The following is a 54730-nucleotide window of genomic DNA, read 5'->3' on the forward strand; positions in this document are numbered from 1 at the left end:
CGACGCCGATCACCGCGTCGTCCACCACCTCGCCGATGGCGATGGCGAGCCCGCCCAGGGTCATGGTGTTGAGGCTCTCGCCCAGCGCCTGGAGCGCCACCACGGCGGCGATGAGCGAGAGCGGGATCGCCAGCGCCGAGATCACGGCGGTGCGCCAGTCGTACAGGAAGACGAACAGCACCACGACCACCAGGATGCCGCCGAGCCCGAGGGCCTGGAGCACGTTGCCGTTGGCGATGGCGATGAAGTTGGCCGGCCGGAACAGGTCGGCGTGCAGGGTCACGCCCTCGCGCGCCAGGGCCGGGCGCAGGTCCTCCAGGGCCGCCTCGACCCGCGCGGTGACCGCGCGGGTGTTGGCGCCGTACTGGGCGCCGACCATGAGGAGCACCCCGGGCCGGCCGTCCACCAGGGCGGCGCCGATCGCCGGCTCGCCGGTGGCGACCACGGTGGCGACGTCCGCCAGGGTCACGCTGGCCCCGCCCTCGTTGATCAGCACGGTCCGAGAGACCGCCTCGGGGCTCAGCGACTGCCCGTCGGTCTGGAGGGCGATGCGCTGGTTGGGCGTGTCCACGAAGCCGGCCCCGCGCACGCCCGTGGCTTTCCGCGCGGCGGCGAGCACGTCGTTGACGCCGATGTTGAAGCGCACGAGGTCGTTCGGGCGGATCTGCACCTGCAGCGAGCGCACCGCGCCGCCATAGACCGAGACCTGGGCGATCCCCGGCACGGCGAGGAGGCGCAGGCGCACGGTCCAGTCCGCCAGGGTGCGCAGGTCCATGTCCGAGCGGCTCTGCGTGGTCAGGCCGACGAGCAGCACCGTGCTGGTGGCGGAGGTGAGCGCCGTCATCGCCGGCGGCAGCACCCCTTGCGGCAGGCGGCCGGCCAGCGCCGTCAGCCGCTCGGTGACGAGCTGGCGCACCCGATAGATGTCGCTGCCGGCCCCGAAGGTGACGGTGATCACCGACAGGCCCTGGATCGAACTCGAGCGCAGGGAGACCACCCCCGGCAGGCCGTTGACCGCGACCTCCACGGGTTGGGTCACCAGCACCTCGACCTGTTCCGGGTTGAGGCCGGGGGCCTCGGTCTGGATCACCACGGCGGGGGGCGCGAATTCCGGGAAGACGTCGTACTGGGCATCGGCCAGGACGACGAAGCCGTAGGCGGCGAGCGCCAGGCTGAGCGCCAGGACGACGCCGCGGAAGCGCACCGCGAAGGCGACCAGGGCCGCCTGGGGGCCGCGGGGGCCTCCCGGTCCGGAGCCCGGCGCCTCAATCGTCATCGACGCCGCCCGAGACCTGGAGCTGGCTCTTCATCTCCTCGGAGAGGAGCGCCTGCGCCCCCGAGAGCACGATCTCGGTGCCGCCGGGCAGGTCCTCCACCACGTAGGCGTCGGCCGACATCGGCGGGTCGGCCTTCAGCCGGTGGCGGGCGAAGGCGTCGGGCCCCACCGCCCGGTAGATCCAGGCGGCCCCCTGCCAGTGCACCACCGCGTCCTCGGGCACGCTGAGGCCGGTGACGCTGCGGTCGGAGGCCAGGAAGGCCAGCATGCTCATGCCGGGCAGGAAGCCGCTGTCGCCCGGCACGGTGTAGAAGAAGCTCAGGCCCTGGATGCGCGGGTCCGTGCGGGTGGCGGGCGAGACGTAGGCCAGGGCGACCCGCGCGCTCTGGGGCGGCACCTCGGCGAAGGCCGCCGCCGGCGGGCCCTTCAGGCCCTCCCCTGGCGGCAGGGTGACCTGCACCAGGAAGTCGGTGCGCTCGATCAGCCGGGTGACGGTGGCCGCGCGCGCGACGATGGCCCGGCCGATCACCGGCCCCCATTCCTGTTGGGCGGTGGCCGAGAGGGTGCGCACCTGGGATTCCGCCGCCGCCAGGGCGGCCTGGTCGGTCTGGGCGGTGCCCCCGGCGGTCTCGACCTGCACGGTGGTGGCGTAGGGGCCGAGGGTCCTGGCCCGCTGCAGGGCGCTGCGCGAGACCTCGGCGCGGGCCTGGGCCGTCTGGAGCGCGGCCTGGGCGCTGGCATAGGCGTTGGTCAGGTCGGTGACCCGGGCGAGGTCGAGGACGCTGCCATAGGCCTGCAACTCCTCCCGGTGCTCGGCCAGGGGCCGGGCCTCGGTCGTGATGCCGATGCGGGCGCGCTCGGCGGCCGAGAGGCGCACCACGGTGCGGCCCTCCTCCACGGCGGTGCGCTGGGCCGGCAGGTGCGCGGGCTTCGCCGGTCCGGGGCGGGCCTGGAGGGCCTCGACGTGCTCGCGCAGCTCGCCCAGGAGGAGGGCGCCCTGGGGCGAGACGGCGAGGCCGCCGAGGCCGGCCGCCAGCACGCCGACCAGGAGGAGGGCGAGGAGGAGCGATCGCCACGTCACCGACTGTCTCGCCCTCCCCCTGGTCCGCGGCCGTGTCGCCGCTGTGTTCCGCCCGGCATAACCGTGTTCACCCGCAGAGGGAATCGGTGCGCCGAGCGATACCGGGGGATGGGCACGCTGCCGGTTCTCCGCAGGGCCGCGGGGATTCGCGCCGCGGCGGCCGCGGACGGATTTCGATGGCGGTGTTGCGCCGGACGGCCTGTCCCCGCGGCCCCCGGCGGGCTATCCCCCGGTCGCCGGCCGCGAGCCCGGCCCGAGCCCAGGGAGATCCGCCCCATGCGCGTCCCGGAGACGCCCGCCGGACGCGCGGCCGAGCCGGCGACCACGGCCTACCCGCTCCTCGTGTTCACGATGCTGCTCTGGGGCGGCAACGTGGTGGCGAGCAAGTGGGCGGCGGGCGAGGTCTCGCCCCAGGTGCTCACCTGCCTGCGCTGGGCCTTCGCCTGCCTCGCCCTGGCGCTGCCGGCCCGGGCCGGCCTCAACGCGGAGTGGGACCGGCTGAAGCGCCACTGGCGCTACGTGCTGCTGATGGGAGCGTGCGGCTACACCCTCTACGCCAGCCTGTTCTACGCCGCCGGCCTGTTCACCAGCGGCATCAACATCGCCCTGTTCCAGGGGTCGATCCCGGTCCTCGTCATCCTGATCAACTATCTCGTCCACCGGGTGGCGGTGACGGGGGCGCAGCTCCTCGGCGTCGCCGTGACGCTGGCGGGCGCCATGGTGGCGGCGACCCACGGCGACTGGCGGGTGCTGGCGACCTTCGCCTTCAACCGGGGCGACGTGCTGATGCTGGTCGCCTGCGGGCTCTATGCCGGCTACACCGTGGCGCTCTCCCGCAGGCCCCGGGTCTCGGGCCTGAGCTTCTTCACCGCCGTGGCGCTCTCCGCCTTCGTGACCTCGCTGCCGCCGCTCGCCGCCGAATGGGCCCTGGGCCACACGATCTGGCCGACCGGCAAGGGCTGGGCCATCGTGCTGTTCGTGGCGCTCGGGCCCTCGCTCATCGCGCAGCTCGCCTTCCTGCGCGGCGTCGAGCTGATCGGCCCGAACCGGGCCGGCCTCTTCGTCAACCTCGTGCCGATCTTCGGGGCCGGCCTCGCCATCCTGCTGGTGGGCGAGCCGTTCCGCTGGCACGACGCCCTGGCGCTGGCCCTCGTCATCGGCGGCATCGCCATCGCGGAGCGCCTGGGCCGGCGGCGGGTGGCCTAACCGAGTGGCCTACCCGCCCCCGCCGGCCGGCCGGCGCAGCTCGAACCGGGTCTCCGGTTCGGCGGTGAAGTAGTCGAAGTAGCCGCCGCGCAGGATCGGCCGCATGGCGCCGGTGTCGACGAGGCCGTCGCGGATGAAGCGGTCGTCGATGTAGATCGAGACCACCTGCCCGATCACCAGGAAGTGGGAGGCGTCGCTGCCGTCGAGCGGCGTCAGCGGCACGGTCTGCAGCCACTTGCACTCCAGGGCGGCCGGCGATTCGGCGACCCGGGGCGGGCGCACCTTTCGCGAGGGCGCCGGGGTCAGGCCCGCGAAGGCGAACTCGCTCTCGCCGCGGGGCAGGGGCGCCGAGGTGGCGTTCACCGCCTCGCGCAGGTCGTAGGTGGCGAGGTTGCAGACGAACTCGCCGCCCTCCTCCGCGAAGGTCATCGCGTCCTTGCGCCCGGCCGAGGAGAACATGACCATGTCGGGGCCGGCCGCCACGGCGTTGAAGTAGGAATAGGGCGCGAGGTTCACCGCGCCGTCGCGGTTCATCGCGCTGATCCAGCCGATCGGGCGCGGGGCCACCAGGGCCTTCAGCGGGTTGTGCGGCAGGCCCTTGGTCTCGGCGTCGTAATGCATGGGGTGCCCCTCAGAGCCGGGTGACGATGTCGGCGAGCGCCGGGCGGGGCCGGTCGGGCGGCACCTCCTGGGCGCGCCCGATATGGATGAAGCCCGCGAGGCGCTCGCCGGGCACGAGGCCGAGGACGTCGAGGATGCGGGAATCGTAGGCGAACCACTCGGTGAGCCAGGCGGTGGCGTAGCCCGCGGCGTTGGCCGCCACCACGAGGTTCATCGCCACCGCGCCGGCCGAGAGCACCTGCTCCCATTCTGGGATCTTGATGTGCGGGCCGGCCCGCGACACCACCGCCACCACCAGGGGGGCGAGGGCGAGGCGGTGGCGCTCGAGGTCGAGGCGCGCGGCGTCGGCCTCCGGGTGGTCGGCGGCATAGGCCGCCGCGATGGCGTCGCCGATGCGGGTGCGGGCCTCGCCCGCGATCACCAGGAAGCGCCAGGGCGCCAGCTTGCCGTGGTCCGGCACGCGCGACGCGATGGTGAGGAGCGCGTCGAGCTCGGCCGCGTCCGGGCCCGGCCCCGCGAGGCGGAGGGGCGGGACCGAGCGGCGGGTGCGCAGGAGATCGAGGGTGGCGTTCATGGCGTCCCTGGAGCAGGATCGGGCGAGAGGGGCGGGGCCGCAGACGACCGGCCCTCGGAGGCGGGATGGCCTTGCCGCCGCCATGGTCCGGTTCCAGAGGGCGGGCACCGGGCGCGGCGGCCGTCCGTGACATGGCGCGCCGGCGGCAGATTGGCAACGCCGGCGGGACGCCCCGGTCAGGATTGGGAGGTGCGGGATGGCGCGGGCAGGGTACGGATCGGTCTGGCTGGGCTGCGCCCTCCTCCTCGGCGGTCACCCCGGCACCGCCGCGGCGCAGGACGGCAACGCCTTCCACAACCGGATCGGGCCCAACCTCCCCTCCCCGTCCATGCCCTCCCCTTCGATGCCCTCCCCGTCGATGTCGGACCCCTCGGCGCCGCCGCTGCCCAGCGCGGCGAGCGCGGCCCTGACCCTCACGGCGGTGTTCGCGGGCGGCGACAAGCCCCTGCGCTCCGGCCTCGCCTGGCGCATCTACGAGGACCGCCCCGACGGCACGAAGCCCGGCATCGTCGCCCGCTCCGAGGCGGCCGAGCCGAGTTTCACCCTGCCGCCGGGCGCTTACGTCGCCACCGTGACCTACGGCTTCGCCAGCGCCGCGCGCCGGGTCGTCATGGCGGGCCAGCCGGCCGCCGAGCAGCTCAAGGTCAGCGCCGGGGCGCTCAAGCTCTCGGGCGCCATCGGCGACGTGAAGCTCGGCGCCGACCAGCTCGCCTTCTCGGTCTTCGTGCCGATCGGGACGAACTCCGAGGGGCGCCTCGTGCGCAGCGGCGTCAAGGCGGGCGAGCTCCTGCGCCTGCCCGAGGGCACCTACCACGTGGTCTCGACCTATGGCGGCTCGAACGCGATCCAGCGCGCCGACCTCAAGGTGGAGAACGGCAAGGTCACGGACGCCACCCTCAACCACCGCGCCGCCACCCTGACCCTGAAGCTGGTGGCGGCCGAAGGCGCCGAGGCCTTCGCCGGCACCGCCTTCAGCGTGCTGACGCCGGGCGGCGACACCATCCGCGAGGCCATCGGCGCCTTCCCGCAGGTGACCCTGGCGGAGGGGGACTACGTCCTGATCGCCCGCCACGACGGGCAGGTCTACACCCGCGAATTCAAGGTCGAGAGCGGCCTGAACCGCGACGTCGAGGTGATCGCCAAGGCGGGCTGAGCCGAGGCGTCCCGACCGGCGGAGAGAGACGACACGCATGAGGCGACTTGCGATCGGTGCCCTCGTCCTGCTCCTGGCGCCGCTTCTCCTGGTGCCGCGTCCCGCGCGGGCGCAGGGGGCGGATCCCGCGCGGGCGCTCGTGGCGGACGGCTCCGACCGGGAGATCGGTCCGGAACGCGCGGACCGGGTGATCGCCCTCCTGGGACAGGGACTGAGAACGCCCGCCACCGCCCGTTACGGCCAGCTCCGTGCCGGGCGCGCGGGGGCTTTCTGCGGCGTCGTCGACACCACCAACCGCATGGGCAATCCCGTGGGGCCCCGCCGCTTCGTCGCCGACCTCGCGGCGGGCATCGCCGGCCTCGTCCCGGACGGGCCCGAACTGCGCAACCCGGCGACGCCGCAGGATTACGCCGCCCTGCAGCGCATCCTGGCCCTCTACGCCGCCAATTGCGCCCCCTGATCCGGGCATCCCCCGGGCACCGCCCGGAGGACGCAACCGCCCGGAGGCCGAACCCGCCGCCCTACGGCGTCGGGGCCTCGCCGTGCTGGCCGTCGAGGGCGACGTCGGCGCTCGGCACGGTCTCGGCCACCGCCTCCGCCCGGATGCGATCCGGCGCGGTCGCCTCCGCCACCAGGGCGGCCAGGGTCTCGTCGAGGCCGCCGGTGCGGGTGTGCTGGCTGCCCAGGCGCCGGACCGAGACGGTGCGCTCCTCGCCCTCCTTGCGGCCGACGACGAGCATCACCGGCACCTTCGCCAGCGAGTGCTCGCGGACCTTGTAGTTGATCTTCTCGTTGCGCAGGTCGGCCTCGACGCGCAGGCCGAGGCGGGTCGCGGCGGCGACCACCGCGCGGGCGTAGGGGTCGGCATCGCCCGTGATGGTGGCGACCACCACCTGCACCGGCGCGAGCCAGAGCGGGAAATGCCCGGCGAAGTGCTCGATCAGGATCCCGGTGAAGCGCTCCAGGGAGCCGCAGATGGCGCGGTGGACCATGACCGGGGGCTTCTTGCCGCTCTCGGCATCGACGTAGAAGGCGCCGAAGCGCTCCGGCAGGTTGAAGTCCACCTGGGTCGTGCCGCACTGCCAGTCGCGCCCGATGGCGTCGCGCAGCACGTACTCGAACTTCGGCCCGTAGAAGGCGCCCTCCCCCGGGTTGATCGCGGTCCTGATCCGGCCCCCCGACTGTTCCTCGATCTGGGTGAGCACCCGGGTCATGACGTCCTCGGCATGGTCCCAGAGGGCGTCCGAGCCCACCCGCTTCTCGGGGCGGGTCGAGAGCTTCACCACGATCTCGCCGAAGCCGAAATCGGCGTAGGTGGAGAGGATCAGGTCGTTGATCTTCAGGCACTCGTCGGCGAGCTGGTCCTCGGTGCAGAAGATGTGCGCGTCGTCCTGGGTGAAGCCCCGCACCCGCATCAGGCCGTGCATGGCGCCCGAGGGCTCGTAGCGGTGGACCACGCCGAACTCGGCCATGCGCAGGGGCAGGTCGCGGTAGGATTTCAGGCCGTGCTTGAAGATCATCACGTGGCCGGGGCAGTTCATGGGCTTCAACGCGAACCAGCGCTTGTCCTCGGCCTCGTCGCCGGCGGATTGGGCCGCGAACATGTTCTCGCGGTACCAGCCCCAGTGGCCGGAGGTCTCCCACAGGGCCTTGTCGAGGATCTGGGGGGCGTTGACCTCCTGGTAGTCGCCGCGCAGGCGCCGGCGCATGTAGGCGATCAGCTCCTGGAACACGGTCCAGCCCTTGGCGTGCCAGAACACGACGCCCGGCCCCTCCTCCTGGAAGTGGAACAGGTCCATCTCGCGCCCCAGGCGCCGGTGGTCGCGGCGCTCGGCCTCCTCCAGGCGGTGCAGGTAGGCGTCGAGGTCCTCCTTGGTCGCCCAGGCGGTGCCGTAGATGCGGGTCAGCATCGGGTTGTTGGAATCGCCCCGCCAGTAGGCGCCCGCCACCTTCATCAGCTTGAAGGCGGTGCCGACCTTGCCCGTCGAGGTCATGTGCGGGCCGCGGCAGAGGTCGAACCAGTCGCCCTGGCGGTAGACCTTGAGGTCCTCGCCGGGCGGGATCGCGTCCACGAGCTCGACCTTGTAGGCCTCGCCCTTCCCGGCGAAGAGCGCCCGGATGTCGTCGCGCTTCCAGACCTCCTTGGTGAAGGGGGCGTCGCGCGCGATGAGTTCGCGCATCTTCGCCTCGATCTTCGGGAAGTCCTCCGGGGTGAAGGGCTCGTCCCGGGCGAAGTCGTAGTAGAACCCGTTCTCGATCACCGGGCCGATGGTGACCTGCGTGCCCGGCCACAGGGCCTGCACCGCCTCCGCCAGCACGTGGGCGCAGTCGTGCCGGATCAGCTCCAGGCTGCGCGGGTCGGTGCGGTCGAGGAACTCGATGCGGGCATCCTGCGCGATCGTGTCGTCGAGGTCGCGCACGGTGCCGTCGAGGGCCATGGCGACGGTGCGCTTGGCCAGGGACTTGGCGATGCCCTCGACGACGGCACGGCCGGTGATCGCGGCGTCGTAGCTGCGGGTGTTGCCGTCGGGGAAGGTCAGGATCGGCATGGCCGGGGGCTCCTTGGAGGCTCACTCCTGCGTACGCGGCAGGTAAGCGGGGGGCGGGTCGGGGTCGGCGCGGCCCCGATGCGGCGCCGCGCCGGGCCGTTTAGACCCATTCGCATCGGGAAGGAACGCGGATTCCGCGCATCCGGTCCCGGCCCCCGGGCGACCGCTCCCGCCCCGGGTTGCTGACAATCGCCAGGGATCCTCAATCACCATCGCGGCCCGTGCCGGCCGATCAATTGACAAAGCCGGTCCAACCCGACTGATGCTCGCCGATGGCCTTCCGTGCCGCACGGTCGAGACCAGAAAAAATCCAAGAAAACACGGACGAGCCGGCCCCGCGGGGCAAACGGGCTTTCGCCGGGAGAGACGTTCATGCCGAGCCCCGTACCGACGGCGCACCCCGAAGGCGTCGCGATCACCACGACGGCCCACCTGCCCGGGGTCCAGACCGGGACACGCTTCTGGCCTCAGGGCTGGTGGCGCCTCGTCGACCTGCAGATCGGCATCATCCCGCTGCCGGTCTACCTGATCCTGGTGGCGCTGCTCTGGGTGCTGACCGCGGAGGGCGAGATCAAGGCCGACGCGCCGACGATGATCGCCGTCCTGGTGCTCGGCGGCTTCACCTGCGCGGAGATCGGCAAGCGCCTGCCGGTCCTGCGCCAGATCGGGGCGGGTGCGATCTTCGCCACCTTCATCCCCTCGGCGCTGGTCTACTACGCGCTGATCCCGGGCCCGATCGTCAAGGCGATCACGGACTTCACCAAGTTCACCAACTTCCTCTACCTCTACATCGCGGCGATCATCGTCGGCAGCATCCTGGGCATGGACCGGGCTGTGCTGATCAAGGGCTTCCTCAAGATCTTCGTCCCCCTCGGCCTCGGCTCCCTGGCGGCGGGCTGCGTCGGCACCCTGGTGGGCACCCTGCTGGGGCTCGGGGCGCACCACACCTTCTTCTTCATCGTCGTGCCGATCATGGCCGGCGGCGTCGGCGAGGGCGCGATTCCGCTCTCCATCGGCTACGGCAACATCCTCGGGATCCCGCAGGGCGACGTCTTCGCCCAGGTGCTGCCGCCCGTGATGCTGGGCAGCCTCACGGCGATCATCCTGGCCGGCACCCTCAACTGGGTGGGCAGGCGCAAGCCGCACCTCACCGGCGAGGGCCGCCTGCAGCCCCACACCGAGAACGACATGGAGGCGGGCACGCCCGTGGAGACCGGCCCGATCGACGCCGCCACGGTGGCGGCGGCCGGCCTCACGGCGGTGACGCTCTACCTCCTCGGCGTGATGTGCCACCACCTCACCGGCCTGCCCGCCCCCGTGGCGATGCTGTTCCTGGCGGTGCTGGCCAAGCTCGCCAGCGCGGTCTCGCCCCGGCTCCAGGCCGGCGGCTTCATCGTCTACAAGTTCGTGCAGGTCGGCATGACCTACCCGCTGCTCTTCGCCATCGGCGTCTCGCTCACCCCCTGGGACAAGCTGGTGGCGGCCTTCACGCTGCCGAACCTGATCACCATCGTGGCCACCGTCGTCACCCTGATGGCGACGGGCTACGGCGTCGGGCGCCGGCTCGGCATGTACCCGATCGAGACCGCCATCGTGAACGCCTGCCACAGCGGCCAGGGCGGCACCGGCGACGTGGCGATCCTCACCGCCGCCAACCGGATGGCGCTGATGCCCTTCGCCCAGATCGCCACCCGCATCGGCGGCGCCCTCACGGTGACGGGGACGCTGGTGTTCCTGAAGTGGATCACGGCGGCGCCGGTCTAGGGGCGGCCCCCTCCCCCACCGCCGCGCAGGTGCAGGGCTCGCAGGCGAAGGGCGAGGGAGGCGCGTTCACGCCGCGCCAGCGGCCGTAGCGCCAGGGGGTGAACCAGGCGGCGTGCGCCGGCAGGGCCTCCGGCACCAGGTCGATGCCGTGGGTGCCGAGGGGGCCGCAGCGGCAGATGCGGGCGAACCCGATCCAGCCGCCCGCCCAGAGCCCGTGCCGCTGGATCGCCCCGTCGGTGTAGTGGGAGCACGAGGGCCAGTGCCGGCACTGGCGGCCGACCAGGCTCGACAGGGTGAGCTGATAGGTGCGGATCGCCCCGTGGGCGATGCGGCGGAGCAGCATGCTAGGCGGCCGCCACAGCCCCGGCCTCGATCCGGTCGAGGGCGTCCACCACCGCGTCGAAGGTCAGGAGCGTCGAGGCGTGCCGGGCCTTGAAGTCGCGCACCGGCTCGAGGACGGCGAGATCCGCCCAGGCGCCCGTGGGCGCCGGGCCGCCCTCCTTGAGCATCCGCCGCATGGCGGCGCGGACCGCGCGCAGCTCCCCGGCGCTGGTGCCGACCACGTGGCGGGCCATCAGCGAGGACGAGGCCTGGCCGAGGGCGCAGGCCTTCACCTCGTGGGCGAAGTCGGTGACCGTGCCGTCCCGCACCGCGAGGTCCACCGTGACGGTGGAGCCGCAGAGCTTCGAATGCGCGGTGGCACTGGCGTCCGGGGCCGCCAGGCGTCCCAGGCGCGGGATGTCGGCGGCCAGTTCGAGGATGCGACGGTTGTAGATGTCGTCGAGCATGGAATTCCGATCCTCTGGCTGTTCCGCCGGGTTCACTTGCGGTCCCGCCGGGTCCATTTGCCGTTCCACCGGGACGGCCGGGCGCACAGCCGGCTTCCGATCCCGGAGATCTGATCCGCGCAGCCTGCATTGCGCGACGGCGCGATAACGACGATATAGGCCCCCACGCACCGTTTCGCGAGGAGGCGGCTCGTCGACCCGGGTCGCGCCCACGGCCGGGGTTGCGCCACCGCAGACGGCACCGTCCGGGCATCGGCCGTCCTCACCCGACGGCCCCATGGTTCGACGATGTACGCAAAGCCTGACAGCCACCCGATGACGACCCGGATCGCCCGGGCGGAAGATGCCATGGATGCCGCGCTCAAGTCCCTCTCCTACCGCCTGACCGAGACGGAGGAATCCGGGATGGAACCGACCCGCCAGAACGGCGCCCTCAGCGCCATGCGCAACGACAACGCGCGGGGCGAAGCGCCCGCGCCCGCGCCCGAGATCGCTCCCCTGCCCGCCTCCGCCCAGCGGGTGCCCGAGGCCATCGCCACGGGCCGTCCGAGCCGCGAGGAGGCCGAGGCCGCCGTGCGTACCCTCCTGCGCTGGGCCGGCGACGACCCGAACCGCGAGGGCCTGCGCGACACCCCCGCCCGGGTGGTGAAGGCCTACGGCCAGATCTTCGGCGGCTACGGCCAGGACGCCGACGCGCTGCTCGAGCGGGTCTTCGAGGAGGTCGAGGGCTACTCGGACATCGTGCTGGTGCGCGACATCCCGTTCTACTCCCATTGCGAGCACCACATGGTGCCCTTCATGGGGCTGGCGCACATCGCCTACTACCCGACCAAGGGCGTGGTCGGCCTGTCGAAGCTCGCCCGCGTGGTCGACACCTTCGCCCGCCGCCTGCAGACCCAGGAGACCATGACGGCCCAGATCGCCGACGTGATCGAGAGCATCCTCAAGCCCCGCGGCATCGCCGTGATGGTGGAGGCCGAGCACCTCTGCATGGCGATGCGCGGCGTCCAGAAGGCCGGCGTCTCCACCATCACCACCCAGTTCCGGGGCGCTTTCCGCAACGACGCCAACGAGCAGGTCCGCTTCCTCACCCTCGTGCGCAACAAGTCCTGAGCCGGCCCGCGATGACGTCTGTCTCCCGATGACCCGCGCCTTCCCGGAACCGGGCAGCCGGGCCGAGGTCGAGGAGGGGGCCGCCTTCACCCCCCGCTTCGACGCACACGGCCTCGTCTCCTGCATCGCCGTCGACGCCGCCGACGGGCAGGTGCTCATGCTCGCCCACATGAACGCCGAATCCCTGGCCCTCACCCTGAAGACCGGCGAGGCCTGGTACTGGTCCCGCTCCCGCGGCGCGCTCTGGCACAAGGGCGCCACCAGCGGTCAGGTCCAGCGCGTGGTCGAGATGCGGGTCGATTGCGACCAGGACGCGGTGCTGATCCGCGTCGCGGTCGGTGGCGACGGCGGCTGCTGCCACACCGGCCGGCGCGCCTGCTTCTACCGCCGCGTCGATCACGATCCGGCGACCGGCCAGGCGATTCTGCGGCCCGCCGATGCCTGATCCCGGCGCGCGGCGTGCCCGTCCGGAGCGGCGCCCGCCCCGTCGCGGTCGCCGCGTCCCGCGTTTCTTCGCCCCCTCTCCCGCATCCCGGTGTCGCTGATGTGGGACGGCCTGTCCCCGGTGCGTCCCGCCGCGGAGGTCCGCCAGGGCGCCTCCCCGCACGCGCGCTTCCCCGCCGGGGCCGTCGAGCCCGTGGCGGCGCCCCCCGCCCCCGGCCCCCGCATCGGCCTCGCCCTCGGTGGCGGCTCGGCCCGGGGCTGGTCGCAGATCGGGGTGATCGAAGTGCTGGAGGAGGCCGGACTCCACCCGGCCGTGGTGGCGGGCTGCTCCATCGGCGCGGTGGTGGGCGGCTGCTACGCGGCGGGCCAGCTCGGGCTGCTCAAGGCCTTCGCCCTGTCGCTGACCCGGCGCAGCGTGATGGGGCTCCTCGACCTGCGGCTCCGCTCCGGCCTGATCGCGGGCGACCGCCTGAAGCGGCGCTTGGAGCACGACCTCGCCGACCGCCGGATCGAGGGCCTGCCGATCCGCTTCGCCAGCGTCGCCACCGACCTCGACAGCGGCGAGGAGGTCTGGCTCACCCGGGGCAGCCTCGTGGAGGCCCTGCGCGCCTCCTACGCCCTGCCGGGCATCTTCCCGCCGGTGCGCTGCGGCGGCCGGCTCCTCCTCGACGGGACCCTGGTGAACCCGGTGCCGGTGACGATCGCCCGGGCCCTGGGGGCCGACTTCGTGATCTGCGTTAACCTCAATGGCGACCCGCGCCCCGTCGTGCGGGAGGCGGCGCCCGCGCGGGTCACGGCCGAGGCGGTGGCGCCCGCCCCCCGCCGGCCCCGGCGCTGGAGCCTGCGCCGGCCGGGCCTGCGCCGTGCCGCGTCCGATCGCGCGTCCGGGCCGGCCGACGGCCTCGCCACCCCCGGCATGGCGCGGGTGATGCTCGACGCCTTCAACATCACGCAGGACAGGATCTCGCGGGCGCGCCTGGCCGGCGACCCGCCCGACATCGCCATCGTGCCCCGCCTGGCCGGGATGGGCCTATTCGAGTTCCACCGGGCGGCCGAGGGGATCGCCCTCGGCCGCGAGGCGGCGCGCGCCGCCCTGCCGCAGATCCGCGGCCTCGTGGCGGCCGCCGCCGCCCGGACCTGACTCAGGCCCGATCCTGCCTCACGCCCGCACCTGACTCAGGCCATGGTGATGTAGTCGCGCATGGCCCGGTGCTCGGCCTCGACGGCCTCGATCCGGCGCTTGACCACGTCGCCGATGGAGATGAGGCCGGCCAGCCGGTCGTCCTCGATCACGGGCACGTGGCGGAAGCGGCCCTCGGTCATGAGGTGCATGACCTCCTCGATGCTGCTGGCGCGGGTGCAGGTGGTGACCTCGGCGGTCATGTGCTCGGAGACCCGGGCGTCGAGGGCGTTGGCGCCCTTGGCGGCGAGCGCCCGCATGATGTCGCGCTCGGAGAGGATGCCGCGCACCGCCCCGTCCGCATCGCTGACGACGACGGCGCCGATGCGCTTCTCGGCCAGGAGGTGGATGGCCTCGTCGAGGGTGCGCTGGGGCTCCACCGTGACGACGGAGCGGCCCTTCTCGGCGAGGATGCGAGCAACGGTCATGGACGTGTCCTTTCCCTCAAGTCACCCCTGGGACGGGGCGGCCGGGCTTGGCCAGAACGGCAGGGTGCCCAGCTCGGTCTGCGGCGATTGTGTGGCGGGCGACCGCATATAGCAAGATCCCGCAGGATCCCGTCGCCGAGGACGCAGGATAATTCACGGTCCGGGGCGGCGGCGTGAGCCCGTCGTCAGCGCCGGGCCCGGTCGAGGAGCGGCAGCAGGAAGAAGCCCGCGACGAAGCCGCCCAGATGGGCGTCCCAGGCCACCGAGGTCGCCTCGGCGCCCAGCGGCAGGGCGATGACGCCGAACAGGAAGTTCGTCACGAGCCAGATCACCAGGAACACCACCGCGGTGCGGTTGCGCATCAGCTCCGGGATGGTCTGGAGCGGGGGCGCGGCCGGGCGCTGCCAGGGGGGCGCGCCGGCATAGACGGGGGGCGGCTGGAACACGAAGCGGGCCGCGGCCGCCATCAGGGCCGAGACGCCGGCCGAGGCCCCGATCAGGGGGGCGGTGCTCAGGGGGTCGAGGAGGACGTGGAGGATGCCGCCCGCCACCGCGCCCACGAGGGCGATCAGGCCGTAGCGCCAGGCGCCGTAGCGGCGGGCCACCGGCGAGCCGAAGGCGGCGAGCCAGACGGTGTTGAAGGTGACGTGCATCCACGAGCCGTGCAGCAGCGCGTAGGTGGCGAAGGTCCAGGGCATCGCGGCGGGGTCGGCCACCACGTAGCGGGCGAAGGCCTGCCGGGCTTCGACCACGTCGGGGTCGCCCGCCAGGGCCGTGGCGGCCCGCAGGAGCTCCTCCGCCCGGGCCGGATCGACGGCCACACTCCAGCGCCCCGGGATCAGGGCGAGGTCGATCAGGGCGGCGATGTCCCAGGTGTCCGGCAGCACGAATTCGCGCAGGGCGTGGATGCCCACGAGCACGCCGATCGACGCGGTGACCACGCCCGGCATGTTGAAGATCGGAACGCGGTTCTGCGGCGGCAGGTCGGGGCTGGCATCCATGCGGCCACCATGTCGGGGCGGCAGGCGGGGCCGCAAGCCCCGCCATGCGGGAAACAAGCCCCGCCATGCGGGAAACAAGCCCCGCCATGCGGGAAACAAGCTCCGCGATGCGGGAACGGGCCCCGCCGCGCGGGAAAATCCGCCGGCACGGAGCGCGTGCAAACTTGGCGGTGGACAACTCCGTCGACCCGTTAGCCTTGATGAAGGGTTAAGGGGGCGCCGCGAGGATGGTCGGCATAAGCTCTGCGCCGAGCCTGGCACAGACCTCGGGAGCGGCCCAGAACCGTCCCGAAAGCGCCCGATCCGAGAAGGTCCGTCGCCGGACCGTGCCATTGTGGGACTCCCATGAAGCATCCGACCAGCCGCCTGCTCCACGCCTACTGGGACCGGTTGCGGAATGGCCGCGCCGCGCCGGAACGCAGCGAGATCGAGCCCGGCGAGATCCGGAACCTGCTCGCCGACAGCCTGATCCTCGAGGTCGACATGGCGCGCGGGGCGGCCTCGGTCCGCCTGGCCGGGACCCATGTCTGCGCCCTGTTCGGGCGCGAGCTGAAGGGACGGGACTTCGCCGGCCTCTGGGGACGGCCCGACGCCGATCCGTGGCTGCTGGTCGAGGCCGTGGCCGTCGACACCGTCGGGGCCGTGGCGGGCCTGCAGGGCCGGACGGAGCGCGACGAGACCATCGACCTCGAGCTCCTGCTGCTGCCCCTGCGCCACCACGGCGAGACGCAGACCCGCATCCTCGGGGCCCTCAGCCCGACCTGCGTGCCGCACTGGCTCGGCCTGCGTCCCCTGACGCGGATGCGCACGACCTCCCTGCGCATCCTCGGCCACGAGACCGCCCCGGCCTCCCGCGATGCCCGGGCGACCCTGCAGAACCTGCCCGAGCCTGCCAACGACAGCGCGCCGCTCCGCCGCGGCCACCTCCTGGTCCACCCCGGCGGCCGCGCCTGACGGGCAAACCTTTCGTAACCAGCGGGTGTTAGCCTGATGGGCAGTGAAGCCTCGAAACGAGTCGCCCTGTCCCCATGATCGAGGTCGCCACCCGTCCGCCCGCGAGGCTGCCCCGTGACGTCCGCATCTCGGACCTGCGCCGGCACCACCGCGTCAAGGTCTCGATGCTGGGGCGCTACATGCTGGCGGACCGGCGGGAATATCCGTGCCAGACCGTCGACATGTCGCCGGGGGGCGTGCGCCTGAACTGCGCCGTCCCGGGCGAGGTCGGCGAGCGGGTGGTGCTCTATCTCGAGCATGTCGGCCGGATCGAGGGCACCATCGCGCGCCTGATTCCCGGCGGCTTCGCCGTCCGCCTCAGCGCGACCCCGCGCAAGCGCGACAAGATCGCCTCGCAGCTGACCTGGCTCGCCAACCGCGAGAGCCTGGGCCTGCCGGAGGGCCGCACGCACGAGCGCCTGACGCCCCTGGTCACGGGCGTCGTCCTGCGCCTGGAGAGCGGGCGCGAGGTGCCGGCCCGGATCATCGACATCTCCATGTCGGGCGTGGCGCTGAGCACCACCAGCACTCCGGCCATCGGCATGAGCCTGATGGTCGGGCGCACCCCCGGCCGGGTGGTGCGCCACTTCGAGGGCGGCATCGGCGTGCACTTCATGCTGCCGATCTCCCCCGACCTGTTCCACGAGGGGCTGACGCTCTAGGGGCGCCCGGCCGCCTACGGGTCGGTGAGGGGCAGGCTGCGGTCGCCCGGGCTCCAGTGCAGGTCCGGCGTCGTCGCGAACAGGCGTCGGTGGGCCAGCACCGCGTAGGTGTCGGTCATGCCCGCGATGTAGTCGGCGACCCGGCGGGCGACGCGTCCCGGCTCCGCCCCGTCCAGCCCCGCCGACCATTCCGCCGGCATCGCCCCGGGCTCCGCCGTGAACCGGTCGAACAGGTCGGACACGATGGTGTTGGCCTTGGCCCGCACCGCGAGCACGCCGGGATGGCGGTACATCCGGGCGAACAGGAAGGCCTTGATCGCCGCATCCGCCTCCGCGATCGCCGCCGAGAAGGCGACGACCGGGGCCTGCGCCGCCCGGATGTCGGCCACGGTGCGCGGGTTCAGGGCCGCGAGGCGCCGGGTGCTCTCGGTGATGACGTCCTCCACGAAGCGGGTGATGACGCGCCGCGCCAGCTCGTGGATCCTTCGCGAGGGCTCGAGGCTCGGGTACAGGCCCTCGATCTCGTCGAGCAGGCTCCGCAGGAACGGCACCGCGGCGAGGTCGGCGAGGTCGAACAGGCCGGCGCGCAGGCCGTCGTCGAGGTCGTGGCTGTCGTAGGCGATGTCGTCGGCCAGCGCCGCGGCCTGCGCCTCGGGCCCGGCGAAGCGGTCCAGTTCCAGGTCGTTGAGGGCGTTGTATTCGAGGATCGCGGCCGGGATGCCGCGGCCCGTCCAGCGCCGGGTGGGGCGCCCGTCCGGCTCCAGCAGCGGGCCGTTGTGCTTGACGAGGCCCTCCAGGGTCTCCCAGGCGAGGTTGAGGCCGTCGAAGCCGGCATAGCGCCGCTCCAGCCGGGTGACGATGCGCAGGGCCTGGGCGTTGTGGTCGAAGCCGCCCTGGTCCGCCAGGCAGGCATCCAGGGTGTCCTCTCCCGTGTGCCCGAAGCAGGTGTGGCCGAGGTCGTGGCTCAGCGCCAGGGCCTCGGCGAGGTCCTCGTCGAGGCCCAGCGCCCGGGCGAGGGCCCGGGCGATCTGGCTCACCTCCAGGGTGTGGGTCAGCCGCGTCCGGTAATGGTCGCCCTCGTGATGGACGAAGACCTGGGTCTTGTGCTTGAGGCGCCGGAAGGCGGAGGAATGGATGATGCGGTCGCGGTCCCGCTGGAAGTCGCTGCGCGTGGGCGAGATCGCCTCCGGGATCAGGCGCCCGCGGGTGGCCGCCGGATCGGTGGCGTAGGGCGCCCGCCAGCGCTCGCCGCGCCGCCGCGCCGCGCCGGGGCCTGTCTCGTCCGCCTGCATCACGTCTCGCCGCCCCACATTCATCGACCGATCCTGGTCCGCCCGCCTCGGCCCGGTCCCCCGACGCGTTGCAGCATCAGGGTCCCAGGCATATCTTGTGCTCCCTAGCAGTTGTTCCAACGCCGCCACGGTCCACGATCGGCCGGGACGGCCGGCGGATCTCGAGAGCACCCCGCGAGAATACCCCGATGGCCGACATCACCCTGACGCCCCGCGCCGCCAAGCGCATCAACGAGATCATGGGCGCCGAGCCGCCCGGCGCCTCCCTGCGGATCAGCGTGAACGGCGGCGGCTGCTCGGGCTTCTCCTACGCCTTCGACATCGAGCGGGCGCGGGCCGCCGACGACGTCGCGATCGAGCGCGACGGCGCCACCGTCCTGGTCGACCCGATGTCGCTGGAATACATGAGCGGTTCGACCATCGATTTCGTGAACGACCTGATCGGGCAATCCTTCAAGATCGAGAACCCCCAGGCCACCGCCTCCTGTGGCTGCGGAACCTCGTTCTCGCTGTGAATGCGGCGCGGCCCCCGCGGGGGCCCGCCCCCGCGATTGCCTCCCGCGTGAAACTGCGGCACGGATGGGCCCTCTCCCCGACGCCTCCGGGCCTTTCCCCTGAAAGCGCCTCTTCGCCAGCGATCCGGATAAGCCCATGACCTGCTCGAAAGGCCGCCCCCTCCTCGCGTGGGCGACCGGTGCCTCGGCCTGCGTCCTCGTCCTCCTCGGCGCGGGGAGCGCCGTGCAGCCCGGCGCGGCGCGGGCCCAGGAGGCCGCCTCGGCGGTCCAGGACGTCACCCTGCAGGACGTCACCCTGACCTTCGGCGACACGGTGCTGAAGGCTCCGCGCCTCACCGCCAGCGGCACCCGCCTCTCGAAGGACGAACTCACCGCCCTGCTCAAGCCCGGCCCCGGCGAATCCTGGGCCGCCCGCCTCGTGCGCCTCGACGCCGCGAGCCTGGCGATGCCCGAATTGCGGGTGGAGCGCACCGGCACCGCCGGGGCGACGCCGGTGGTCACCTATCGCGACGTGGTGGCCCGCGACGTCCGCGCCGGGCGCGCCGCCGAGCTCACCGCCGCCGGGGCCTCGATCCTCCTGGAGGGCGGCCCCCAGAAGGGCACCGGCACCTACGGCCGGATGCGGGCGACCGATCTCGACCTGACCGTCCTCGCCCGCCTCTACGGCGAGCCGGGCGACGGCAAGAGCGCCCTGCAGCGGATCTACGCCACCTTCGCGGTCGACGACGTTGCCTACGTGGATGCCCGGGGCACCGCCGTGAAGATCGCCCGGATCGAGGGGCGCGACCTCAGCGGCCGCCAGATCCCGGCGACCTGGACGGGGGCGCTCCAGGCCTTCACGGCCGTCGACTACGAGCGGCTCGCGCCGCCCGAGCGCGCGCGGCTGATGAGCCTCGGGGCCGACCTCGCCGAAGCGGTCTCCGTCGGTTCCCTGGAGGCCACCGGCCTCAGCATCCAGGAGGCCAAGCCCCGGGACGCCTTCAGCCTCGGCATCGCCCGCCTCGGGCTGACCGGCGCCGGCCTCCTCCTGGAGGATATCCGCTTCGCGGGCATCGACGGGGCCAAGGCGCGCCTCGCCCGGCTGTCCCTCGACGGCTTCTCCCTCGGCCCGACGGTCGCGGCCCTGCGCAAGCTCGCCACCCTGACCACGCCGCCCTCGGACGGCGAGCTGCGCCTGCTGACGCCGGCCCTCGGCACCCTGGCCCTGAAGGATCTCAGCCTTGACCTGCCGCCCGAGGCGAAGGCGCCCCGCGACCCTGCCGACAGGGCCTTGGCCGACAAGGCCTTGGCCGACCGGGCGCCGCCCGCCCCGACCCATGTGGGCCTGCGCGACGGCTCGATGAACTTCGCGCCCCCGCGGGACGGGGTGCCGACGGCCGGGCGCCTGAGCCTGTCGGGCCTCACCCTGCCGGCCTCCGCGGTGGCGGGGGTGCCGGGCCTCGGCTCCCTCGGCCTCTACGGCTACAGCGACCTCGACCTCGCCCTGGTGGCCGACACCTCCTGGGACGAGGCCGCCCGCGAGCTCAAGCTCGGCGAGGTCTCGGTCTCCGGCAAGGACATGGGCAGCCTGCGCCTCAACGGCATGATCGGCGGCATCGGCCCGGAGGTCTTCAACCCGGACATGGCGGTGTCGAGCTTCGCCATGCTGTCGGCCACCGCCAAGGCCCTCGACCTGACCATCGAGAACACCGGCCTGTTCGACCGTTTCATCGCCGCGCAGTCGAAGGTGCTCAGCCTGAAGCCCGAGGAGCTGAAGCAGGAATACGTCACCGCGAGCGTGTTCGGCGTGCCCGCGATCCTCGGCAACTCGGCGGGCGCCAAGGCGATCGGCGCCGCGATGGGCCAGTTCGTGACCAAGCCCGGCACCCTCTCGGTCAGCCTGCGGCCGAAGAACGCCGCCGGCATCGGCATGCTGGAGTTCAGCGCCGCCCCGACCCCGGCCGCCCTGTTCGACCGCCTCGAGGTCAACGCCAAGGCAAACTGAGGCAGACGACGGAGGGCCGAGCCGGCCTGACCGATCACGCCGCCCGGCGGGCCGGCGCGGCCGCTGCCACGCAGGCCCGCGCCAGGGCGTCGGTGGCGTCGAGCAGGACCGCGCTCGCCGGACCGGCCGGATCGGCCAGGGCGAGGGGGATCTCGGTGCAGGCCATCACCACCTGCCGGCACCCCTCCGCCACCAGCCCCGCGGCCGCGGCCTCCAGCAGGGGCCGGGCCTGCGCCCCCTGCCCCGCCTTGACGAGGCGGACCGCCCGCATCACCGCCGCCTGGTCCGCGGGCACGCGGCAGGTGAAGCCGTGGCGGCCGAGGTGCCGGGGATAGAGCCCGGACCGGAGGGTGCCGTCGGTGGCGAGCAGCCCCACCGGGCCGCCCGCGAGGCCCCGGCGGGCGAGCCCCGCCGCCACCGCATCGACGATGTGCAGGATCGGGACGGGGGTCAGCGCCTGGAGCGCGCCGTGCCAGTGATGGGCGGTGTTGCAGGGGATCGCGAGGCGGGTGGCGCCGGCGGCCTCGAGGCGGCGCAGGGCCAGGGTCATCGCCGGCAGCGGGTCGGGCCCCTCCCCCAGGATGGCCCGGGTCCGGTCGGGAATGTCGGCGGCCTGGGCCACCATCACGGCGAGATGGTCCTGGTCGCGGGCGGCCGGCGTCGCCTCCACGAGCTTCCGCAGGAAATCCACCGTCGCCATCGGCCCCATCCCGCCCAGGACGCCCAGCAATGGCACGCCCGGCCCTTCGCTCCCCGCCATCGTCCCGATCCCCGTCGCGCGTCCCGCGGACGGGATGCGCGAAGACCGGCGCGGGGGCCAATGCCGTGTCGGAACGGCCCATGCGGGTTCGGACTAACCCGCCCCAAACGTCATGCGGGTTCGGACGAACCTGCCCCGAACGTCACGCGGGTTCGGACGAACCCGCCCCGAACGTCACGCGGGTTCGGACGAACCTGCCTCGAGCGTCAGGCGGGTTCGGACGCCGCCGCCCAGATCGCCGCCACGGCGGCGCGTGCCCGGGGGCCGTGGGCCGGGGCGCCGTTGCGGTAGAGGCGGATCTCCAGGGGCACCGCCGGCCCGGCGGCGACGAGGCGGCCCTCGGCGAGTTCCCGGGTGACGAGGCTGCGCGGCACGAAGGCGAGGCCGTGTCCCTCGAGGGCCATGCATTTCAGGGCCTCGGCCATGGGGTTGGCGTGGACCACCGGCCCCGGCGGCAGGCCGAGCTCGGCCTGCGCGAGAGCGCTGACGCGGCCGAGGAAGGAATCCCGTCCGTAGTCGAGGCGCGGCACCGGCCGGCCCTCCGCCCCGGCGGCGAGGTCCGGGCTCCGCACCGGAACCAGCGCGTCGGCGCCGACGACCCGGTGGGGGTAGAGCGCCGGGTCGAGGGGGATCGGCACGCCCGGATGGTGGAAGGTCAGGAGGAAGTCCGCGCCGCCCTCCACCAGGGCCTGGAGGCAGTCGTGGAAGTCGTCCGGCAGGAGCCGCGTCGCCACCGGTCCGGTGCGCGCGGCGAGGGTCCGGAACCAGGCGGGAAAGAACGTCAGGGCCAGGGTGTGCAGCCCGGCGATCCGCACCAGGGGCTCGGGGGAGTCGAGGCCGGCGCGCAGGTCCGCCCGGGCGCCGAGGAGCACCCGCACGCTCTCCTCGGCGGTGTCGCGGAAGCGGCGGCCCTCCGGGGTCAGGGTGGTGGGGTAGGTGCTGCGGTCGACCAGGGCCACCCCGAGCCAGAGTTCGAGGGCCCGGATGCGCCGGCTGAAGGCCGACTGGGTGACGTGGCGGGCTTCCGCCGAGCGGGAGAAGCTGCGGGTCTGGGCGAGGCTGAGGAAATCCTCCAGCCACTTCAGCTCCACGACGGCCGCCCGACCGGGCCTCCGCCGCGGCGCGTCGCGCCCGAAAGACTCGCGCCGGACGGACTCACGCCAGGTCGCGCACCACCACCCGGCCGCGCTCGGCCGAGAGGGCGAGGCGGCCGCTCTTCAGGGCCAGGGCCTTCTCGCCGAACAGCGTCCGGCGCCAGCCGTGCAGCACGGCCACGTCGGCCGCGTCGTCCTCCGCGATGGCCTCGAGGTCGTCCACCGTGGCGATGATCTTCGGGGCGACGCCCTCGGTCTCGCACACGGCCTTCAGCAGGACCTTGAGCAGCTCGACCAGCGCCCCGTTGCCGCCCCGGCTGCGGGTGCGCTCGGGCGGGGCGATGTCCGAGAGGTCGCGTGCGAAGCCCCGCTCCACCGCCGCCAGGATGTCGGTGCCGGTGCGCGAGCGCTCGAAGCCGGCGGGAATCGAGCGCAGGCGCCCCAGCGCCTCGACGCTGCGGGGCGCCGAGGTCGCCACGTCGATCACCGCCTCGTCCTTGAGGATGCGCCCGCGCGGCACGTTGCGGCTCTGGGCCTCGCGCTCGCGCCAGGCGGCGACCTCCATCAGCACGGCGATCTCGCGGGGCTTGCGCATCCGCCCCGACAGGCGGCGCCAGGCGGAGGCCGGATCGGCCCGGTAGGTCTCCGGCGAGGTGAGCACGCTCATCTCCTCGTCGAGCCACTCGCCGCGATCGGTGGAGAGGAGCTGGCCCGCCAGCACCTCGTAGACCTTCACGAGGTGCGTCACGTCGGAGAGGGCGTAGCTGAGCTGGGCGTCCGAGAGCGGCCGGCGCGACCAGTCGGTGAAGCGCGAGGACTTGTCGATCTTGGCCTTGGCCACGTCGTTGACCAGCTGCTCGTAGGAGACCGAGTCGCCGTAGCCGCAGACCATGGCGGCGACCTGGGTATCGAAGAACGGCTGCGGCAGCAGGCCCCCGAGGAGCCAGATGATCTCCAGGTCCTGGCGGGCGGAGTGGAACACCTTCACCACGCCCTCGTCGGCCATCAGGGTGAAGAACGGCGCCAGGTCGATGTCGGGGGAGAGGGGGTCGACGAGCACGCCCGTGCCGTCGGGCGCCGCCATCTGGATGAGGCAGAGCTTCGGATAGTAGGTCGTCTCGCGCATGAACTCCGTGTCGACGGTCACGAAGGGATGGGCGGACAGGCGGGTGCAGGCCTCGGCCAGGGCCGCAGTGGTGGCGATCAGATCCATGAATCGGCTATACCGAAGGTTCTCGCCCCAGGCGAGGGACGCCGGACCCGGTCACCAGAATTCGAAGCCGCGAATACCCCTAGGCGGCGACCTCGCGCGGCCCGGCGCGCGTCTTCACCGGGCGGCGCCGGGCCGCCAGCGCCCGGATCTGGGCCGCGCGCTCCCGGCGCTGTGCCTCGGCCCGGGCCAGGAGCCAGTCGAGAATGCCGGCCTCGAGCCGCGTGGTGCTCGCCGGATCGACGAGCCGGCGGATGCGGTCGGCGCGAAATCCCCGGTAGCCGCCCCGCCCCCGGTCGATGCCGCCCAAGAGCGTCCGGCCCGGCCCGAGCTTCAGCTCGCGCGCCTCGACCCGCCGGGTGCTCCAAGCCCCGCGCGAATCCTCGTAGACGATCTCGAAGGTGCCCTCGAGGGGCAGGACGCGCCACCGGCCCTCCTGCCGCTCGCCCGTCGCGGGTGCGGCGGTCGCGGCCTCGTGAGTCGCTCCCGCCTGACGCAGAATGTCGAAAAAAGCGTTTGAATTCATATGTCTGATATGGGAATCGCCGGGCGATTCCGGAAGGGTTCCGGGCCTGGATCCGCCGGGTTTCGGCGGTCTTCGGGCCTCACCCGCGCATCGCCGTCGCCTTGACTTCACCTCCCCCGCGTGAATGGTGCGCCGCTCAATCCCCAAAGCCCGTGATCCGTCAGCCCGTTATGCAGCAGCCCGTCATGCACCGTTACCGGACCCATACCTGCGGGGCGCTCCGGCCGTCCGACGTCGGCGAGAGCGTCCGCCTCTCCGGCTGGTGCCACCGCATCCGCGACCATGGCGGCGTGCTGTTCATCGACCTGCGCGACCATTACGGCCTGACCCAGTGCGTGGTGGATTCGGATTCGAAGGCCTTCCAGGCCGCCAACGCGGCGCGCTCGGAATGGGTCATCCGCATCGACGGCCGGGTCCGCACCCGCCCCGCCGGCACCGAGAACCCGGACCTGCCCACCGGCACGCTGGAGGTCTACATCGACGACCTCGAGGTGCTCGGCCCCGCGGGCGAATTGCCGATGCCGGTCTTCGGCGACCTCGACTACCCGGAGGAGACGCGGCTCAAGTACCGCTTCCTCGACCTGCGGCGCGAGAAGCTGCACGCCAACATCATGAAGCGCGGGGCGATCATCGACAGCCTGCGCCGGCGCATGCGGGACGGCGGCTTCTTCGAGTTCCAGACGCCGATCCTCACCGCCTCCTCGCCGGAGGGCGCGCGCGACTACCTCGTCCCGTCCCGCGTCCACCCGGGCAAGTTCTACGCGCTGCCGCAGGCCCCGCAGCAGTTCAAGCAGCTGACGATGATCGCGGGCTTCGACCGCTACTTCCAGATCGCGCCCTGCTTCCGCGACGAGGATGCCCGCGCCGACCGCTCGCCGGGCGAGTTCTACCAGCTCGACATCGAGATGAGCTTCGTCACGCAGGAGGACGTGTTCCAGGCGGTGGAGCCGGTACTGCGCTCGGTCTTCGAGGAATTCGCCGAGGGCAAGCGCGTCACCGGTACCTTCCCGCGCATCCCCTATGCCGAGGCGATGCTGAAATACGGCGTCGACAAGCCGGACCTGCGCAACCCGCTGATCATCGCCGACGTGACGGCCGCGTTCGCCCGCGAGGACGTGGCGTTCAAGGCCTTCAAGGGCGTGATCGCCTCCGGCGGCGTGGTCCGGGCCATCCCGGCCACGGGGGCGGCGACCCAGCCGCGCTCGTTCTTCGACAAGCTCAACGACTTCGCCCGCGCCGAGGGCGCGCCGGGCCTCGGCTACATCATCTTCGAGGACGACAACGGCACGCTCACCGGCAAGGGCCCGATCGCCAAGTTCATCCCCGCCGAAGTCCAGGCCCTGATCGCGGAGAAGACCGGGACCAAGGCCGGGGACGCGGTGTTCTTCTCGGCCGGCACCGAGGCCAAGGCGGCGGCGCTCGCCGGCAAGGCCCGCATCCGCATCGGCGACGAGCTCGGCCTGTCCGATAAGGACCAGTACGCGTTCTGCTGGATCACCGACTTCCCGATGTACGAGTGGAACGAGGACGAGAAGCGGATCGACTTCTCGCACAACCCGTTCTCGATGCCGAACTTCGACCGGGAGGCGTTCCTGGCCCTCGACCCGGCGGATGCCGAGACGATCCTGAACATCAAGGCGTTCCAGTACGACATCGTCTGCAACGGCACCGAGCTGTCCTCGGGCGCGATCCGCAACCATCGCCCCGACGTGATGGAGAAGGCCTTCGGCATCGCCGGCTACGGCGTCGAGGTGCTGGAGGAGAAGTTCGGCGGCATGCTCAACGCCCTGAAGCTCGGCGCCCCCCCGCACGGCGGCATCGCGCCGGGCATCGACCGCATCGTCATGCTGCTCTGCGGCGAGCAGAACCTGCGCGAGGTCGTGCTGTTCCCCATGAACCAGCGCGCCGAGGACCTGATGATGGGCGCCCCGGCCGAGGCCACGCCGAAGCAGCTGCGCGAGCTCCACATCCGCCTCAACCTGCCCGAGAAGGGCGCCTGAGGCGGCCGTCCTCGGGGCCGTCCCCGCAGGGGGAGCGGCCCGAGACCGTGGGCTCACGGGACGTCGCGCGCATGACCGTCCTCCGGCCCGCCGAGGCCCTGGCCCGCGCCGTCGCGATCCTCGCGGCGCAGGGCTTCGCGGTGGTGGCACGCAACACCCGGGGCGACAGCGTCTATCTCAAGCCCGCGGCTTGTGCCTTCGCCCTGCGGGTCTCGAACCACGCCCGCACGCCGAAGCAGCGCAAGAACCACCCCGACGCCATCACCAGCCTCGTCCTGCGCGACCCGACCTCCGAGGCGGCTCTGGCGGAGGCGGTCGCCGTGGCGGTGCGGAATTTCAACGGCGAGCGGGCGAAGCGGGAGCGGGCGGGTCCGGCCTGATCGGGACGCCCGAGGCGCGATTCCCGACTTCCCCAAGCGCGAAAGAATGCAACTTGAGGATGCATGGTCCTTGCGGCGGCGAGATCGGACGAGCGGACCGCTGACGGTGCGATACGACGACCTGATTCAGATCGGATCTGACTGTCTCTGGCTTCGTCCGGTTCGCCACGTGGCCCTGCGCGTCCTGATCGACCGCGGTTCCCACGAGGACTTCCGTACCCCGCACGGGAGGATGGTGCGGACCTTCCTGCCGGGGGCCGATCTTCTGACGAGCCTCCTGGATGCCGCGGGGGCGCTATGCGAAACCCTGGAGCCGGAGCTTCGCGAAGACCGGTCCCCCGACATTGACGGGTTCCGGCGACGCCGCCGGATGGTCCTGAGCGTCGCCGAACCGCTGCGCGCCGGCGACCGGGCCGCGCTTGCAAAATTCCTGCACGGCTGAGAGGCGGACAACAGCCGCGGCACTAGGATCGCGCCCTACGGGGCGCCGACGCCGTTCCCCCCTGGAGGCGGCGTCGGCCTGAGCCTCAGGCTTCGGCCGGCGCGTCATCGCGAAAGTAGGGCTCCACGGGGCCCTTGAGCTTCACCGTCATCGGGTTGCCGGCCCGGTCCAGGGTCTTGCCGGCCGAGAGGCGGACCCAGCCTTCGCTGACGCAGTATTCCTCGACATTGGTCTTCTCGACGCCCTTGAAGCGGATGCCGATGCCGCGCTCGAGCATCTTCTCGTCGTAGTACGGGCTGTTGGGATTCACAGCGAGGCGGTCGGGGGGCGTGTCGGACATCGTCGCGGGCCTTGGATCGTTTCACGTCGTGCGGTGGGGACGGCGAGCGCTAGCGGGTACGGGATTCGGCGCGAGGCCGCAACGCCGGGCCGTCCGGAGCGCGCGTCGCGGGGGCGGCCAGGAACGCAATCCCCGTCGCGATGGAACAAAATCCGCCGATCGTCAGCGTCGGGCCGCGGTCCGGACGCGACAGGAATGCCCCGCCGTAGGAGTTTGTGCCGAAGGGAAAACCGGCCCGAAGAGCGGGCGGGCACGGTCGATTCGGGGTCTCCGCGCGCGGGTTGCGCCCATCCGGCAGCCGGTGCAACAGGAGCCCCCAGCGAAGATCCCGCCGATGATGGGAGACGCGCTCCGACGCCGGGGCAGCGCGCAATCCTCAGGAGGACGACCATGGGCGACAATATGTCCGACGATCTCAAGTCGGGAGCGCTCGTCTATCACCGACTGCCGCGGCCCGGGAAACTGGAGATCCAGGCGACCAAGCCGCTGGGCAACCAGCGCGACCTGGCGCTGGCCTACTCGCCCGGCGTCGCCGCCGCCTGCATGGCGATCCACGAGGATCCGCAGGAGGCCGCCACCCTTACCATCCGGCAGAACCTCGTCGCGGTGCTCACCAACGGCACGGCCGTGCTCGGCCTCGGCGACATCGGGCCGCTCGCCTCGAAGCCCGTGATGGAGGGCAAGGCCGTCCTGTTCAAGAAGTTCGCCGGCATCGACGTGTTCGACATCGAGGTCGCCCAGCACGACGTGGCCAAGCTCGTCGACGTGGTCTGCGCCCTGGAGCCGACCTTCGGCGGCATCAACCTCGAGGACATCAAGGCGCCGGAGTGCTTCGAGGTCGAGGAGCAGTGCCGGGCCCGGATGAACATCCCGGTCTTCCACGACGACCAGCACGGCACCGCGATCATCGTGGCGGCCGCCGTCCTCAACGGCCTGGAGCTCGCCGGCAAGCAGCTCTCCGACGTCCGCATCGTCACCTCGGGCGCGGGTGCGGCGGCGCTCGCCTGCCTCAACCTGCTGGTGTCGCTGGGCGCCCGCGTCGAGAACATCACCGTCACCGACATCAAGGGCGTGGTCTACAAGGGCCGGCCCGAGCTGATGGACCGCTGGAAGGACGTCTACGCCCAGGAGACGCAGGCCCGGACCCTGGCCGAGGTGATTCCCGGCGCCGACGTGTTCATCGGCCTCTCGGCCGGCGGCGTCCTGAAGCCCGAATACCTGGAAACGATGGCCGACAAGCCGCTGATCATGGCGCTGGCCAACCCCTACCCCGAGATCATGCCGGACCTGGCGCAGGAGAAGCGCCCCGACGCGATGATCTGCACCGGGCGCTCGGACTTCCCCAACCAGGTCAACAACGTCCTGTGCTTCCCCTACATCTTCCGGGGCGCCCTCGACGTCGGCGCCACCTCGATCAACGAGGAGATGAAGCAGGCCGCCGTGAAGGCGATCGCCGCGCTCGCCCGCGAGACGCCCTCCGACGTGGTCGCCCGCGCCTATGGCGGCGAGGCCCGGCCCTTCGGCCCGCGCTCGCTGATCCCGAGCCCGTTCGACCCCCGCCTGATCCTGCGCATCGCCCCGGCCGTGGCCCAGGCCGCGATGGATTCGGGCGTCGCCGGGCGGCCGCTCGAGAACATCCAGGCCTATACCGACAGCCTCGACCGCTTCGTCCACCGCTCGGGCTTCATCATGAAGCCGATCTTCTCCAAGGCGAAGGAGAACCCCAAGCGGGTCATCTACACCGAGGGCGAGGACGAGCGCGTGCTGCGCGCCGCCCAGGCGATCTGCGAGGACAAGGTCGCGCGGCCGATCCTCGTCGGCCGGCCCCGGGTGATCGAGACCCGGATCAAGCGCTTCGGCCTCTCCCTGAAGCAGGGCGTCGATTTCGACCTCATCGATCCCGAGGACGATCCGCGCTACCGCGACTACGTCGCCACCTACCTGGAGGCCGCCGGCCGGCGCGGCATCACGCCCGACGCCGCCCGCACCCTGGTGCGCACCAACAACACGGTGATCGGCGCCATCGCGGTGCGCCGCGGCGAGGCGGACGCGCTGATCTGCGGCCTCGAGGGCCGCTTCGAGACCCGCCTGCGGGTGATCCGCGACGTGATCGGCCTCGCGCCCGGCGTGCTCGATTTCGCCGCCATGAGCCTGATCGTCACCAAGGAGGGCGCCTACTTCCTCGCCGACACCCATGTGCGGCCGGATCCCAGCGCGGAGGAGATCGCCGACGTCGCCGTGGCCTGCGCCGAGCATGTCAGCCGCTTCGGCCTGACCCCGAAGATCGCGCTCCTCAGCCATTCGGATTTCGGCCAGTCGGATTCGCGTTCGGCGGTGAAGATGCGCACCGCCCTGGGCCTGATCCGCGAGCGCCGCTCCGACCTCGAGGTCGACGGGGAGATGCAGGCCGATTCCGCCCTGTCGGAGCTGATTCGCGACCGGGTGATGCCGGCCTCGCGCCTGAAGGGCGCGGCCAACGTGCTGATCCTGCCGAACCTGGATGCGGCCAACATCGCCTTCCAGTTCGCCAAGGTGCTGGCCGACGCCCTGCCCGTCGGGCCCCTGCTCATCGGCCCGGCCAAGCCCGCCCACATCCTGTCGCCCTCGGTGACCGCCCGCGGCATCGTCAACGTCACGGCCGCCGCCGTGGTCGAGGCGCAGGCGGCCGAGGTCGGCGCCAGCCCGGTGCTGGCCGAGCCCGGCGTCGGGCCGACCTCCGCCTGAGGGCGGCGACGGCGTCCGGCAAGGGCGAGACCCGCGCGCCGGACGCAGGGGCGGCGGCCGGTCCGCCGCCTCGCCCTGGCAGGCCAAATGCGCTAGCCCTTCGCACGAGGGAGCGTGCGACGGCCGGGCGCGAATCCGGCGCGCCGTCGCGGGCACGGGAGACACGGGATGCAACTCGGCATGATCGGCCTCGGCCGGATGGGCGGCAACATCGTCCGCCGGCTCCTGCGGGACGGGCACCAGGCGGTGGTCTTCGACCAGAACCCGGAGGCGGTCGCCGCCCTGGTGGCGGAGGGCGCCACGGGGGCGGACAGCCTCGAGGACTTCGTCGCCAAGCTCTCCGTGCCCCGGGCCGCCTGGGTGATGCTCCCGGCGGGCGCCATCACCGAGGCCACGGTGACGAGTCTCGGGGGCCTGATGGCCCCGGACGACGTCATCATCGACGGCGGCAATTCCTTCTACAAGGACGACATCCGCCGCGCCGCCACGCTGAAGGGCGCTGGCATCCACTACGTCGACGTCGGCACCTCCGGCGGCGTCTGGGGCCTGGAGCGCGGCTACTGCATGATGATCGGCGGCGACACGGCCGCCCTGGAGCGCCTCGACCCGATCTTCCGGACCCTGGCGCCCGGCCTCGGCACCATCCCGAAGACCCCGGGGCGCGAGGGCCGCGATCCCCGCGCGGAGGCCGGCTACATCCATGCGGGTCCGAGCGGGGCCGGCCACTTCGTCAAGATGGTCCACAACGGCATCGAGTACGGCCTGATGCAGGCCTATGCCGAGGGCTTCGACATCCTCCGGCACGCCGATTCCGAGGACCTGCCCGAGGCCCAGCGCTTCCGGCTGAACATCGGCGACATCGCCGAGGTCTGGCGCCGCGGCAGCGTGGTCTCGTCCTGGCTCCTCGACCTCACCGCCGGGGCCCTGGCCCGGGACGAGCACCTGGAGGACTTCTCCGGCTTCGTCGCCGATTCCGGCGAGGGCCGCTGGACCCTGAACGCCGCCATCGAGGAATCCGTGCCGGCCAACGTGCTCTCGGCCGCCCTCTACGCGCGGTTCCGCTCCCGCGAGGAGGCGAGCTACGCCGACAAGCTGCTCTCGGCCATGCGCAAGGGCTTCGGCGGCCACCAGGAGCCGAAATAACCCCGCGGCGGTCGCCCGCGCGTCCGGGGGGCCGCCCCCGGACCCGTCCCGCCCCCATCGAGGTTCCGCGCCGATGATCCCCCTGCCCGAGGCCGCCGAGATCCTGCCCGATGCCGACGCGGTGGCGGAGGCCGCCGCCGCCCGCCTCGTGGCCCTGTGCGGCTCGGCGCCGCGTCCGACCATCGCGGTCTGCCTCTCCGGCGGCTCCACGCCCAAGCGGCTCTACGCCCGGCTGAGCGGCCCGGACTACCGGGCGCAACTGCCCTGGGAGCGCCTGCACTGGTTCTTCGGCGACGACCGGATGGTGCCGTGGACGGATGCGGCGAGCAATGTCCGCATGGCGCGCGAGGCCTTCGGCGACGCGCCGATCCCGGAGGGGCACCTGCACGGGATGGACACGGGCGGAACCCCGGAGTCCGGGGCGCGCGCCTATGCCGAGACCCTGCGGGCGTTCTACGGCGCCGCCGTCCTCGATCCCGCCCGGCCCCTGTTCGACCTCGTCCTCCTCGGCCTCGGCGAGGACGGGCACACGGCCTCGCTGTTTCCGGCCAAGCCGGCCCTGGCCGAGCGGCAGGCCTGGACGGCGCCGGTGCCGGAGGCGGGGCTCGCCCCCTTCGTGCCGCGCATCACCCTCACCTTCCCGGCCCTCGCCTCGGCCCGGGAGACCCTGGTCCTCGTGACGGGGGCCGGGAAGCAGGAACCCCTGCGCCGACTCGCCCGCGGCGAGGACCTGCCCGTCCGGCACCTGCGCAGTGTTGGCCGCCTGGTCTGGCTGGTCGACCAGGAGGCGGCAGGCGCCTGATCTGCGCGACATCAGAGATGCGGCGGTCCCGGCCGACGCTTCACTGACAAAAGATGTTGATTTGTCGGTATCGGTAGGCGAACACTTTCGAATTGGCGGACTGGCCCGGTTTCGCAACGCTGTGTCATGGGCGGGGAGTCTTGGGCGTGGAGTCTTCCGCAGGCCTGTCCCGCCGCCCCGCCCGTCCCCGGCGGTGGCGCCGCACCGCCCGGCACCGCATCGGACCGCTGCGCTCGATCTCCGAGGCCGCGCCGCATCCGATCCTGCGCGGCATGCGCTCCGGCGCCATTGCGGGCCTCGCCCTGGTGGCCGGCCTCGGCCTGCCCATCCTGCTGGTTCTCACCGTGAAGGCGCCCTCCCCGGCCCTGGACGAGGCGCCCGCCGCCGCCCGGGTCTGGGCCGCCGAGCCGGTCGCCCGGGCCGTGGCCGAGCCCGCGCCCCCTCTCGCGCCCGCCAGGCGGCCGGCCGCGACGGCGGGAGCCGGGGTCGACGCCGGGTCGAGCCGCGACGCGCGCGGCCCGGGCCCCGCCGCCCCGCCGCCGACCTCGGGGCGCGGGGACGGGGCGCGCTCGGCCCTCAGCCTCGACCGGATCCCGGTGCTCGACGACCCGACCGGGGCCCTCACGACCGAGGATCCGACGGCGCCGGAAGCCAGGCCGGTGCGGCCGGCCCGCGCCGCCGCGGCCAAGCCTCCCAGAACGCCCTGACGCCGTCCGCCCAGGCCGGCGCATGACAAAACCCGCCGCGACGGGCGTCGGGCGGGTCGAAACGTCGGGAGCGAGCCTCGCTCAGGCCGCGCGCCGGGCCGTCGACAGGGCGTTGTCGTTGAGCGCGACGAACATGCCGGCGGAGCCCGTGTCGGCGGCCGCCGGTCCGGTGGCCTCCTCGTCCACCAGCAGGGCCAGCATCGGGCCGATGGCGACGGCGGCCAGGCCGAGAACGAACAGAGAGAGCATCGAAGTATCCCGGTTGCGGTGCGACGGAGGATTGTCGCACCGCACAACGGGATTTGGTATGCCACATACCGCAAGGCGGTCATGCAACCGGGGCCGGCCTCGACGGCCGGCAAGCGACGGTGGGGCCGCGAAGGTCGGGACGATCGCTCGGACGAGGCCGGTCGCTTCCGCGGCCCCGATCCCGCGATCATCGGTGCAGCGGCTCGGGGACGATCGGCGGCAGCGGCAGCAGGTAGTAGCCGCCGACCAGCAGGATGGCCGACAGGACGAGGCCGAGGGAGGAGACGTACAGCACGGCGAACACGTCGCGATTGAAGTCCGCCGTCTGCAGCACGACGATCGCGAAGGGAATGCTCACCAGGGCGAGGAGGACGGAGAGGACCATCGCGGAACCTTTGCTCGGAACCTTTGCTCGAAACCTTGCCCGGAATGTTGCCCGGTGGGGGCCCGCCCGACACCGCTCGGGATCGCCCGGGGGCGGACGGCTTCGAGCCGGGCTCCGGGCCCGGCTCGAGAGGGGGACGTCGCGTCGGGCCGGGCGCGGCGGGACGCCCGGGGATGCCCCGGCCCGGGGGCCGGGGCGCGGGCGGGTCAGGCGTGCGCCAGGGCGCCGGCCGGCTGGGCCACGCCTTGCGCGGCGTGGTGGCGCTTCAGCATCGGCCGCAGCACGGCGATGGCGAGGAAGGCCGCGACGAGGTCCATCACCGCCACGGTGTAGAGCACCGTCGCCCACGTCCCGGTCGCCTGCATCAGCAGGTTGCCCACCGGCACGAACAGCGCGGCGAAGCCCTTGGCGCAATAGAGCACGCCGTAGATCTTGCCGATGTGCTTGGAGCCGAAGGTGTCGGCGGCGGTGGCGCTGAACAGGGAGTAGACCTCGCCCCAGGCCAGGAACACGATGCCCGAGAGGATGACGAAGGCCCACGGGTTGGTGCCGAAGTAGCCCAGCGCGACGATGCCGATCCCCTCCATGGTGAAGGCGATGAACATCGTCTTCTCGCGCCCGATCCGGTCGGAGACGTAGCCGAAGAGCGGACGCGAGATGCCGTTCATGATCCGGTCGAGCATCAGCGCGAAGGGCAGCGCGGCCATGGCGAAGAAGTACAGGTTGACCTGGAATTCCTTGACGCCGAGATCCTGCGCGATGACGCCGAGCTGGGCCACCGCCATCAGGCCGCCCGTGACCGTGCAGGTGAACATCAGCAGCATCACCCAGAACACCGGCGTGCGCAGGGCCTCGCGCAGGGTGTAGTCGCGCCGGGTCTGCAGCACCTTGGTGGAGAAGGTGACCTCGCCCTTGGACGGTGCGCGCAGGCCGATGGCCGCCAGCATGATGATGCCGCCCTGGATCAGCCCGAAGATGAAGAAGGCCTGGGCGTAGCTGCCCTGCGAAATCATGTTGGCGATCGGGATGATCGTCAGGGCCGAGCCCGCGCCGTAGCCGCCCGCCGTCAGGCCGACCGCGAGGCCGCGCTTGTCCGGGAACCACTTCAGGGCGTTGTTGATGCAGGTGGCGTAGACGCAGCCGACGCCGATGCCGCCCGCCACCGAGCCGGCATAGAAGCCGGTGAGCGAGGTGGCGTAGGAGTTGATGACCCAGGCCAGGCCCGTCATCAGGCCGCCGAACATCACCACGCGGCTCGGGCCGTACTTGTCGATGAAGTAGCCCTCGATCGGGGTCAGCCAGGTCTGGACCACGACGAAGATCGTGAACGCGACCTGGATCGCCGCGCGATCCCAGCCGAAGGTCTTCTGGATCTCGGGGACGAAGAGTGTCCAGGCATATTGTATATTGGCAGCGGCGACCATGCAGGCCACGCCGAGAATCAGTTGCAACCATCGATTGACGGATGGTTTCGTTGCGGGGGGCGCGGCAGCAGTCATCGCCATGAGCTCGTTTCCTCGTTCTGCTTGGGACGGGATGCGTTGTGTTGAAGATCCCGATTGGAATGCTCGATTGCGGCCCGCACGCCTGAGGCGAATCCTATGGTTCATTTGTCGGGCAGCACACCTGCATTATTTGGTATGCCACGGATCGGTGCAAGCAGAATAATTCTACGACGGGGCGGGATTTTTCGGGATTAAACGGGCCGCTGGGCGCGTTTATCGCCTCTGACCGAGGTTGTGCGGAATCCGTTCCTGATTAGGACGCGGCTGGCCGCCGGATCATCGCTGGCGGCGGGGCACAATGCTGTCCTGTGCCTGTCGTGACGGCGGCTTTTCCCGGGAAAGCCTTCGGAAGAGGCTGGAGACCGCGCGGTCCGGCCGCGGATCCCTAGCGGGGCAGGCGCAGGAGCCGCGGCCGCCAGATGCCCAGGACGACGTTCGCCGTGGCCACCGCCAGCAACACCCAGAGCGTCCCGCGCTCCGGCCCGAGGCTGGCCGCCAGGGTGGCGGGATCGACCCGTCCCGCCAGCGCCAGGGCGCTCTGCTCCGCCTCCTGGCGCATCGGCCCCTGCACGTAGACGAGCACGCCCTCGAACATCAGCACCCCGGTGGCGAGCTTCAGCCAGGCCCAGCCCGCGTTGAGGAAGCCGCGGTTCAGGGTCATGGCCAGCAGCCCGGAGACCAGGGTCAGCGCCAGGCTCGGCAGGACGATCCAGGTGGCGACCGCCCCCATGGCGGCCCGTGCCGCGGCGTAGCCGTCGAGGGCGCTCGGCGGCGGCGCCGCGCCGAGCATGACGACGAGGGCCGCCATCGCGCCCAGAAGGCCGGTCGACCCCATCGTGTGGAGGAACTTCATCAGGCGTCGCGTCACGCGTCCGGCCCCCGGCTCAGGATCGACCGATCCTAGCCCGGACGGACGGCGCGGCGGTAGCCGGCGCGCGCCTACTACCCAATCCGGCGGATCCCTTCGGGATGGCGGATGTGGGCTTCGCGCACGCGCCGCGCCGGCTTGCCGATCCGGGCACCGCTTCGATCGAGCGGAGCCCGGATCAGCCGTCCCGGTCGGGCGCCACGTGGATCCGGGCGCCGGCCTCGGCCAGGCGCCGCAGCTCCTCGCGCGGCTCCGGCGAATCCGTCACGAGGGTCCAGTCGCGCGGAAGCGGCGCCCAGGCGGTCTGCTCGGCCCGGCCGAGCTTGCCCGCATTGGCCAGCACGATCACCTCGCGCGCCTGGCGCATCATGAGGGACTTGAGGGCGACCTGGTCGAGGCTCGCCTCGCACAGGCCGCGCCCGGCCACGACGCCGTCGGCGCTGACGATCGCCCGGTCCGCCGTCATCAGGCGCAGGGCCTCGATGGCAAGGGGGCCGACGGTGCTCATGCTGGTGGCCCGGAGCGCGCCCCCGAGGACGACGAGGTCGAGGTCCGGCGCCTCGGCCAGGAAGGGCAGCAGCGCGAGGTTGTTGGTGATGATCCGCAGTCGCCGCTTGGCCAGGAGCTGGCCGAAGGCCGCCACCGTCGAGCCGGCGTCGAGGATCAGCGTGTCCCCGTCCGCCACGAGGTCGAGGGCGGCGCGGGCGATCGCCCGCTTCTCCGCGCCGTTCACGGCGAGCCGCTCGGTCAGGGTGGTCTCGGGCGGGTGGCGCGTCAGGATCGCCCCGCCATAGGTCCGGCGCACGGCCCGGGTGGCGGAGAGGTGCTGGAGGTCGCGGCGGACCGTGGAGGCGGAGACCTTCAGGCGGGCCGCCACGTCGTCGACGTCGATCTCGCCGACGCTCAGCGCCTCCAGCAGCAACGCCCGACGCTCCTGGCTGCGCATCGACATGGGTTCGTGGCTCTCCCGGCTTCGATCCCTCGTCATGGCCGAGGTCGCGGCCGCTGGCCAGGGCGTTTCGCCCGGATCGGCGGCGACGCGACAGGACCCACGCGGTCTCAGGCGGCGATCGATTTCGGCGCGAGGTCGACGGCCTGGCGCAGGGCCTCGATCAGGCTGCGCTCGTCCGCGATCCCCGTGCCGGCGATGTCGAAGGCCGTGCCGTGGTCCACGGAGGTGCGGATCACCGGCAGGCCCACGGTGATGTTCACCCCTGCCTCGAGTCCCAGGACCTTGATCGGGCCGTGGCCCTGATCGTGGTACATGGCCACCACCATGTCGTAGTCGCCGCGCCCGGCGAGGAAGAACAGCGTGTCGGCGGGCAGCGGTCCGCGCACGTCCCAGCCCTTCGCCCGGCAGGCCGCGATGGCCGGGGCGATCTTCTCCGCCTCCTCGCCCCGCCCGAACAGGCCGTTCTCGCCCGCATGGGGATTGATGGCGCAGACGCCGATCTTCGGATCGGCGAGGCCCGCCTTCACCAGGACGGCGTGGCCGCGGGCGATGACGCGCTCGACGAGGCCGGGCTCGATCTTCGCGATGGCGTCGATGAGGCCGATATGGGTGGTGACGTGGATCACCCGCAGCTTGGGCGAGACCAGCATCATCGAGACCTCCGGCGTGCCGGTGAGGTGGGCGAGGAGCTCGGTGTGGCCGGGGAACCTGTGGCCGGCGGCGTGGAGCGCCTCCTTGGACAGGGGCGCCGTGCAGATGCCCTGGGCCTGCCCGGCCTGGACCACCGCCACGGCCTTCTCGATGTAGCGGTAGGCCGCCTCCCCGGCGACCGGCGAGACCTGCCCGAACGGCAGGTCGGCGGGCACGACCTTGAGGTCGAGGCACTGCACCGCGCCGCCGTCGAAATCCGCCTCCCCGGCCGCCGACAGGGCATCGACCGTCAGGCCGGAGCCGACGATCCGGCCGGCCTGCCGCAGGCGCTCGGCGTCGCCGATGACCAGGGGCCGGCACGTCGCCTGGACGTCGGCATGCCCCAGAGCCTTCATGATGATCTCCGGCCCGATGCCGGCGGGGTCGCCCATGGTGATCGCGAGCGTGGGGCGGGTCATGAGAAGCGTCCTTCGAGTCGGGCGGCGCGCAGGCGCTCGCGAATGCGGATGAGGGAGTCGGCGTCGCCGAAGGCGCCGGCCTTGGTGGCGACCGGCACGGCGAGGCGCCCCAGGGTCAGGCCGAGGGAGACCCCCGGCTCGATCTCGTCGACGAGGCGGATGCCGTCGACGCCGAAGCGCGCCAGCAGCGCCGCGGCGGTCTCGCCGCCGGTGGCCGCCACGGCACCGATCCGGCAGGCCACCGGGTCGAGGGCTTCGGCGAGGCCCCGGGCCAGGCGCGGTCCGAGGGCCATGTCGGGCTCGCCCGCGGTGGTGATCTCCACCAGGGCGTCGCCCCCGGCCTCGAGGATGGCGGCGACGCGGCCGGCGAAGGCGGCCCGGGCCGGGCCGTCGACGAGCAGCGTCCCCGGGTCCACGGGCAGGTGGGTGACGCCGTCCCGTCCGGCAAGCCGGCGGGCGGCCGCGCGGCTGGCGGCGGCCAGCGAGCCGACCACGATCAGGCTGCCGAAGCGGCTCGGCGCGTGGGACGGGGGCTGCATCGCCGGTGCCGTCGGGAGGGCGGCGAGCGCATGGGCGAGGCCCGCGCTGCCGATGAAGAACGGGGCCGGCGCCAGGGACAGGCCCGCCGCCGCGATCCGGTCGAGGTCGGCCTCGGTCTCGGCATCGCAGACCGCGACGGCCGGCCCCGTCGCGGCGATTCGGGCCAGCTCCGCGGCCAAGTCGGCGACCAAGTCGCCGCCGCGGCCGGTCCCGCGCACGGTAGCGAGCGACACCGTCTCGCTGCGGATCCCCGCGCCGGCGAGGATGGCCCGGAGGTCGGCGCTCGCGTAGGTGTGGTCGCGCCGCCAGACCTCCGCCGCCTCCAGGGGGCGGCCGTCGACCCGGACCCGGCCCTCCAGGGTGGTCCGGCCGGTGGCCGGGAAGGCCGGGGCGCAGATCCCGAAGGCGGACCCGGTCCGGGCCGCCAGGACCGCCAGGGTGGCGGCGGTCTCGGCGGCGGGCTGGCCCCGGAGGGTCGAATCGATCTTCTTGAACAGGACCCGGTCCGGCGCGAACCAGCGCGCCAGCAGGGCGGCGTGCCGCGCCGCCGCCGCGTCCCCGGACAGGCCGCGGCTGTCGGCGTCGTAGGCCAGCACCGCGAGGTCCCGGTCGGCGATGCCCGCGGCCTCCCCCCAGGTCACCGCCGCGTCGAGGCCGCGCCGCCCGAAGGCGATGGCGCAATCGGCCGCCCCCGTCAGGTCGTCGGCGAGGATGAGCCAGCGGCGGGCCGAATCGGCGGCGGTCATGTCAGCGGCCGGCGACGGGCTGCGTGGGGGGCGCGACCTCCGGGCTCCCGGTCTCGGCCTCGGCCTCGCCGCCGCCGAAGCGCCGGGACGCCCAGGCGGTGGCGATCGGCACGAGGATCGCCGTCACGACGACGCAGGCCGCCACCAGGATCGTCGCCGGTCCGGCGGCCTCGGCATAGGCCGGGTTGGCCGAGGCGACGATCGCCGGCACGGCGGCGGCGTTGCCCGCCGTCGAGGCCGCCGCGATCCCGGCGACGCCGGTCCCCCCCGTGAGCCGGTCGGCGAAGAACAGCGGGATGCCGGTGACCACCACCACGGCGACGCCCATGGCGAGGCCGAGCAGGCCGGCCTGCCAGACCTTGGTCAGGTCGAGGCCGGCCCCCAGGGCGAAGGCGAAGAACGGGATCATCACGGGGATCGCCCGGCTGAGGAAGGCGCGCATCTCCCGGTCGAGGTTGCCGATGATCATGCCGACGAGGAGCGGCAGGATCGCGCCCACCAGGGTCTGCCAGGGAAAGGCCGAGAGTCCGGCGACGCCGAGGGTCACCATGGTGAGGAACGGCCCGCTCTCCAGGGACATCACCGTGTAGGCCCCGACGTCGCGGGGGCGGCCGTACTGGCCCATCAGGGCCATGTAGAGGCCCCCGTTGGTGTCGTTCATGGCGGCGACCACCGCCAGGGTGGAGAGGCCCGCGAACATGCCGGCCGCGACGGGCGCCTCGCCGAGGACCTGCCCGAAGACCAGCCCCAGCAGGATGGCGATGCCGACCTTCACGACCAGCAGGGTGCCGCCCTTCTTCATGATGTAGGGCGTCGCGCGGAAGTCGATGCTGGCGCCCATGCAGACGTAGAAGACGGCCAGGATCGTCAGGGCGCCGGAGAAGAGCGCGCCCGTGAACGAGCCGAACAGCTTCGGGGTGCCGGGAAAGAAGGTGGCGATCAGGGCGCCGGCCAGGAGCGGCACCACCATCATGCCGCCGGGCACCGCCTCGATGGCCCGCTTGATCGGAATCTGCATGCGCGTCTCCTCCGTGCGCGTTTCGCGCAATTTTTTCGCTTTTGACGATTTTTTTCGTCGCACGCGACCGGAGGTCGACCGCAACGATTCGCTCATTCTGCGCATAACGCGCATGAGGTCAACAATTTTGCGTGATACGCGCAATCTTGAGCGGGCGCCCTGGCGGCGCATCCCGTCGAGGCCGGATCGCTTCGCGGTCCGCCATCTCCGCCGTCGGGGGCGCGCCTCAGGACAGCAGGCCGGGGAGCGCCAGGGCGGTGGTGGTGACGCCGATGGCGGCGAGCAGCGCGAGGACGAGGGCGCGGAACCGGCGCTGGTCGATCTGCGCGAACAGCGACAGCCCGGCCAGCACGCTGACGAGGACGATGGGGAGGCCGAGGGCGAGGTCGCCCAGGAGCTCGGGCGGGAACGGGTTGAGCACGGCCAGGATCGCCAGGGACCAGACCTGCAGGACCAGGGTGAAGCTCTGGTAGACCGCCCGCTGCATGCGCGGGTCCCAGCCGCGCACCAGGCTCCAGGCGGTGGGAAGCGCGCCCGACAGCCCGGCGATGCCGCCGAGGATGCCGCCGAGGAAGCCCACGGCGCCGTCGCTCCAGGCATTGCCGAACGACACCCGGAAGTCGCTGCGCAGCAGCGCCACGCCGGCGCTGTAGAGGATCAGGAAGACCCCGATCAGCACCTTGATCAGAGCGGGATTGAGATCGTTCAGGAGGTAGATGCCGATCGGCGCCCCGAGGAGGCCGGGGCCGATCATCGCCAGGGCCGTCGCCCGCGGCGGCAGGGTCCGCAGCCGCATCACCGACAGGGCCTGCGAGAGGATGCTGCAGGTCAGCACCAGGGCCGTCGCCTCGACGGGCGCCCGGATCGACAGCAGGGTGCCGGAGGCCACCAGGGCGAAGGCGAAGCCCGTCAGGCCGGAGATGAGGCCGGCGCAGCTCAGGCACAGGACGATCTGGAGGGTCTCGCTCACGCTGCGTCTCGGTCTGCCGGGAAATCGTCGGGGTGCGTGACGGCCGGACCGCACGACGCGAGTACTTATGTCTTATATAAGATTACCGCGGGATCAAGCCGGTGCCTGCCTGGACGGCGCGCTCCGGAGGCTGAGGCGATACGCTGGGGCTCGTTCCCCCGCCCGGATCCCCGGTCGAGACAGATTCGCCTCGCGGATTGACGCCAGAAAATCTCATGTCTTATATAAGACTCAGTTGCCGCAAAGAGCCGACGGCTTCACCCAGGAGGATCTCGGAATGAACAGCCACGCCGGATCGGGCGAGGGGCGGACGAAGCCGCACCTTCTCGCCCACAGCCCGCTGGACAACGTCGCCGTCGCGGTCATCGAGGGCCTGCGTGCCGACACCGATGCGTTCGGCGTCATCACCGAGGACGATTCGACCTTCGCGGTGCATGTCCGCCACGACATCCCGATCGGCCACAAGGTGGCGCTCACCGACCTGAAGGCCGGCGATACGGCCATCAAGTACGGCCAGGACATCGGCAAGATCGTCCAGGACGTCGCCAAGGGCGAACACGTCCATGTCCAGAACCTCAAGACGAAGCGCTGGTGAGGTCGCGATGCCCGGAGAGACCATCATGAACGCCCCCGAGACCACCTCCCCCTTCGTCGGCGGAGCCCCCGACCAGTTCGCCACCGGCGCCCTCGGCGCCGCCCGCCCCTCGGCGGACATCGCGGCCGCCACCTTCATGGGCTGGCGCCGCGAGAACGGCCGCGTCGGCGTGCGCAACCACGTCGTCCTCCTGCCCCTGGACGATCTCTCGAACGCCTCCTGCGAGGCGGTCGCCAACCTCGTCAAGGGCACGATGGCCCTGCCCCACGCCTATGGCCGCCTGCAGTTCGGCGAGGATCTCGAGCTCCATTTCCGCACCCTGATCGGCATCGGCTCCAACCCGAACGTCGCCGCCGTGGTGGTGATCGGCATCGAGGACCAGTGGACCAACCGGATCGTCGAGGGCATCGCCAAGACCGGCAAGCCCGTGGTCGGCTTCGGCATCGAGGGGCACGGCGACATCGCCACCATCGCCAAGGCGAGCTACCAGGCCAAGCGCTTCGTGCAGTGGGCGACCGAGCTGCCCCGCGAGGAATGCCCGATCTCGGACCTCTGGATCTCGACGAAGTGCGGCGAGTCCGACACCACCACCGGCCTGTCCTCCTGCCCCACCGTGGGCAACCTCTACGACAAGCTGATCCCGCAGGGGATCTACGGCGTGTTCGGCGAGACCTCGGAGATCACCGGCGCCGAGCACCTCTGCCGCGAGCGCGCCGCCACGCCGGAGATCGGCGACAAGTGGTTCGCCATGTGGAAGTCCTACCAGGACGACGTCATCGAGGCCCACAAGACCGACGACCTCTCGGACTCCCAGCCGACCAAGGGCAACATCCTCGGCGGCCTGAGCACCATCGAGGAGAAGGCGCTCGGCAACCTCGAGAAGATCGGCCACGACTGCCGCTACATCGACGCGTTGCAGCCGGCCGAGTCCCCCGCCCGGGGACCGGGCCTGTACTACATGGACACCTCCTCGGCGGCGGCCGAGTGCGTGACCCTGATGGCGGCGGCGGGCTACGTGGTCCACACCTTCCCCACCGGCCAGGGCAACGTCATCGGCAACCCGATCGTCCCGGTGATCAAGATCACCGGCAACCCACGCACGGTGCGCACCATGGGCGAGCACATCGACGTCGACGTCTCGGGCGTGCTCACCCGGGAGATGACCATCCCGCAGGCCGGCGACGCCCTGATCGACATGGTGGTGCGGACCGCGAACGGACGGCTCACGGCCGCCGAATCCCTCGGCCACCGCGAGTTCGTGATGACGAAGCTGTACCGGAGCGCCTGACCGGCGGCCTCTCCCGCCGCGTTCCGGCCCGGAACGCGGCGTCCCGCCCCGACGCCATCGGGGTTTTCGCGAAGGCGGAGTTTTTTCGCGAAGGGATGAAGACCGCGCAGCGGCGCATCCCGTCCGAAGCGCGCGTGGGAGGAATGCCGATGCGGTTCGCGCCAATGAAATTCTTGCGATCGATCTACGGCCAGGTCCTGATCGGCATCGCCCTCGGCATCGTCGTGGGCGTGCTGGCCCCCGGCTTCGCCGTCGGCCTGAAGATCCTCGGCGACATGTTCATCAACCTGATCAAGATGGTCGTCGGGCCGGTGATCTTCTGCACGGTGGTGGTCGGCATCGCCCATGTGGGCGACATGAAGAGCGTCGGGCGCATGGGCCTGAAGACCCTCGTGTACTTCGAGGTCTCGACCACCGTGGCCCTCGGCGCCGGCCTCCTCTTCGTCAACCTGCTGCGGCCGGGCGACGGCATCAACGCCACGGTGGAGAGCCTGGACGCCCAGAGCGTCGCCACGATCGCCGGCAAGGCCCACGCCCAGAGCGTGATGGAGATCATCGCCAACATCATCCCGCACAGCGCTGTCGACGCCTTCGCCAAGGGCGACCTGCTGCAGGTGATGTTCTTCTCCGTGCTGGTGGGGATGGGCCTCGCCGCCATGGGGCCGAAGGGGCAGTTCCCCCTCCGGGTCATCCACGCCTTCGGCGAGATCCTGATGAAGGTCGTGGGCATCATCATGCGCTTCGCCCCCATCGGGGCGTTCGGGGCCATGGCCTTCACCATCGGCAAGTTCGGCCTCGGCATCCTGGCCCAGTACGGGATGCTGATCCTGTCCCTCTACCTGACCTTCTTCGTGTTCATCGTGCTGTTCCTCGGCGGCGTGATGCGGTTCTACGTGGGCCTGAGCCTGTGGAAGCTGTTCCTCTACGTCCGCGAGGAGATGTTCATCCTGCTCGGCACGACCAGCACGGAATCGGTCCTGCCGCGCCTGATGGCCAAGCTCGGCGGACTCTCCGTCGAGAAGGGCGTCACCGGCCTCGTGATGCCGGCGGGCCTGTCCTTCAACATGGACGGCTCGTGCATCTACCTCACCATGGCGATCGGCTTCATCGCCCAGGCGCTCAACATCCCGCTCACCTGGGAGCAGGAGCTCGGGATCCTCGCCATCGCGCTGGTGACCTCGAAGGGGGTGGCCGGGGTCGCCGGGGCCATCCTGTTCGTGCTCGCCGCCACCCTGCAGGCGTCCCAGCTCCTCCCCGTCGCCGGCATCGCGCTGATCATCGGCGTCGACCGCATCCTCAACGAGCTGCGCTGCATCACCAACGCCATCGGCAACATGGTGGCGACCCTGGTGATCGCCCGCTGGGAGGGCAAGATCGACCTCGCCCATGCCCGCGCCGTCCTCGACGGACGCATCCAGCCCGACCTCGACAGCCTGGACGAGCCGGACGAGGCGATGGCGGAGGCGCCCGCCCCCACCGCCCCGAGCCCGGCCCGCCACCGGGCGATGCCCGCCGCGATCCCCGCCACCTGACGGGCCGCGTCCCCGCAAACCGGAGGCCCAGCGCCGTGACACCATCCACCCTGACGCCCTCAGAGACGACGACATCCCGAACCGGCCGCGTGCCGAAGGTCGTGATCGCCGAGTTCATGGACGAGGCCGCCATCGCGGCCGAGCTCGGCGGGTTCGCGACCCTGTACGACCCGGCCCTGGTCGACCGGCCGGAGGACCTGCGGGCGGCGCTGGCCGATGCGGACGCCCTCGTGGTCCGCAACCGCACCCAGGTGAGCGCGGCCCTCCTGGCCGCCGCCCCCGACCTGAAGGTGGTCGGGCGCCTCGGCGTCGGCCTCGACAACATCGACCTCGCGGCCTGCCGGGCCCGCGGCGTCGCCGTCTATCCCGCCACCGGCGCCAACGACGTCGCGGTGGCCGAGTACGTGATCGGCACCGCCATGCTCCTCCTGCGCGGCGCCTACGGGGCCAGCGCCGCGGTGGCGGCCGGGACCTGGCCGCGCAATGCCCTGATGGGCCGGGAGATCTCGGGTAAGCGCCTCGGCCTCGTCGGCTTCGGCGCCATCGCCCGCGAGACCGCCCGCCGTGCCCTCGCCCTCGGGATGGAGGTCTCGGCCCACGACCCCTTCCTGCCGGCCGACGACCCGGCCTGGCGGCCGGATTGCGGTCCGGTGGCGCGCGCCGATCTCGCCGGGCTCATCGCCGAAAGCGACGTCCTGTCCCTGCACGTGCCGCTGACGCCCGAGACCCGGGGGATGATCGGTGCGGACGCCCTCGCCCGGATGCCCGCCGGGGCGGTGCTCATCAATGCCGCCCGGGGCGAGGTGGTCGACGGCGCGGCCGTGGCGGCGGCTTTGCGGGCCGGGCATCTCGGCGGGGCCGCCCTCGACGTCTTCCCGCAGGAACCCCTCGCGGCCGCCGCGGGCGCCCTCTTCCGCGACGTGCCCAACCTCATCCTGACGCCGCACATCGCCGGGGTGACCCGGGAATCGAACGTGCGCGTGTCCCGCGTCACGGCCCAGGCCGTGCGCCGCCACCTCTCCGAGGACTGAAACGCCATGACCACCCTGAGCCTCGCCGCCGCCCACGCCCTCGTCAGCGAGGCCCTGGTCCGCTGCGGAACCCGCGCGCCCGCTGCCCGCAGCGTCGCCCGCGCCCTCGTGGGCGCCGAGGCCGACGGGCTGAAGGGCCACGGGCTCTCGCGGGTGGCCGCCTATGCGGCCCAGGTCCGGGCCGGCAAGGTGGTGGGCGACGCCGCGGTCGCGGTGAACCGGCCCCGGCCCGGGCTCCTCGCCGTCGATGCCGCCCACGGCTTCGCCTACCCGGCCCTCGACGCGGTGGTGGAGCAACTCCCGGCCGTGGTCCGTGCGCAGGGCGTCGCGGCGGCCGGCATCCGGCGCTCGCACCATTGCGGCGCGGCCGGCCGTCCCGTCGAGGCCCTGGCCGAGGCCGGGCTCGTGGCGATCCTGCTGGCCAACACCCCCGCCGCCATGGCGCCCTGGGGCGGATCCCGGGCGGTGTTCGGGACGAACCCCCTCGCCTTCGCCTGCCCCCTGCCCGGCCGCGCGCCGATCGTGGTCGACCTGTCCCTCTCGAAGGTGGCCCGCGGCGCGATCATGGCCGCCCGCCAGCGCGGCGAGGCCATCCCCGAGGGCTGGGCCCTCGATGCCGCGGGCGCGCCGACCACCGACCCGGCCGCGGCCCTGAAGGGCACCATGGTGCCGCTCGGCGACGCCAAGGGCACGGCGCTGGCCCTGATGGTGGAACTCCTCGCGGCCGGCCTGACCGGCGGGCGCTTCGCCGGCGAGGCGAGCTCGTTCCTCGACGCCGAGGGCGATCCGCCGGGCACCGGGCAGCTCGTCATCGCCCTCGCGGTGGATGCCTTCGGCCCCGGGGCGCTGGCCCGGTTCGCGGAGCTCGCCGGCTCCATCGAGGCGCAGGACGGGGCCCGCCTGCCCGGGGCCCGCCGCCTCGCCCTCCGGGCCCGGGCCGAGGCCGAGGGGCTCGCCGTCCCGGACGCCCTCGTGGCCGAGATCGAGGCGCTCTGACGATGAAGGCCGCCCTCCCGAGCGGGACCCGCCCCCGGCCGCCGGCCCTGCGGATCGACCGATTGCCCGGAGCGGGGCTCGGCCTTAACGAGGGACGGGACACCGTGCTGGGAAACCTCTCCTTTCCTCCGCCCACGCCCGGGGAGCAGCGGCGCACCGACATGGAACGCACAGGTGGGAATGCGGTGGGGTTCCGGCCGCTCTATCGGCAGGTCTACGACACGCTCCTGCGCCGCCTCGCCGACGCCGTCTGGCAGCCGGGCCAGATCCTGCCCAGCGAGGGCGTGCTGGCGGCCGAGCTCGGCGTCAGCCAGGGCACGGTCCGCAAGGCCCTCGACGCCCTCACCGCCGACAGCCTGCTGGTGCGCCGCCAGGGGCGCGGCACCTTCGTGGCCGAGCACGATGACAAGCAGAGCGTCTTCCGCTTCTTCAAGCTGCGCCCCGACGGGGCGGTGGCCGGCACCCCGACCAGCCGCGTCGTGGCGATCGCGGAGGCCGCGGCCACCATCGACGAGCGCGACCGGCTCGCACTCCTGCGCAACGCGCGCGTGGTGCGGCTGGAGCGGGTGCGCGCCCTCGACGGACGGATCTGCCTCGTCGAGACGATCGCCGTGCCGTCGAGCCTGTTCCCCGGCCTGGCCGCGATGGAGCTCCCGAACACGCTCTACAGCCTCTACGCGACCCGGTTCGGCATCACGATCGCCACCGCGCACGAGCGCCTCAAGGCGATCGCCCTGGCCCCCGACAAGGCGCCCCTGCTGGGGGTGCCGGCGGGGATTCCGGTGCTCGAGGTCGACCGGGTCGCCGTCGATCTCGAGGACCGGCCGGTGGAGTGGCGCCTGTCGACCTGCCTCACCGAGGACATCCACTACGCCTCCGTCCTGCGCTGACCGCGCGGGACGCCTTCAGCCGGACGGGAGAGACCGGGATGACCGAGACCGATCGCAGAACGCTCCTCCGGCAGGCCGGGGCCGGCCTGATCGCGGCGTCCGGCGCCGCCCTGGCGCCCTGGGCGGCCCGGGCCGGCGAGGTCGTCACCCTGCCCTTCGGCAACGGCGAGCGCCCCCTGGTGGCCTATCCGGGCAAGCGCCCGCTCCTGCAGATGACGGCGCGGCCGCCGCAGCTCGAGACGCCCTTCGCGGTGTTCGACGAAGGGGTCATCACGCCGAACGACGCCTTCTTCGTTCGCTACCACCTCGCCGACATTCCGACCGCGATCGATCCCGAGACCTTCCGCCTGACGGTGTCGGGGCATGTGGACGGACCGGTCGGACTGTCGCTGGCCGCCCTGAAGGCGATGCCGGGCGCCGAGATCGTCGCGGTCAACCAGTGCTCGGGCAATTCGCGTGGCTTCGTCGCGCCGCGGGTCGCCGGCGGGCAGCTCGCCAACGGCGCCATGGGCAACGCCCGCTGGACCGGCGTGCCCCTGAAGGCGGTGCTCGACCGGGCGGGCGTGAAGGCCGGGGCGGTGCAGGTCGTCTTCGAGGGCCTCGACGGCCCGGTCCTGCCCGAGACCCCGGACTTCGCCAAGGCGCTCGCCATCGACCATGCCCGCGACGGCGAGGTGATGCTGGCCTGGGCCATGAACGGCGAGGACCTGCCCTGGCTCAACGGCTATCCCCTGCGCCTCGTGGTGCCGGGCTTCTACGGCACCTACTGGGTCAAGCACCTCAACGCGATCACGGTGACGGACAAGCCTTACGAGGGATTCTGGATGCGCGCGGCCTACCGCATCCCGGACAATGCCTGCGCCTGCGTCGAGCCCGGCCAGACCCCCAAGGCCACCGTGCCGATCAACCGCTTCGCCATCCGCTCCTTCGTCACCAACCTCGCCGACGGGGCCGTGATCCCGGCCGGCCGGACGGCGTTGCGCGGCATCGCCTTCGACGGCGGTTCGGGCATCCGGGCGGTGGCGGTCTCCACCGATGACGGGCGAAGCTGGACGGAGGCGCACCTCGGCCCCGATCTGGGGCGCTATGCGTTCCGGCCCTGGACCCTGTCGGTCGACCTCCCCGCGGGGGCGCATGCCCTCCGGGTCCGGGCGACGGGCCAGGACGGCGCCACCCAGCCGATGGAACCGCGCTGGAACCCGCCGGGCTACATGCGCAACGTCGTCGAGACCGTCCGGGTGCAGGCCGCATGAGGAGAGACAGGATGACCGTGCGTTCCCGCGCGGCGGCGCTGGCCGCCACCGGCCTCCTGGCCGGACTTTGGGCCGGCCTGCCGGCCGCCGCCGCGCCCCGGACCTACGACCGGCCGGAGCCGACCGCGCAGCTGCGCTCGGCCCCCGGCCACGAGGCCGGCCGCGCGTCAGCCGAGGCCCATTGCCAGAGCTGCCACGGGGTGGACTACATCGCGATGCAGCCGCCGGGCCAGGGCGCGGCCTTCTGGACCAGCGAGGTGACGAAGATGCGCAAGGTCTATCACGCCCCGGTCGACGAGGCGGACGGCAAGGCCATCGCGGACTACCTCGCGGCGGCGTACTAGGCGTCGGACCGAATGACGGACGCCGCACCGGGCGGCGCCGGACCCTTACAGGATGGCGGTGATGAAGGCGGCAACCTGCGCATGAGCGTTCGCGACCATCTGCGCCACCGGCTCGTCGGCCAGGTAGACGCGGCTCGCCGTCAGAGTCGCGGCGACCAGCCAGAAGCCGATCACGGCGACGCTGCGCGCCCGACGGTCGCCCGCGGTGGGGGCGCCCTGGCACGCGATCTCGACGGGCTCGCCGAAGGGATCGTAGGCCATCGCTGCGTTGTCGGACCGGTTGCTCATGGGGGTGAATGTCGCGCTTCGACCCTGCCCAATCAATGGATGGGTTTTGCGAAGATTTTCGCCACGGGAGAGTATTGTTCTCGCGGCCGCGCCCGGGGCAGAATTTCCTTCCGATTGCCTCGCGGAAAGGCAGCATGAGCACCAAGAGCATCACGACGGCCCCCGCCGGAGCGGGCAAGCCGGAGGCCGCCGGTGGCCGGATCGCCTCCCTGGTGCCCGGCCTCTGCGTCTGCCTCGCCGTCACGGCGGCGGCCCTGGCCGTCCAGGCCCTGGAGGAGCGCGCCACGGGCCACCCCTACGTCGAGGCCCTGGTCATCGCGATCCTGCTGGGGATCGCGCTGCGCACCCTGTGGAGCCCGGGCGAGCGCTTCCGGGCCGGCATCGCCTTCTCGGCCAAGCAGGTGCTCGAACTGGCCGTCACCCTGCTCGGCGCCTCGATCAGCCTCGGGGCCATCGTCGCCTCCGGCACGAGCCTCCTCGTGGGCATCGTCGCCACGGTGGTGCTGGCGATCGTGGCCAGCTACGCCATCTGCCGGGTGCTCGGCCTGCCGTCCCGCATGGCGATCCTGGTGGCCTGCGGCAACGCGATCTGCGGCAACTCCGCCATCGCCGCGGTGGCGCCGGTGATCGGGGCCGACAGCAAGGACGTGGTGGCCGCCATCGCCTTCACGGCGGTGCTCGGCGTGCTGATGGTGCTGGGCCTGCCCCTGTTCATCCCCCTCGCCGGCCTGTCCGAGCACCAGTACGGCACCCTGGCGGGCCTCACCGTCTATGCGGTGCCGCAGGTGCTCGCCGCCACGGTGCCGGTGGGCATCCTGGCGACCCAGGTCGGCACCCTGGTCAAGCTCGTGCGCGTCCTGATGCTCGGGCCGGTGGTTGTGGCCTTCTCGTTCATCGCGCCGCACTTGCCGGCGGAGGGCGCGTCGGCCAAGGGCCGGCCCGGGCGCCTCGGCTTCTTCAAGATCGTGCCCTGGTTCATCCTGGGCTTCCTGGCGCTCGCGACCCTGCGCTCGGCCGGGCTCATCCCGGACGCGGCCTCCCAGCCGGTGACGCGGCTGGCGGGCCTCCTCACCGTGGTGTCGATGGCGGCGCTCGGCCTCGGCGTCGACGTGCGGGTGCTGGCGCGGGTGGGCGGCCGGGTCACCCTGGCGGTGACCGGCTCCCTCGTCGTCCTCCTGGTCGTCAGCCTGTCCCTGATCTGGGCCCTCGGGATCGCCTGAGCGGGTCCCCGGCGGCGGCCCGAATCCGGCCGCCGCTCGTCCGTCAGGCGGAACGGCCCTCTCGGAGGAAGGGCCTGTCTCAGACGAAGTGCTTGGAGAGCTTCAGCCCCTGGGCCTGGTAGTTCGAGCCCGCGCCCGCGCCGTACAGGGTGGCGGGGCGCTCGGCCATGCGCTCGTAGACGAGGCGGCCGACGATCTGGCCGTCCTCGAGCAGGAACGGCACGTCGCGCGAGCGCACCTCGAGGACGGCGCGGGCCCCCGCCCCGCCCGCGGCGGCGAAGCCGAAGCCCGGATCGAAGAAGCCGGCGTAGTGGACCCGGAACTCGCCCACCAGGGGGTCGAACGGCACCATCTCGGCGGCGAAGTCGGGCGGCACCTGCACGGCCTCCTTGGAGGCCAGGATGTAGAACTGGCCTGGATCGAGGATCAGGGCCCGGGACGGGTCGGCGTGCAGGGGCTCCCAGAAATCCGCCGCCCGGTGCGTGCCCGGGGCGTCGACGTCGACGAGGCCGGTATGGCGCCGGGCGCGGTAGCCGATGAGGCCGGAGAAGCCCGCGAGGTCGATGGAGACGCCGATGCCGCCCTGGAAGGTCGGGGTCGGGGCGTCGACCAGGGGCGAGGCGGCGTGCAGGGCGGCGAGCTCGGCGTCGCTGAGGCGGGGCTCGCCGCGCCGGAACCGGATCTGCGACAGGCGCGAGCCGGTGCGGACCTTCACCGGGAAGGTGCGGGGCGAGATCTCCGCATAGAGCGGCCCGTGATAGCCGGCCTCGACCTGGTCGAAGGCGGCGCCCCGGTCGGTGATGACGCGGGTGAAGACGTCGATGCGGCCGGTGGAGCTCTTCGGGTTGGCGCTGGCCGCGAGGTCGCCCGGCAGGGCGAGATGCTCCTGCAGCTCGGCGATGTACACGCAGCCCGTTTCCAGCACGGCCCCGTGGCGAAGGTCCATCTCGTGCAGGGCGAAGGCCTCGATGCAGGCGGAGACCGTGCGGGTGCCGGGGAGGAAGCTGGTGCGCACGCGGAACACCCGGGCGCCGAGGCGCAGGTCGAGGCTCGCGGGCTGGATCTGGTCGGGCGCGTAGGGCATGTCGGGCCGGATCGCGCCCGCGCGCGTCAGCGCTGCGATCCCGGCCGCGGCCAGAATCCCGTGCTGGCGGCTGTCCGCCCCGTCCTGCATCGCGGCCCGAATCCCGTCTTGCATCCGCTCGCACCACCCGCTCGTCGATCGGGCACCACCCCGGCGGCCGGGGCGGGAACGCCGCATTCTGCACGAAATGCGGCCGGATCGCCTAAGGTCCGGTTAAGCCTCCGGGTCTTGCGCGATCCGCAGGACGATCCAGGCGAGGACGAGGCGCGCGATGGCGCCCATGGCGATCAGACCCGCGAGCGCGCTGGCGAGGATCGGGAAGCCGGCGGGCCAGGCCGCCAGGGCGACGGCGAACAGGACCGTGCCGAGGCCGGCGGCCGGTCCGAAGGCCAGCACCAGGGAGGGCAGGCCGGCGATCCGGGGCGGCCCGCCTCCGCGGCGGGCCAGCCAGGCCCCCGCCCCCTGCGCCAGCCCGTCGAGGGCCAGCGCCACGGCCAGCGCCAGGGCGGCCCAGCCGTTGCGCTCGGGCGCGGCCCAGGCGAAGGCGGCGGTCAGGCCCGCGAGGGCGAGGCTGGCGAGGAGGGCCCGGCCGGCGGACCGGACGGACAGGCGCGAAACGGTCTCCTCGACCACGGGGCACGGACCTCGTTCTTGCGCGGGCACCCCCGCATTCGCCACGATTGACGCGGTTTTGCGAGGGCCGTACCACGACGCCCTGTGCTTGTCGCGAACGCAGCGCGCTCGGGGTTCAGGTCCGGCCAGGGAGGCATGACGGGGATGTACAAGGCCCAGACGCGCGGGATCAGCGTGACCGTGATGCCTCGCTTCGTCGAGGAAGAATCGTCGCCGGCCGAGAGCCGCTACTTCTTCGCCTACACGGTCGAGATCGTGAACAACGGCCCCGAGCAGGTGCAGCTGCGCTCCCGCCACTGGCGCATCGTCGACGGGCGCGGCGAGACCCAGGAGGTCCGCGGCGCCGGGGTGGTCGGCAAGCAGCCGGTGCTCGAGCCGGGCGAATCGTTCAGCTACACCAGCGGCTGCCCGCTCACCACGCCGGACGGCCTGATGGCCGGCAGCTACACCATGGCGACCCATGGGGGCGAGAGCTTCGAGGCGGAGATCCCGGCCTTCTCGCTCGATTCGCCCCATGTCCGCCGCAGCGTGCACTAGGGTGATGTCCACCGAAGGCCCGCGCCCGGAGACCCTCGACTGGCTGGCGCAGCTCGTGGCCTTCGACACCGAGAGTTCGAAATCGAACCTCGCGCTCATCGACTGCGTGGCGGCCGCCCTCGACAACCTCGGCGTGCCCTTCGTCCGCGTGCCCAACGCGGCCGGCGACAAGGCGGCCCTGTTCGCCACCATCGGCCCGATGGTCGACGGCGGCATCGTGCTCTCGGGCCATACCGACGTGGTGCCGGTGACGGGGCAGGCCTGGAGCGCCGACCCCTTCACCCTGCGGGTGGCGGACGGGCGTGCCTACGGCCGCGGCGCCGTCGACATGAAGGGCTTCTGCGCCCTGGCGCTCGCGGCGATCCCGCGCTTCCAGGCCGCCGGCCTCGAGCGTCCGATCCACATCCTCCTGTCCTACGACGAGGAGACCACCTGCCTGGGTGTGGCCGACACGATCGCGCGGTTCGGGGCCGACCTGCCGCGCCCGGGCGCGGTGATCGTCGGCGAGCCCACCGACCTCGAAGTGGCCGACGCGCACAAGAGCATCGTCACCTATCTCACCACCGTGCACGGGCACGAGGCCCACTCGGCCAAGCCGATGCTCGGGGCCAACGCCGTGATGGCGGCGGCCGACCTCGTCTCGGAGCTGAACCGGATCGCCGACGCGATGATCGCCCGGGGCGACGCCTCGGGCCGCTTCGACCCGCCCGCCACCACCGTGCATGTGGGCACCATCGCGGGTGGCACGGCCCGCAACATCCTGCCCAAGGTCTGCACCTTCCACTGGGAGTTCCGCGGCCTGCCCGACCTCGACATGGGCGAGATCCCCGCCCTGTTCGAGGCCAAGGTGCGCACCGTGCTGCGCGACCGGCTCAACCGCTACGGCGATTACGGGCGGATCGAGACGCTGGAGGAGGTGGCGGTGCCGGGCCTCGCCCCGGAGCCCGGCTCGGCGGCCGAGCGGCTGGCCCTCCGGGTGGCGGAGCGCAACCACACGATCTCGGTGCCCTACGCCACGGAGGCCGGGCGCTTCCAGGTCGCCGGCATCCCCACCGTGGTCTGCGGCCCCGGCTCCATCGACCAGGCGCACCAGCCGGACGAGTACATCACGCTCGCGGCGCTCAAGGCCGGCGAGGCCTTCATGGACCGCCTCGCGGCGGCGTGCGTGACCCCATGACCGCCTTCGTGCCCCGCACCATCGCGGCGGATGGGCCGGTGAAGCTGCGCCCGCTGGAGCGCGAGGACCTGATGTTCGTGCATCAGCTCAACAACAACGACAGCATCATGCGCTACTGGTTCGAGGAGGCCTACGAGTCCTTCGCCGAACTGGCGCAGCTCTACGAGCGCAACATCCACAACCAGACCGAGCGGCGCTTCATCATCGCCAATGCGGACGGCGCCCCCGCCGGCCTCGTCGAGCTCGTGGAGATCAACCACCTGCACCGGCGCTGCGAATTCCAGATCGCGATCCACCCGGCCTTCCAGGGCCAGGGCTACGCCCCGCGGGCCACGCGCATCGCCATGGACTACGCCTTCAGCGTCCTCAACATCCACAAGCTCTACCTGCACGTGGACAAGGACAATGCCCGCGCGGTGCGGATCTACGAGCGCTGCGGCTTCGAGCCCGAGGGCATCCTGAAGGACGAGTTCTTCGTCAACGGCAAGTACCGCGACGCAGTGCGGATGTGCCTGTTCCAGCCCGCCTACCTCGCCCGCCGGGGCGGCGGCGACATCGCCGATCCCGTCCTGAAGGCGTGAGCGCCGGACCCCCGCGAGGAGGTCCGGCGCCGCGTTCAGGTCCTGCGATCGGCCTTCGCGATCAGTTGCGGCCCGCGCCGCCCTGCCCGCCGCTGCGCTCGCCGCCACCCATGCTGCCGGCCTTGCCGCCCTGCGCGCCGGCATTCAGGCCGCGCTCGGCCCCGCCGGTCCGGTTGCCGGTGTTCAT

General features: G+C 72.4%; 57 protein-coding genes and 1 pseudogene (1 of these 58 only partly in view). 30 read left to right on the plus strand and 28 right to left on the minus strand.

What is annotated here, in order from left to right; genetic code table 11:
• Positions 1-1276: pseudogene (locus tag ASF18_RS24515) on the minus strand (efflux RND transporter permease subunit); the annotation flags it as partial.
• Positions 1266-2357 carry a hypothetical protein gene (locus tag ASF18_RS04490; protein WP_056214238.1) on the minus strand — a complete coding sequence of 364 codons (1092 nt, stop codon included), beginning with the start codon at positions 2355-2357 and terminating at the stop codon, positions 1266-1268. The pseudogene ASF18_RS24515 and the gene ASF18_RS04490, both read right to left, overlap by 11 nt.
• Positions 2358-2633: 276 nt before the next feature.
• On the opposite strand from ASF18_RS04490, the gene ASF18_RS04495 reads away from it, so the two are divergent.
• Entirely contained in the window at positions 2634-3563 is a 930-nt protein-coding gene (locus ASF18_RS04495) for a DMT family transporter (RefSeq protein WP_056349822.1), read from the plus strand.
• Positions 3564-3572: 9 nt separating this feature from the next.
• Here ASF18_RS04495 and ASF18_RS04500 read toward each other — a convergent pair whose 3' ends face one another.
• On the minus strand, positions 3573-4184 hold the full coding sequence (locus ASF18_RS04500) for a flavin reductase family protein (RefSeq protein WP_056214229.1): 612 nt from the start codon (positions 4182-4184) through the stop codon (positions 3573-3575).
• Positions 4185-4194: 10 nt separating this feature from the next.
• Entirely contained in the window at positions 4195-4758 is a 564-nt protein-coding gene (locus tag ASF18_RS04505; protein ID WP_056349824.1) for a nitroreductase, read from the minus strand.
• A gap of 196 nt (positions 4759-4954) precedes the next feature.
• Between ASF18_RS04505 and ASF18_RS04510 the strand changes: the two genes are divergently transcribed.
• Positions 4955-5911: a hypothetical protein gene (locus tag ASF18_RS04510; RefSeq protein ID WP_056349826.1), complete on the plus strand. Its 957-nt coding sequence runs from the start codon at positions 4955-4957 to the stop codon at positions 5909-5911.
• Between the two features lie 37 nt (positions 5912-5948).
• Complete coding sequence (locus ASF18_RS04515; protein ID WP_056214217.1) at positions 5949-6371, plus strand: hypothetical protein; 423 nt, start codon at positions 5949-5951, stop codon at positions 6369-6371.
• A gap of 61 nt (positions 6372-6432) precedes the next feature.
• Here ASF18_RS04515 and thrS read toward each other — a convergent pair whose 3' ends face one another.
• Positions 6433-8460: a threonine--tRNA ligase gene (thrS, locus tag ASF18_RS04520; protein WP_056277651.1), complete on the minus strand. Its 2028-nt coding sequence runs from the start codon at positions 8458-8460 to the stop codon at positions 6433-6435.
• A gap of 372 nt (positions 8461-8832) precedes the next feature.
• Between thrS and ASF18_RS04525 the strand changes: the two genes are divergently transcribed.
• Positions 8833-10224: a 2-hydroxycarboxylate transporter family protein gene (locus tag ASF18_RS04525; protein ID WP_082487060.1), complete on the plus strand. Its 1392-nt coding sequence runs from the start codon at positions 8833-8835 to the stop codon at positions 10222-10224.
• Here the strand turns inward: ASF18_RS04525 and yidD are convergent.
• Positions 10205-10564, minus strand: coding sequence for a membrane protein insertion efficiency factor YidD (gene yidD / locus ASF18_RS04530; protein ID WP_056349949.1), 360 nt, complete (start codon positions 10562-10564; stop codon positions 10205-10207). The two genes, ASF18_RS04525 and yidD, sit on opposite strands and share 20 nt — an antisense overlap.
• A 4-nt stretch (positions 10565-10568) precedes the next feature.
• A complete protein-coding gene (locus ASF18_RS04535) occupies positions 10569-11012 on the minus strand; it encodes an iron-sulfur cluster assembly scaffold protein (RefSeq protein WP_056214209.1) in 444 nt (147 codons plus the stop codon).
• Positions 11013-11300: 288 nt separating this feature from the next.
• On the opposite strand from ASF18_RS04535, the gene folE reads away from it, so the two are divergent.
• The 3 genes from folE (at position 11301) to ASF18_RS04550 (ending at position 13710) form a co-directional block, all read left to right on the plus strand.
• Positions 11301-12125 (plus strand): GTP cyclohydrolase I FolE, encoded by an 825-nt coding sequence (gene folE / locus ASF18_RS04540; RefSeq protein ID WP_056214206.1) that lies wholly within the window; start codon positions 11301-11303, stop codon positions 12123-12125.
• 28 nt (positions 12126-12153) lie between these two features.
• Entirely contained in the window at positions 12154-12570 is a 417-nt protein-coding gene (gene hisI, locus ASF18_RS04545; RefSeq protein WP_056214203.1) for a phosphoribosyl-AMP cyclohydrolase, read from the plus strand.
• A gap of 99 nt (positions 12571-12669) precedes the next feature.
• Positions 12670-13710, plus strand: a complete 1041-nt coding sequence (locus ASF18_RS04550; protein ID WP_082487062.1) for a patatin-like phospholipase family protein — start codon at positions 12670-12672, stop codon at positions 13708-13710.
• Between the two features lie 35 nt (positions 13711-13745).
• Here ASF18_RS04550 and ASF18_RS04555 read toward each other — a convergent pair whose 3' ends face one another.
• Both ASF18_RS04555 and ASF18_RS04560 read right to left on the minus strand, forming a co-directional pair.
• A complete protein-coding gene (locus ASF18_RS04555) occupies positions 13746-14177 on the minus strand; it encodes a CBS domain-containing protein (RefSeq protein ID WP_056214200.1) in 432 nt (143 codons plus the stop codon).
• A gap of 185 nt (positions 14178-14362) precedes the next feature.
• Positions 14363-15178, minus strand: a complete 816-nt coding sequence (locus tag ASF18_RS04560; RefSeq protein WP_056349828.1) for a rhomboid family intramembrane serine protease — start codon at positions 15176-15178, stop codon at positions 14363-14365.
• Positions 15179-15523: 345 nt separating this feature from the next.
• Here ASF18_RS04560 and ASF18_RS04565 point away from each other — a divergent pair, with 345 nt between their 5' ends.
• Positions 15524-16132 carry a PAS domain-containing protein gene (locus ASF18_RS04565; protein WP_056349830.1) on the plus strand — a complete coding sequence of 203 codons (609 nt, stop codon included), beginning with the start codon at positions 15524-15526 and terminating at the stop codon, positions 16130-16132.
• Between the two features lie 74 nt (positions 16133-16206).
• Positions 16207-16833, plus strand: a complete 627-nt coding sequence (locus ASF18_RS04570; protein WP_056214190.1) for a PilZ domain-containing protein — start codon at positions 16207-16209, stop codon at positions 16831-16833.
• A 14-nt stretch (positions 16834-16847) separates the two neighbouring features.
• On the opposite strand, the gene ASF18_RS04575 is transcribed toward ASF18_RS04570, so the two are convergent.
• Positions 16848-18125, minus strand: coding sequence for a deoxyguanosinetriphosphate triphosphohydrolase (locus tag ASF18_RS04575; protein WP_056349832.1), 1278 nt, complete (start codon positions 18123-18125; stop codon positions 16848-16850).
• A gap of 188 nt (positions 18126-18313) precedes the next feature.
• Between ASF18_RS04575 and erpA the strand changes: the two genes are divergently transcribed.
• Complete coding sequence (gene erpA / locus ASF18_RS04580) at positions 18314-18640, plus strand: iron-sulfur cluster insertion protein ErpA (protein ID WP_056349834.1); 327 nt, start codon at positions 18314-18316, stop codon at positions 18638-18640.
• Between the two features lie 136 nt (positions 18641-18776).
• Positions 18777-20624, plus strand: coding sequence for a hypothetical protein (locus ASF18_RS04585; protein ID WP_056349835.1), 1848 nt, complete (start codon positions 18777-18779; stop codon positions 20622-20624).
• Positions 20625-20658: 34 nt separating this feature from the next.
• Here ASF18_RS04585 and ASF18_RS04590 read toward each other — a convergent pair whose 3' ends face one another.
• The 4 genes from ASF18_RS04590 to ASF18_RS04605 form a co-directional block, all read right to left on the minus strand.
• A complete protein-coding gene (locus tag ASF18_RS04590; protein ID WP_338011813.1) occupies positions 20659-21384 on the minus strand; it encodes an amino acid racemase in 726 nt (241 codons plus the stop codon).
• Positions 21385-21590: 206 nt separating this feature from the next.
• A complete protein-coding gene (locus ASF18_RS04595; RefSeq protein ID WP_056277670.1) occupies positions 21591-22475 on the minus strand; it encodes a LysR family transcriptional regulator in 885 nt (294 codons plus the stop codon).
• Positions 22476-22539: 64 nt separating this feature from the next.
• On the minus strand, positions 22540-23691 hold the full coding sequence (gene rnd, locus ASF18_RS04600) for a ribonuclease D (RefSeq protein WP_056349837.1): 1152 nt from the start codon (positions 23689-23691) through the stop codon (positions 22540-22542).
• Between the two features lie 79 nt (positions 23692-23770).
• On the minus strand, positions 23771-24214 hold the full coding sequence (locus ASF18_RS04605; RefSeq protein WP_056349839.1) for a hypothetical protein: 444 nt from the start codon (positions 24212-24214) through the stop codon (positions 23771-23773).
• A gap of 185 nt (positions 24215-24399) precedes the next feature.
• On the opposite strand from ASF18_RS04605, the gene aspS reads away from it, so the two are divergent.
• The 3 genes from aspS to ASF18_RS04620 all read left to right on the plus strand — a co-directional run bounded on the left by aspS (position 24400) and on the right by ASF18_RS04620 (position 27036).
• Entirely contained in the window at positions 24400-26214 is a 1815-nt protein-coding gene (gene aspS / locus ASF18_RS04610) for an aspartate--tRNA ligase (protein ID WP_056277867.1), read from the plus strand.
• A gap of 71 nt (positions 26215-26285) precedes the next feature.
• Entirely contained in the window at positions 26286-26594 is a 309-nt protein-coding gene (locus ASF18_RS04615) for a hypothetical protein (RefSeq protein WP_056214162.1), read from the plus strand.
• A gap of 169 nt (positions 26595-26763) precedes the next feature.
• Complete coding sequence (locus tag ASF18_RS04620) at positions 26764-27036, plus strand: hypothetical protein (RefSeq protein ID WP_056349842.1); 273 nt, start codon at positions 26764-26766, stop codon at positions 27034-27036.
• An 85-nt stretch (positions 27037-27121) separates the two neighbouring features.
• On the opposite strand, the gene ASF18_RS04625 is transcribed toward ASF18_RS04620, so the two are convergent.
• Positions 27122-27376 (minus strand): DUF3297 family protein, encoded by a 255-nt coding sequence (locus tag ASF18_RS04625; protein WP_056214155.1) that lies wholly within the window; start codon positions 27374-27376, stop codon positions 27122-27124.
• 390 nt (positions 27377-27766) lie between these two features.
• Between ASF18_RS04625 and ASF18_RS04630 the strand changes: the two genes are divergently transcribed.
• The 4 genes from ASF18_RS04630 to ASF18_RS04645 all read left to right on the plus strand — a co-directional run bounded on the left by ASF18_RS04630 (position 27767) and on the right by ASF18_RS04645 (position 32752).
• Positions 27767-30100, plus strand: coding sequence for an NADP-dependent malic enzyme (locus tag ASF18_RS04630; protein ID WP_056214152.1), 2334 nt, complete (start codon positions 27767-27769; stop codon positions 30098-30100).
• Positions 30101-30268: 168 nt separating this feature from the next.
• The gene (gene gnd / locus ASF18_RS04635) at positions 30269-31243 is read left to right on the plus strand and encodes a phosphogluconate dehydrogenase (NAD(+)-dependent, decarboxylating) (RefSeq protein ID WP_056349843.1); all 975 of its coding nucleotides are present in this window, start codon (positions 30269-30271) and stop codon (positions 31241-31243) included.
• 73 nt (positions 31244-31316) lie between these two features.
• Positions 31317-32045, plus strand: coding sequence for a 6-phosphogluconolactonase (gene pgl / locus ASF18_RS04640; protein ID WP_056214145.1), 729 nt, complete (start codon positions 31317-31319; stop codon positions 32043-32045).
• Between the two features lie 146 nt (positions 32046-32191).
• A complete protein-coding gene (locus tag ASF18_RS04645) occupies positions 32192-32752 on the plus strand; it encodes a hypothetical protein (RefSeq protein ID WP_056349844.1) in 561 nt (186 codons plus the stop codon).
• 81 nt (positions 32753-32833) lie between these two features.
• On the opposite strand, the gene ASF18_RS23520 is transcribed toward ASF18_RS04645, so the two are convergent.
• The 9 genes from ASF18_RS23520 to ASF18_RS04685 all read right to left on the minus strand — a co-directional run bounded on the left by ASF18_RS23520 (position 32834) and on the right by ASF18_RS04685 (position 41094).
• The gene (locus ASF18_RS23520) at positions 32834-33001 is read right to left on the minus strand and encodes a hypothetical protein (RefSeq protein ID WP_156649637.1); all 168 of its coding nucleotides are present in this window, start codon (positions 32999-33001) and stop codon (positions 32834-32836) included.
• Positions 33002-33188: 187 nt separating this feature from the next.
• Positions 33189-33386, minus strand: coding sequence for a hypothetical protein (locus ASF18_RS04650; RefSeq protein WP_056214138.1), 198 nt, complete (start codon positions 33384-33386; stop codon positions 33189-33191).
• A gap of 206 nt (positions 33387-33592) precedes the next feature.
• Positions 33593-34891 (minus strand): oxalate/formate MFS antiporter, encoded by a 1299-nt coding sequence (oxlT, locus tag ASF18_RS04655; RefSeq protein WP_200917506.1) that lies wholly within the window; start codon positions 34889-34891, stop codon positions 33593-33595.
• A gap of 385 nt (positions 34892-35276) precedes the next feature.
• Positions 35277-35744, minus strand: coding sequence for a hypothetical protein (locus tag ASF18_RS04660; RefSeq protein WP_056214274.1), 468 nt, complete (start codon positions 35742-35744; stop codon positions 35277-35279).
• Between the two features lie 193 nt (positions 35745-35937).
• Entirely contained in the window at positions 35938-36711 is a 774-nt protein-coding gene (locus ASF18_RS04665; RefSeq protein ID WP_056214136.1) for a DeoR/GlpR family DNA-binding transcription regulator, read from the minus strand.
• A gap of 107 nt (positions 36712-36818) precedes the next feature.
• Positions 36819-37820, minus strand: coding sequence for a 4-hydroxythreonine-4-phosphate dehydrogenase PdxA (pdxA, locus tag ASF18_RS04670; protein ID WP_056214133.1), 1002 nt, complete (start codon positions 37818-37820; stop codon positions 36819-36821).
• Positions 37817-39106: a four-carbon acid sugar kinase family protein gene (locus ASF18_RS04675; protein ID WP_056349845.1), complete on the minus strand. Its 1290-nt coding sequence runs from the start codon at positions 39104-39106 to the stop codon at positions 37817-37819. Before ASF18_RS04675 ends, pdxA begins: the two co-directional genes overlap by 4 nt.
• Before the next feature lies 1 nt (position 39107).
• Positions 39108-40124, minus strand: a complete 1017-nt coding sequence (locus ASF18_RS04680; RefSeq protein WP_056349847.1) for a 2-keto-3-deoxygluconate permease — start codon at positions 40122-40124, stop codon at positions 39108-39110.
• A 226-nt stretch (positions 40125-40350) separates the two neighbouring features.
• A complete protein-coding gene (locus ASF18_RS04685) occupies positions 40351-41094 on the minus strand; it encodes a sulfite exporter TauE/SafE family protein (RefSeq protein ID WP_056214123.1) in 744 nt (247 codons plus the stop codon).
• Positions 41095-41371: 277 nt separating this feature from the next.
• Here ASF18_RS04685 and ASF18_RS04690 point away from each other — a divergent pair, with 277 nt between their 5' ends.
• The 8 genes from ASF18_RS04690 (at position 41372) to ASF18_RS04725 (ending at position 49023) form a co-directional block, all read left to right on the plus strand.
• Positions 41372-41689, plus strand: coding sequence for a UxaA family hydrolase (locus tag ASF18_RS04690; RefSeq protein ID WP_056214120.1), 318 nt, complete (start codon positions 41372-41374; stop codon positions 41687-41689).
• A gap of 136 nt (positions 41690-41825) precedes the next feature.
• Complete coding sequence (locus tag ASF18_RS04695; protein WP_156389594.1) at positions 41826-42977, plus strand: UxaA family hydrolase; 1152 nt, start codon at positions 41826-41828, stop codon at positions 42975-42977.
• Positions 42978-43141: 164 nt separating this feature from the next.
• The gene (locus ASF18_RS04700) at positions 43142-44509 is read left to right on the plus strand and encodes a cation:dicarboxylase symporter family transporter (RefSeq protein ID WP_056277870.1); all 1368 of its coding nucleotides are present in this window, start codon (positions 43142-43144) and stop codon (positions 44507-44509) included.
• Positions 44510-44598: 89 nt separating this feature from the next.
• A complete protein-coding gene (locus ASF18_RS04705) occupies positions 44599-45540 on the plus strand; it encodes an NAD(P)-dependent oxidoreductase (protein WP_200917511.1) in 942 nt (313 codons plus the stop codon).
• A gap of 6 nt (positions 45541-45546) precedes the next feature.
• On the plus strand, positions 45547-46536 hold the full coding sequence (locus ASF18_RS04710) for an Ldh family oxidoreductase (protein WP_056349848.1): 990 nt from the start codon (positions 45547-45549) through the stop codon (positions 46534-46536).
• A gap of 161 nt (positions 46537-46697) precedes the next feature.
• Positions 46698-47426 (plus strand): GntR family transcriptional regulator, encoded by a 729-nt coding sequence (locus tag ASF18_RS04715; RefSeq protein WP_056214262.1) that lies wholly within the window; start codon positions 46698-46700, stop codon positions 47424-47426.
• Between the two features lie 38 nt (positions 47427-47464).
• Positions 47465-48679, plus strand: coding sequence for a molybdopterin-dependent oxidoreductase (locus ASF18_RS04720; RefSeq protein ID WP_056349851.1), 1215 nt, complete (start codon positions 47465-47467; stop codon positions 48677-48679).
• An 11-nt stretch (positions 48680-48690) separates the two neighbouring features.
• Positions 48691-49023, plus strand: a complete 333-nt coding sequence (locus ASF18_RS04725; protein ID WP_056349853.1) for a hypothetical protein — start codon at positions 48691-48693, stop codon at positions 49021-49023.
• 45 nt (positions 49024-49068) lie between these two features.
• Here the strand turns inward: ASF18_RS04725 and ASF18_RS04730 are convergent, their stop codons facing one another.
• Entirely contained in the window at positions 49069-49311 is a 243-nt protein-coding gene (locus ASF18_RS04730; RefSeq protein WP_056214107.1) for a hypothetical protein, read from the minus strand.
• Between the two features lie 134 nt (positions 49312-49445).
• Here ASF18_RS04730 and ASF18_RS04735 point away from each other — a divergent pair, with 134 nt between their 5' ends.
• A complete protein-coding gene (locus ASF18_RS04735) occupies positions 49446-50531 on the plus strand; it encodes a putative sulfate exporter family transporter (RefSeq protein ID WP_082487065.1) in 1086 nt (361 codons plus the stop codon).
• A gap of 79 nt (positions 50532-50610) precedes the next feature.
• Here ASF18_RS04735 and ASF18_RS04740 read toward each other — a convergent pair whose 3' ends face one another.
• Both ASF18_RS04740 and ASF18_RS04745 read right to left on the minus strand, forming a co-directional pair.
• Positions 50611-51729, minus strand: coding sequence for a 2'-deoxycytidine 5'-triphosphate deaminase (locus tag ASF18_RS04740; RefSeq protein ID WP_056349854.1), 1119 nt, complete (start codon positions 51727-51729; stop codon positions 50611-50613).
• 99 nt (positions 51730-51828) lie between these two features.
• Positions 51829-52248: a hypothetical protein gene (locus ASF18_RS04745; RefSeq protein ID WP_056349857.1), complete on the minus strand. Its 420-nt coding sequence runs from the start codon at positions 52246-52248 to the stop codon at positions 51829-51831.
• Positions 52249-52392: 144 nt separating this feature from the next.
• On the opposite strand from ASF18_RS04745, the gene apaG reads away from it, so the two are divergent.
• The 3 genes from apaG to speG are packed head-to-tail and all read left to right on the plus strand — an operon-like array spanning position 52393 to position 54543.
• A complete protein-coding gene (gene apaG / locus ASF18_RS04750) occupies positions 52393-52785 on the plus strand; it encodes a Co2+/Mg2+ efflux protein ApaG (protein WP_055950877.1) in 393 nt (130 codons plus the stop codon).
• A gap of 4 nt (positions 52786-52789) precedes the next feature.
• Positions 52790-53962 carry an acetylornithine deacetylase gene (argE, locus tag ASF18_RS04755; RefSeq protein WP_056349860.1) on the plus strand — a complete coding sequence of 391 codons (1173 nt, stop codon included), beginning with the start codon at positions 52790-52792 and terminating at the stop codon, positions 53960-53962.
• Positions 53959-54543 carry a spermidine N1-acetyltransferase gene (gene speG, locus ASF18_RS04760; RefSeq protein ID WP_056277728.1) on the plus strand — a complete coding sequence of 195 codons (585 nt, stop codon included), beginning with the start codon at positions 53959-53961 and terminating at the stop codon, positions 54541-54543. Before argE ends, speG begins: the two co-directional genes overlap by 4 nt.
• Positions 54544-54604: 61 nt before the next feature.
• Here speG and ASF18_RS04765 read toward each other — a convergent pair whose 3' ends face one another.
• Positions 54605-54730 carry the final stretch of a hypothetical protein gene (locus ASF18_RS04765; protein ID WP_056349862.1) on the minus strand. It continues 1071 nt past the right edge of the window, so 126 of the gene's 1197 nt are visible here — the last part of the coding sequence; its start codon lies beyond the right edge, outside the window — the gene reads right to left on this strand; its stop codon occupies positions 54605-54607.

The sequence above is a fragment of the Methylobacterium sp. Leaf89 genome, assembly GCF_001422215.1.
In the GTDB taxonomy this organism is placed as follows: Bacteria; Pseudomonadota; Alphaproteobacteria; order Rhizobiales; family Beijerinckiaceae; genus Methylobacterium.

Excerpts from the sequence above, each read along its gene's own strand:
- ASF18_RS04495 (WP_056349822.1), top strand. The coding sequence starts at position 2,634 with ATGCGCGTCCCGGAGACGCCCGCCGGACGCGCGGCCGAGCCGGCGACC.
- ASF18_RS04500 (WP_056214229.1), bottom strand. The coding sequence starts at position 4,184 with ATGCATTACGACGCCGAGACCAAGGGCCTGCCGCACAACCCGCTGAAG.
- ASF18_RS04505 (WP_056349824.1), bottom strand. The coding sequence starts at position 4,758 with ATGAACGCCACCCTCGATCTCCTGCGCACCCGCCGCTCGGTCCCGCCC.
- ASF18_RS04510 (WP_056349826.1), top strand. The coding sequence starts at position 4,955 with ATGGCGCGGGCAGGGTACGGATCGGTCTGGCTGGGCTGCGCCCTCCTC.
- ASF18_RS04515 (WP_056214217.1), top strand. The coding sequence starts at position 5,949 with ATGAGGCGACTTGCGATCGGTGCCCTCGTCCTGCTCCTGGCGCCGCTT.
- thrS (WP_056277651.1), bottom strand. The coding sequence starts at position 8,460 with ATGCCGATCCTGACCTTCCCCGACGGCAACACCCGCAGCTACGACGCC.
- ASF18_RS04525 (WP_082487060.1), top strand. The coding sequence starts at position 8,833 with ATGCCGAGCCCCGTACCGACGGCGCACCCCGAAGGCGTCGCGATCACC.
- ASF18_RS04535 (WP_056214209.1), bottom strand. The coding sequence starts at position 11,012 with ATGCTCGACGACATCTACAACCGTCGCATCCTCGAACTGGCCGCCGAC.
- folE (WP_056214206.1), top strand. The coding sequence starts at position 11,301 with ATGTACGCAAAGCCTGACAGCCACCCGATGACGACCCGGATCGCCCGG.
- hisI (WP_056214203.1), top strand. The coding sequence starts at position 12,154 with ATGACCCGCGCCTTCCCGGAACCGGGCAGCCGGGCCGAGGTCGAGGAG.
- ASF18_RS04550 (WP_082487062.1), top strand. The coding sequence starts at position 12,670 with ATGTGGGACGGCCTGTCCCCGGTGCGTCCCGCCGCGGAGGTCCGCCAG.
- ASF18_RS04555 (WP_056214200.1), bottom strand. The coding sequence starts at position 14,177 with ATGACCGTTGCTCGCATCCTCGCCGAGAAGGGCCGCTCCGTCGTCACG.
- ASF18_RS04560 (WP_056349828.1), bottom strand. The coding sequence starts at position 15,178 with ATGGATGCCAGCCCCGACCTGCCGCCGCAGAACCGCGTTCCGATCTTC.
- ASF18_RS04565 (WP_056349830.1), top strand. The coding sequence starts at position 15,524 with ATGAAGCATCCGACCAGCCGCCTGCTCCACGCCTACTGGGACCGGTTG.
- ASF18_RS04570 (WP_056214190.1), top strand. The coding sequence starts at position 16,207 with ATGATCGAGGTCGCCACCCGTCCGCCCGCGAGGCTGCCCCGTGACGTC.
- ASF18_RS04575 (WP_056349832.1), bottom strand. The coding sequence starts at position 18,125 with ATGCAGGCGGACGAGACAGGCCCCGGCGCGGCGCGGCGGCGCGGCGAG.
- erpA (WP_056349834.1), top strand. The coding sequence starts at position 18,314 with ATGGCCGACATCACCCTGACGCCCCGCGCCGCCAAGCGCATCAACGAG.
- ASF18_RS04585 (WP_056349835.1), top strand. The coding sequence starts at position 18,777 with ATGACCTGCTCGAAAGGCCGCCCCCTCCTCGCGTGGGCGACCGGTGCC.
- ASF18_RS04590 (WP_338011813.1), bottom strand. The coding sequence starts at position 21,384 with ATGGCGGGGAGCGAAGGGCCGGGCGTGCCATTGCTGGGCGTCCTGGGC.
- rnd (WP_056349837.1), bottom strand. The coding sequence starts at position 23,691 with ATGGATCTGATCGCCACCACTGCGGCCCTGGCCGAGGCCTGCACCCGC.
- ASF18_RS04605 (WP_056349839.1), bottom strand. The coding sequence starts at position 24,214 with ATGAATTCAAACGCTTTTTTCGACATTCTGCGTCAGGCGGGAGCGACT.
- aspS (WP_056277867.1), top strand. The coding sequence starts at position 24,400 with ATGCACCGTTACCGGACCCATACCTGCGGGGCGCTCCGGCCGTCCGAC.
- ASF18_RS04615 (WP_056214162.1), top strand. The coding sequence starts at position 26,286 with ATGACCGTCCTCCGGCCCGCCGAGGCCCTGGCCCGCGCCGTCGCGATC.
- ASF18_RS04625 (WP_056214155.1), bottom strand. The coding sequence starts at position 27,376 with ATGTCCGACACGCCCCCCGACCGCCTCGCTGTGAATCCCAACAGCCCG.
- ASF18_RS04630 (WP_056214152.1), top strand. The coding sequence starts at position 27,767 with ATGGGCGACAATATGTCCGACGATCTCAAGTCGGGAGCGCTCGTCTAT.
- gnd (WP_056349843.1), top strand. The coding sequence starts at position 30,269 with ATGCAACTCGGCATGATCGGCCTCGGCCGGATGGGCGGCAACATCGTC.
- pgl (WP_056214145.1), top strand. The coding sequence starts at position 31,317 with ATGATCCCCCTGCCCGAGGCCGCCGAGATCCTGCCCGATGCCGACGCG.
- ASF18_RS23520 (WP_156649637.1), bottom strand. The coding sequence starts at position 33,001 with ATGCTCTCTCTGTTCGTTCTCGGCCTGGCCGCCGTCGCCATCGGCCCG.
- ASF18_RS04650 (WP_056214138.1), bottom strand. The coding sequence starts at position 33,386 with ATGGTCCTCTCCGTCCTCCTCGCCCTGGTGAGCATTCCCTTCGCGATC.
- oxlT (WP_200917506.1), bottom strand. The coding sequence starts at position 34,891 with ATGGCGATGACTGCTGCCGCGCCCCCCGCAACGAAACCATCCGTCAAT.
- ASF18_RS04660 (WP_056214274.1), bottom strand. The coding sequence starts at position 35,744 with ATGAAGTTCCTCCACACGATGGGGTCGACCGGCCTTCTGGGCGCGATG.
- ASF18_RS04665 (WP_056214136.1), bottom strand. The coding sequence starts at position 36,711 with ATGTCGATGCGCAGCCAGGAGCGTCGGGCGTTGCTGCTGGAGGCGCTG.
- pdxA (WP_056214133.1), bottom strand. The coding sequence starts at position 37,820 with ATGACCCGCCCCACGCTCGCGATCACCATGGGCGACCCCGCCGGCATC.
- ASF18_RS04675 (WP_056349845.1), bottom strand. The coding sequence starts at position 39,106 with ATGACCGCCGCCGATTCGGCCCGCCGCTGGCTCATCCTCGCCGACGAC.
- ASF18_RS04680 (WP_056349847.1), bottom strand. The coding sequence starts at position 40,124 with ATGCAGATTCCGATCAAGCGGGCCATCGAGGCGGTGCCCGGCGGCATG.
- ASF18_RS04690 (WP_056214120.1), top strand. The coding sequence starts at position 41,372 with ATGAACAGCCACGCCGGATCGGGCGAGGGGCGGACGAAGCCGCACCTT.
- ASF18_RS04695 (WP_156389594.1), top strand. The coding sequence starts at position 41,826 with ATGGGCTGGCGCCGCGAGAACGGCCGCGTCGGCGTGCGCAACCACGTC.
- ASF18_RS04700 (WP_056277870.1), top strand. The coding sequence starts at position 43,142 with ATGAAATTCTTGCGATCGATCTACGGCCAGGTCCTGATCGGCATCGCC.
- ASF18_RS04710 (WP_056349848.1), top strand. The coding sequence starts at position 45,547 with ATGACCACCCTGAGCCTCGCCGCCGCCCACGCCCTCGTCAGCGAGGCC.
- ASF18_RS04715 (WP_056214262.1), top strand. The coding sequence starts at position 46,698 with ATGGAACGCACAGGTGGGAATGCGGTGGGGTTCCGGCCGCTCTATCGG.
- ASF18_RS04720 (WP_056349851.1), top strand. The coding sequence starts at position 47,465 with ATGACCGAGACCGATCGCAGAACGCTCCTCCGGCAGGCCGGGGCCGGC.
- ASF18_RS04725 (WP_056349853.1), top strand. The coding sequence starts at position 48,691 with ATGACCGTGCGTTCCCGCGCGGCGGCGCTGGCCGCCACCGGCCTCCTG.
- ASF18_RS04730 (WP_056214107.1), bottom strand. The coding sequence starts at position 49,311 with ATGAGCAACCGGTCCGACAACGCAGCGATGGCCTACGATCCCTTCGGC.
- ASF18_RS04735 (WP_082487065.1), top strand. The coding sequence starts at position 49,446 with ATGAGCACCAAGAGCATCACGACGGCCCCCGCCGGAGCGGGCAAGCCG.
- ASF18_RS04740 (WP_056349854.1), bottom strand. The coding sequence starts at position 51,729 with ATGCAAGACGGGATTCGGGCCGCGATGCAGGACGGGGCGGACAGCCGC.
- apaG (WP_055950877.1), top strand. The coding sequence starts at position 52,393 with ATGTACAAGGCCCAGACGCGCGGGATCAGCGTGACCGTGATGCCTCGC.
- argE (WP_056349860.1), top strand. The coding sequence starts at position 52,790 with ATGTCCACCGAAGGCCCGCGCCCGGAGACCCTCGACTGGCTGGCGCAG.
- speG (WP_056277728.1), top strand. The coding sequence starts at position 53,959 with ATGACCGCCTTCGTGCCCCGCACCATCGCGGCGGATGGGCCGGTGAAG.